The organism is Methylovulum psychrotolerans (assembly GCF_002209385.1).
In the GTDB taxonomy this organism is placed as follows: Bacteria; Pseudomonadota; Gammaproteobacteria; order Methylococcales; family Methylomonadaceae; genus Methylovulum; species Methylovulum psychrotolerans.
Window position 1 is genome coordinate 978,482 of record NZ_CP022129.1, and the last position, 57,671, is coordinate 1,036,152.

Below are 57,671 nucleotides of genomic sequence, written 5' to 3' on the forward strand. Positions count from 1 at the left end.
ATGCGCCCAGCATGTTCTTGTTTTACAGTTTAGTGTACCTTGCACTGGGACAGACAACGGATAGCTTGTAAGAAACAACGCGTATTACGGGGTTTTACCCATTCCGGCATACCGTATTTAGCCTAATTATGTAAATGTATGAGTGATTTTAGTATTATTTTTGTCAGCGAAACAAAACGAGACCATCTTTTGGTTGAAATTCATTTTAAAAAACAACGCTTATGTCAAATAAATAAGGAAAAAGGTTGTGAGAATTTGGAAATCGAATTTTTGACAGATATTTATATATCGCATAAAGACGTGGTGATGAGCTTTCCTTTAAGCGATTTTGAGGCAATTTTAAAGGAAGCCAAAGAAGGTCTTTTGACTTGTCCATAGCCGCTATTTGCTATAGAAAAATCAAGAAAAATGGTATAACTAATTGCTATGGAAGATAAAAATAGCGTTTATCCTTATGCGTATAGTTACAAGGGAAAATGCGGTTATTTGCTGTGGGAAGCTAATGGCGATGGGGATGTTTTTAAACAACATCAAGACAAGCTTATTTTATCTGTAGGTGATTTTGAAGAGGCTAAAAAAGTATTCGCAGGTTTGCCTTTCGTTATAAGATGGGATGAAGCGGCAATAATTGATTTTGATGTTTTCTGGAAAATACTTTCTGGCTTAGGGTCAGGCAGTATTATTGATGAGACTGCTTGTGAAGTAATGTTAAATGGTTGGAACTTCATTGAAGATTTAATTCGCACCTTTGCTTTAGATGCCCTGCGGGAAAAATTGCATGAACCGCAACTCAATAAAGTGTATGAAAAGTTTTTTTATGGCTGCAATATTGCCGCCGTCACACCTAGCGGGTGCGGTTATACTCCGCTTTGGCAACCACCAGAGGTTTTAATGCTTCGGGAACGGTTAGTGGATGTGTGGGATGAACAAGCGGCCTGTGGTAGTTATCCTGAACAGGTGATCGTAAGGCGGCGCGGTTATGGAAATAGAAATACCTACTGAAACAGATTGGGAAGAGTATTGGGCAGACTTGGATCAGCGCGATGCTTATGAGGTTTTTTATGGACGGACGAATGCAGAAATGCACAAAGAATTCCGCAAATACGTTACGGGAAGAACAACAGATTTGAGATTTATGCCAGCTATTCCGTTTAGGTACTATATGCTTGGTTTCAAGGACTTTGTTGTGTCTAGCCGATTCGATGAATTAGATGCGCCTGATGTTGCAAATTGCTATATATCTTTAGTCGAAGATAAATTAAAAGACGCTCCTGAGCATATACTCCCCATTTTTGATAAATTGCTAGGTACTGCTGAATATATTGCTAATCATCAAGATGATTATGGGGCATCTGTTCATATTTATGGGGATTTTCAAGACAAATTAACATTAATAAAAGAATTGGCGCGTAAGGCGGGTAGTGGGTAGAAATTATCTTTCCTAATCCATTACCAATGTCGAAAAATAGGGATCTAGTAGCCGGGGTATTTTAGGGGTTTACATATAAACTTAATCATGAAATTGAAAGCAAAAATGACGGTTAATGACCGTATTGTGGATGACAATTATCATCGTAGCCTCTCTCCTGGCATGGTTTATTCTGTTGTTCAAATTGATGATGAATATTTTCGTGTTATCAATGATGACGGAGAACCCATACTGTATCCAAAAGCTTTGTTTGAGGTTGTTGACCCTTCTGTTCCCGAAGAGTGGGTGACGATAACATTCGATGACGGTGAATATTTTATCGGCCCTGCTGAATTCAACAAAACAGGCTTCTATGAGGATTATTTTGATGGGGTTGCGGATGCCGTGGATAAATTCGAGTCTTTCCGAAAGGAATTTGGGCTACCCGCTCTTAAGGCAAGAAAAAATATCCCTGAGGTTTATATGATGGATGCTAAGGGCAAGCTGGAAGAATTGCTAAAGAAATATCAAAAACAAGTTCAATTCGAAGCGTTAGAGCTAACGTCCCCCGATCAATTGGGGGTTGACCAGGATAGCCCTTTTCATCTGGCTTGCTGGCGGGGCGATATAGATGATGCCAATATTATGATTGCTGGCGGGGCGGATTTAAATCTTGCCGGGGATTTAGGCGACACGCCACTGCATTATGCGGTACGGATGCAAAGGGAAGACGTTATTGTCGCCTTACTGGCAGCGGGGGCGATAAGCAATTTAAAAAATGATTACGATGACACGCCTTTAGATATTGCTGAAAATGAGGGAAATCAAGAAATTATTGCCTTGTTAACTCGGTAATCCAAGCCTTGGTGGGCAAGCTGTTTCTGCCCAAGTTTCCGCTCTTTATCAAAGAAAGGCCGCAGGATTTTTATTCACCACGCAAAAATCACGGTCTTCTCCTGACCCGTCATCTAAAACACCGCTGTCTCTTGAAATACCCCCAGTGCTAGGATACCGACACGCCAAGCCAACCGTGCGGCACCGAACGGCCAGACCCGCATAAAAGCGGGCATTCCCCCTTTCCCCGCAATTTTTTTGCCGCGCGGCGGCTATCGCCCTTATACTCTCTACGGTTAATCCCCCTCTTTTTCCTGCGCTTTTGACCGAGATACCCGCATGACCATCCGTTATACTTTGCTGATGTCTTATCTGCTGATTAGTTTGGCTTCGGCGTTGCTGATCACATTGATGATTTTTGTGCATTTGCGGGAGATTTTGCGGGAGGAGATTGATAATAAGCTCCAGTCGCAAGCGTCGACGATTATGCAGCAAATCGACACGGCGTTGTTTGAGCGGTTTGAGAATATGACAATGTGGAGCCAGTTGGAGGTGATGCAGGAGATTCGGGTGGGGGATGTCGATAAGCGGTTGGCGCATGTCCTGAACGAGCTGCACAGCGGTTATGGTGGCATTTATGGGCAGATTTTTGTCGTCGACAATCAGGACAAGATCATTTCCGCCAGTGATAAGAAGCTGATCGGCGAATGGTATCCGCATACCGAGCCATGGCTTAGCGTCACCCATAAAGACCATACCCACGCGCTGCATTTTCTGGATGCCGAGCTGGAGCAGTTATATTTTTCCATCCCTATCCGCGATGCCTTTAAAAACGGTACGCTGGGGCAGTTATACGCGAGTTTTGATTGGCGGGAGATGTTCCGGCTGTTGGATACGCCGTTGCCATTCAGCCTGAAAGATTCGGCGACCTATGCGTTGCTGATTGACGAGGCGGGTAAGGTGATCGCTACGTCGACGGTATTGCAGCACCGGCCTTTGCCGTTTGCCAGTTTGCCGGAGCTGTTGCCGTTGATGGGGCAGAAAATGACGGGGTCGCTGACGACGACGGTGGATTTTCTGGATCATGAGGCCGTTTTGGTGGGTTATGCCAATTCGCAGGGCTACCGTTCGTTTAGCGGCTTTGGCTGGCGGGTGCTGATTCTCCAGCCCAGTAAAAACGCGCTGTTGCCGGTTTGGGATTTGTGGGCGGCGATTCTGGCATTTTTAAGCTTGACCTTGGTGCTGGGCATTGTGGTGTCGTTTTGGATGTCGGCAAAAATTGCCCGCCCGATTGTCCAGTTGGCCAAGTTTACCCATGATTTTATGCTCGGTAAGCCAGTGGTGTCACCGCTGGTCAATTCTAGCCAAGAAATCACTGAGTTAAGCCGCCAGTTTGCGTTAATGATTGAGCATTTGGAGCAGTCGCGGCAGGATGTGATCAGGGTCGCCAAATTGGCGGTGATAGGCGAAATGGCGGCGAGCATGGCGCATGAGGTGCGGACACCGTTGGGGATTTTGCGCTCGTCCGCGCAAATTTTGCAACGCGAACCGGATTTGAGCGAGATCGGCCAGGAAATGGCGGGGTATATCCTGAGCGAAACCCAGCGCCTGAACGGTTTGGTGACGATGCTGTTAGAATGTGCCAAGCCGCGTGCGCCGCAGTTTGCCTATAATGATGCCCACGCGATTATCCGGCGTACCTTAGAATTGGTGCAAAGTCATGCCGAAGTGCGGCAGGTGCAGATTAGCGCCGATTTGGCTGCGACAAATTCACACTTGGATTGTGATAAAGATCACATCATTCAGGTGTTTTTAAATTTATTATTAAACGCCACGCAACACGTTAAGCTGGGCGGCCATATTGTGGTGGCAACCCGCAACCATGCCGACAGTTTTGAGGCAACCGTCAGTGACGATGGCCCTGGTATTACTGATGCCAATAAGGCTAAGGTGTTCGAGCCGTTTTTCACCCTGCGGCAAGAAGGGGTGGGGCTGGGGTTGACGGTTGTCCAGCAAATTGTTTTGGCACATCAGGGACGGATTTTTGTGACTGATAGCCCGTTAGGGGGCGCGTGTTTCCATGTCGTTTTACCTATGATCCATCAGGAAATTTAACAGAATGCCCAAACAAACGATTCTGGTCGTCGATGACGAGCCAAAAATGCGCCGCTTATTGGAGATTATGCTCACGCAGATGGAATATTGCGTGGCGCAGGCGGGTAATGGCCTGCAAGCGTTGGCGATGCTGGCCGAGCAAACGTTCGATTTGGTGATTACGGATTTACGGATGCCGGAACTGGACGGCATCGGCCTGTTGCGGCAGTTGCGTGAGCAAAATAATGAGGTGCCGGTGATTGTGGTCACGGCTTATGGTACGGTGGAGAGTGCCGTGGAGGCGATGAAGTATGGGGCCAGCGATTATATTGTCCGCCCCTTTGAGTTGGATGCGGTGACTGCTTCGGTGCAACGGGCGTTGCGCTTGGGTAAGATGCAGCGGGAAAACCGTTATTTGCGGCAAGCGGTCGCGCAGGGTTGGCAGGGCTTTATCGGCAACAGCCCGGCCATGCAGCAAATTTACACGCAAATTCAGCAAGTTGCCGCGACCAAAACCAGTGTGCTGATCCAAGGCGAAACCGGGACGGGTAAGGAGTTGGTGGCGCGGGCCATCCATAATGCTTCTCCCCGTGCCAAAGAGCTGTTCGTGTCGATCAATTGTGCGGCGATTCCGGCGGATATTTTGGAGAGCGAGCTGTTTGGCTACAGTAAAGGCGCGTTTACCGGGGCGAATAAGGAGCGGGTCGGTAAGTTTGAATTGGCGGATGGCGGCACGTTGTTTTTGGACGAGATTACCGAAATGGACATCGGTCTGCAAGCGAAGTTGTTGCGGGTATTGCAGGAGCGCAGTTTGGAGCGTTTGGGCAGTAACCGTACCATTACGGTCGATGTGCGGGTGATTGCCGCGTCGAACCGTAATCCCCGGCAAGCGATTGTCGACCAGAAGTTGCGTGAGGATTTGTTTTATCGTCTGAATGTGTTCAACATCGCCTTGCCGCCGTTGCGGGAGCGGCGTGAAGACATTTTGCCGTTGGCGACGTTTTTCGTCGAAAAACATGCGCGTGATTTCGGGTTTGCCAGTCACGGTATTGAGGCCGATGCCCAAGCCTGCTTGCAGGCTTATAGCTGGCCGGGCAATGTCCGTGAGTTGGCGAATATGATGGAGCGGGCGGTGGTGTTAAGTGGCGGCAAAACCATCGGTATCGGCCATCTGCCCAGTGATGTGCTGGAGGATATGGCACCCGCGCAAGCGCAAGCCCAGAGTCCTACGGCGACGCTGGGCAGCCTTAACCAGCAGGTTGAGCAATTGGAAAAGCAACTGATTGGACAGGCGTTAAGCCAAACGGGTGACAATAAGGCTAAGGCCGCGCAGTTGCTGGATATTAGCGAGCGGTCTTTATGGTATAAGCTAAAGAAGTATTTTCCGGGCTGATATGGGTTGCGGAAACTACGCTTTAGTGGGTCAGAAATTAGGGCATCCCCCGTTCTTTAAGTAAGTTTTTGTCAAAAAATTCGTTACTTCACTGTATTTGTCATCAATTTTTGGTAAAGTCCGCACTATCTGTATAACTATCCGTTTACAGAACAATAACAGCCGCCTGTTTTAGCCTCTATTACTGCGTTTAAGGCGGCCATGGCTGGGGCAGGCGGTTTTTCAGTAATCTATAATGAGAGATATTAACAATGGCTATTATTAGTGGCAATCAAAAAAGCAATACGCTGAGCGGAACGGGTCAAGCGGATATCATTTATGGCTATCAAGGCAATGATGTGCTGTCAGGTTTGGACGGTAACGATGTCTTGTTTGGTGGTAATGGTGATGATGTGTTAACAGGGGGCTTGGGTGACGATACCTTGGCGGGTGGTCAAGGCGCCGATACTTATCTGTTTGCCAGCGGTGACGGTGTCGATACCATTTATGATAATGGCGATTCCCAAAACATGGTCAAGTTTAGCAATATTGCGTCTACGGACGTGACCGCGCTGTATGACGACAGCAGCAACCACAGTTTGGTGTTAGAGTACGCTAATGGCGACCAAATTACCGTCAATGATTTTTTTGGCGGCGGCGCAGATGCTATCGGCCAATTCCAATTTACCGATACCACTTGGACGCTGGCTTATATTGCCAGCCATCACAATGGTACGGCGGCTAATGACCGTTTACAGGGGATTGATACCTTAAATAACACGATTAACGGTCTGGCTGGCGATGATACCTTAATGGGCGGCAGTCTGGCGGATACCTTGAGCGGTGGTGACGGTAACGATATGCTGCTCGGTTCTTTGGGTAATGATACGTTGGATGGCGGCGACGGCAACGATAGGTTGGGCGGCGGCAATGGCAGTGATGTGTTGATGGGCGGTAGTGGCGATGATTTCTTGTTCGGGGGCAATGGCAGCGATACTTTCGTCGGCGGTTTAGGCAAAGATACGAATGTCTTAAGCGAAGAAAGAAGCCTGTTAGATGTCGTGCAGATCAGTGCGGGCGATAGTTTGGTCGGCAGTTATGATGTGGTGAATGGTTTTACCTTAGGCAAAAGCAGTGGCTCTGACCAATTGGATTTGGACAGTACGGCTATCGCCGCCAATACCACGGGTGTGGACGGCATTAATGCCGGGATTATCCATAGCCACGCCATTAGCCATGGCATTATCAGTTTTGATGATGCGGATACCTATAGCTCTGCTTTAGCGTTGCAAGGCAAAAATTTAGGCGATATTTTTACTTATTTGCAAACCAATTTGACGCAGGGTGAAACGGTCGCCTTTACGGATATTGGCAATACTTATGTGTTCCAAGATGAGGGTACACTGGACACGCTGGTGCAATTAACGGGCGTAACCGCTGCCCAATTGGCCACTACGTCCGTCGCTGGCGGGGTGTGGTTGGTGTAAGCTTCTGTTTGCCGCCTAGATTATAGGCGGCATCCTGCCTTGGAGGGGTAAGGCCAGTGGTTTGTCTTACGCCCTTAAGCCACCCGCCGATACTGGCGGTGGCTTTTTAAAGGCTTCTGGTATGCTACCACTCGATCATCAAGTTTTTCATAAAGTCACCTCTAAATAGTGGAAAAGATTAGCGAAGAGCCAAGGCTTGTCAAGGTAGACGGCTCCCTCCCCTGATGGGGAGGGTTGGGGTGGGGAGAATAAAATCAATCTCTGAGCTATATGTATAAGCTATTGATTTTATTCTCCCCACCCCAGCCCTCCCCATCAGGGGAGGGAGCCGCCTTACTCTACAGACTTGTGTTTTTAACAAATCCCCCACCCTATTCAGGACGGGTTTTATGAAAACGTGAACATCGGGTTAAATGCTCTTAACCCGACAATATAAGGGTAATCTGGGTGAAATTCTAGGATAATATTGCTCTGCCCGTTTTTAGTGAGATGCCGTCATGCCAACTAACGTTGAACTTATCCTTTGCACCTGTCCCGATAAGGCCACCGCGAAAAAGCTTGCCCACTTATTGGTCAGCAAAAAACTCGCGGCCTGCGTGAACATTATTCCAGGAATCACCTCTGTCTACAGTTGGGAGGAGCAAATCGAATCGGTAACGGAGCAGTTGCTGCTGATTAAAACCAGTATCGGCCATTACGCGGCGATTGAAACCTTACTCTTTAAATATCATCCTTACGAGCTTCCTGAAATCATCGCGGTACCGATAGAACGCGGTTTACCTGAATATTTGGACTGGATCACCACATGCCTTTCTACAAAACAATAATTTTCTGCTGGCTGGCGATAGTAGGCCAAGCCGCTTTTGCACTCGACGACGACACCCTACTCCCCCCTGCCCAAGCCTTTAAGCTCAGTGCCCAAGCCCTCAGCGACCAACAGTTGCAACTGACGTGGGAGATTGCCGACGGTTATTCGGTATACCGCAATAATATGCGCCTGAAATCGCAAACCGCCGCGGTGACCTTGGGCGAGGGCGTGTATCCTGACGGGCTGATCAAGCATGATGAATTTTTGGGCGATATTGAGCACTACCACCACCAACTCCAAGTGGCCGTGCCGCTCAACAATCCTAACCATGCCGCCAGCTTGGAGCTGTTTGTGCAATACCAAGCGTGTGCCGACCGTGGCGTGTGTTACCCGCCGCAAAAGCAGACCTTAACCGTCAACTTACCCCCAACTCCAGCCGCCAGTACGGCCAGCGCCACCCCGGCTACCAACCCCTTGGCGCGTTGGGTAAAGGGTTTTTCCGGTTTCCAAGCCGCCGCCGAGCTGTTGCCGCCCGAACAGGCCTTCCAGTTTTCGGCGACGGTTAAAGATGCCCAGACGGTGCAAGTCAATTGGACGATTGCCGAAGGCTATTATTTATACCGCGAAAAAGTCCAATTGGCGCTGACCCAGACTGACGGCAGCCAATTGGGCGCGTATAGCATCCCCAACGGTACGCCACAACACGATGAAGCCTTTGGGCAAGTGCAAATTTTCCATAACACACTGGCGTTTAACGTCCCGCTAAACCGTGCGGGTACGGCGGCCACCACCATCAGCTTGGAAGCGAAATACCAAGGCTGCGCTGACCGGGGCGTGTGTTATCCGCCGATGAGCAAAACCATCAGCTTAGCCTTACCTGCCGCCACCGCCGCCGCCGCCGCCCCGGCTAACCCAAGCCTTACGCCTGCATCTTTATCGGAACAGGATGCCATTGCCCAAAGTCTGCACCAAGACAGCACGCTGGCGACGCTGGCAAGCTTTTTTGGCTTTGGCCTACTGCTAGCCTTCACTCCGTGTATTTTCCCGATGATACCTATCTTATCGGGCATTATTATCGGCCACGGCAACCGCATCAGCACCTTCCGGGCTTTTTTGTTGTCTCTGAGCTATGTGCTGGCTTCAGCGGTGATGTATACGTTGTTTGGGGTACTGGCCGCCCTGTTCGGGCAAAATTTGCAAACGACGTTCCAGCAACCGTGGATTATTGTCTTGTTTAGTGCCGTATTTGTGGTGCTGTCTTTGTCCATGTTCGGCTTTTACCATTTAGAATTGCCCAAGGCCTTACAGGCGCGGCTGCATAATTCCAGCGAACGCCATCGTGACGGCTCCTTATGGGGCGCGGCGATTATGGGGGCGTTATCGTCGCTGATCGTCGGCCCTTGCGTCGCCGCCCCTTTGGCAGGGGCGCTGATTTTTATCAGCCAGACCGGCAATGCCCTGTTAGGCGGGGCGGCGCTGTTTTTTATGGGGCTGGGTATGGGGATGCCATTATTGGTCTTAGGGGCTTCGGCACGGCATTTATTGCCGAAAGCGGGCGATTGGCTGAACACCACCAAAGTGGTGTTCGGCGTGATTATGCTGGCGGTGGCGGTGTGGATGCTCAGCCGGGTTTTGTCCCCGGCCATCAGCATGGCGTTATGGGCGGTACTGTTAATAGTGCCGTCCGTTTATCTGAACGCCTTGGAGCCATTGCCAGCGGACTGCTCAGGTTGGCGTAAATTAGCAAAAGGTTTGGGCGTATTGATGTTGGCTTACGGTTTATTGGTGCTGATAGGTGTCAGTATGGGTAATAGCAACCCGCTAAAGCCTTTGCAAGGCTTGGCGGCTTCGGGTACGGCACAAGCCGCCGATACCGGGCTTACGTTTGGCAAAGTGGCGACGCTGGCCGAACTGGAGGCTAAAATCCAGCAAGCCGCTGCCCGACACCAAACCGTCATGCTGGATTTTTATGCGGATTGGTGCATTTCCTGTAAAGAAATGGAGGCTTATACCTTTACCGATGCTAGAGTCAAAACGGCGTTGGCGAAATTTGTCGTGCTGCAAGCCGATGTCACCGCCAATAATGCCGATGACCAAGCCTTATTGGCCCGCTTCAAGTTGGTGGGCCCACCCGCTATCCTGTTTTTCGGCCAAGACCGCCAAGAACAGGCGGCGCAACGGGTGGTCGGTTATCAAGATGCCGATACCTTCCTAAAAACCTTAGCGGCGTTGCAACCATGAAAAATACCGGATTGATTTTATTGGCTGCTGTGTTCGCTTTAGCCGCCGGCATTCTCACCAAGCATCTGCTGACCTCGCTGGCCAACACCGAACCGACTCCCATGCCAGCCTTCACTTTGTCGGATCTGGCGGGCAAAACCCACAGCAGCGCTGAATGGCAAGGCAAAATCCTGGTCGTCAATTTCTGGGCGACCTGGTGCCCGCCCTGCCGTAAAGAAATACCGACCTTTGTCGCCTTACAAAACCAATGGGCCAACCAAGGAGTGGTTTTTTTAGGCATCGCTATTGATGAAGCGAAAGCGGTGAAAAACTTTCATGAGGACATGGCTATCAACTATCCGTTATTGCTGGCCGAAACCACCGGGGCAGCACTGGCCCGTGAATTCGGCGACGCAATGGAGGCCGTGCCTTACACGGTAATTGTCAACCAACAAGGGCAAATCATCTATAGAAAACCGGGTGAAGTCTCCAAAGACGACCTAATATCCCAAATTACCCCATTGCTTACACCCCAAAAATAGCTTATAAATAGGCGATAATTGGCTTTGAAGATGCCTACCATTTACAAAGAGGCGATCATGTTCCATAGCCGTTTTTGGGGCTGAGCGCGGTGTTACGGTAGGCCACGCCGGATTGCCGCGTGGTTGAAAAATTCCGTGCAGGCAAGCTGGGCAACCCAAGATATACTGTGAACGGCCAAATTTTCGGCTTTTACAATTCACCGTAGGGTACGCTGTGCGTACCTTTTTCACTGATTTTATTATGATTTTTTAAAGGTACGCATTTATGCCCCTGAGGGTACAGCGTACCCTACCAAAAAACCGAAAACTTGACCGTTTGAAGTATAGCACCAGCCTACTTGGACAGCGGACACGCATTTTTACAGGCAGGGTGGCCAAAACGTCCGTTGCAGCGGCTTAACTCCCTCTAATGACAAGGCACTCCATGCAGCCATTTTACGCTAAACTGACCTCCTGGCTTATTCTCAGCTATTTCTTGGCATTGATAGCAGGCTTTTACCTTATCCAATGGCAGCAGTTTTCAGCCTTATCCTTTCTTGCCGTGCTTTATGTGTCGTTATTTATCGCCGACTTTATCGGCGGTCTGGCACATTTGTTTATCGACTACCAGCCGTTAAATTACGCCAAACACTATGACGAGTTGTACTTTTATCCAGGCGACAGAAACACGCCGGATTTTGCCGATAAAAAACGGCAAATTGTCGAAAACTCCAGCCGATTGGATATGTCGGTTTACCATTTTAAAGTGCATCACCGCAATGTCTCGCCCTATCTGAACCGACGCTATGCCAGTTTTTTTTATGAAACGGTTGTGCCCTCAGCCATGTTGCTGATCACGGCGCTGGTACTGGCTACCCGTAGCGAACAAAATGCCCTCAGCGTTTATTTAGCCTTCGCTTTGCTCATCATTTCAGTGGGCGTATTGCACACCAATCATGTCCACAGTTGGGTTCATGGTTCAAAAACCATGCCGTGGGGCGTAGCGGCAATTAAAGTGTTGCAAAAAATGCGTCTGATGTATTCCATGGAAACCCACGCGCGACATCACAGCCAAGGTGAAAGTGGCTTTTGCTTTCTTATCGGACACGCCAATTTCATCGTCGACCCCCTTTGTCGCTTGCTGTTGCAATGGCATATCATCCACAAGCGGCACTGGCATGGACAACCATAGCTTGTCAGCGCTCAGTTTCCGGCGGGTAGGGGCGCAAGTTTCCAAGCTTTAGCGATAAGCCAGCAATTTTGTTGCTTAATTAAATAGAATAACCCGCTTTAAAAGGCAAGTGCTATGCAAAAAACGTTATCCTGTACGCTGTATAATGGTCAAGTAAAGCCGCTTGGTGATTAAGGGGTAAAATAGGGTTACCAGATCTTGTCGCCCTGAAAAATACTATGACGGACAAGAAGAAGGCAAAGAAATGGCTTGAAAAATATCGTGTCCTTCGTGTCTAATGACATTTAACTATGGGTTCCATAGCAGCGGGCTTAATTAATAATTAAGCTTCGTATGTTAGTCTGTACCTTTGGGTCAGCAAAATGCACAAATGTCTGCCTATAAAATGGATGATATTGATGATTAAAATAAACCTTTTTTATTTAAGGATGATGCCGATTAGGTTTTAGCCTCTGTATCTGTTGGTCACGTTTAAAAATGACGGTGGGGAATCTTATTGGCAAAGGTTGTAGGGCAGTACATTTCGTCAATGCACTCGACTGTTTGTGTTTAACACAGTAAACTGCCTACGCCACGTTAAGCAATAGAAACACTGGTCTTATTATTGCTAGAATAATGATACCTCCACTCTTTTAACCCATAGAATACCCACAACCGTCACGGCTGTACCCATTTAAAATTTACATCATAAGCCAAAATCGCCAAGTCAAGGTTTTTTGGAGCTTTTTTATGGTGCATAGTTACCTTGTCATGAAAAACAAACCCCTATATATTGCCTTTGAGTTTTTATCTCCACTCAGTTTTGGCTATGACGCAAAAATAATGCGGACACTAACTGATAGCGATGCTGATGTATCCGATCGCCTGTTCCGCTCTATTCATTCACCCACCTTAGCGATAGGACAAACACTTTAGAATGAATAACCGTGTTGCACTGATAGCTTATTCTGTACGCTTTCCCGGCACAGACACCCGACGCTTCTGGGGCGATCTGCTGGCCAATAAAGACATGGTCACCCATGTCGATGCCTTACGTTGGGCGCAAGAGCGCTTTTTGCACCCCGATAAACGCCATCCTGGCAGCAGCTATAGCTTTGCGGCAGGGAGTTTGGGTGACATATCCGGCTTTGATGCCGCATTTTTTGGCATTTCCCCGCGCGAAGCGGCGTTTATGGACCCCCAGCAACGGCTGTTATTGGAATTGGCGTGGGAAACGCTGGAAAATGCCGGGATAGCCCCGGCCTCTTTGCGCGGTAGCCAATGTGGCGTTTATATCGGCATTTCCAATGTCGATTATTCCTACCGCATGGCGGACGACTTGGCGGCTATTGAAGCGTCGGCGGCGACCGGCATGATCCCCAGTATCGCGTCGAACCGGATCTCCTACGTTTTTGATTTGCATGGCCCGAGCATTTCTATGGATACGGCCTGCTCTTCTTCGTTGGTGGCTTTCCATCAGGCTTGCCAAGCTATCCGGTCGGGAGAAATCAGCGAAGCCTTAGCGGGCGGCATTAACCTGCACTTGCACCCTTATGCGTTTATCACCTTTTCTAAAGCCACCATGCTGTCCAAAACAGGCCGTTGCCATGTCTTTGATGCGTCCGGTGACGGTTATGTGCGTTCGGAAGGCGGTGGGCTGTTTTTCTTAAAAAATTATGAGCAGGCTTTGGCGGATGGCGATCCGATCCTGGCTTTGGTGGCGGGCAACGGGGTCAATACGGATGGCCATAAATCCGGCCTGACCATCCCCAATCCCCATGCCCAAGCCGCGTTGATGGGCTCAGTTTATGCGCAAGCAGGCATTGACCCTAACCATATTGATTACTTTGAGGCACACGGTACGGGAACGGCAGTGGGCGATCCTATCGAAACCCATGCCATTGGCTTGGCCTTAGGGCAAAAACGCCGGAAACCGCTATTAATTGGCTCGGTGAAAAGTAATCTGGGGCATTTGGAGTCGGCCTCAGGCGTGGCGGGCTTGGCGAAAGCCTTAAACTGTCTGCACCACCGGGCGGTGCCGGCGACCATCGGCATCAAGAGTGTCAATCCGAACATTAAGCTGGCAGACTGGAACCTAAAAATCGTCACCGCCCCCCGGTCTTTAAAAAGCCAAGGCGGCTTGACCATCGGCGTTAATTCCTTTGGCTTTGGCGGCGCGAATGCCCATGTCATTTTACAGACCCCACCCACCCGACGGCTGAAAAAAGCCCGAACCCCCGTGCCGCCCGCGCAGACCGTACCACTGCTGTTAACGGCCAAAGACCCGACGGCCTTACAGGAGCTGGCGACGGCACTGGCAGATTTTGCCGCCGGGCATCCTGGCTTGGCACTGTATGATTTGGCGTATAACACCTTTTTCCAGCGCGAACGCCATGCCCACGGCTTGGTGGTGTTCAGCGCGACAGCGGATGATGCCGCCATCCAACTTAAGCAGTTCGCCGCCCAAACTACGCCGCCCGACAAAACCCAGCCCACCACCTTACGCGCCTATACCGGCCCGCATCTGCCCCAAGCCCAAGGCTTGGCGTTTGTCTATTCGGGTAACGGTTGCCAATGGCAAAACATGGGCAAACAATTGTTGGCGCAATCGGCCACCTTCCGCCGGACAGTGGCGCAAGTCGACGCGCTGTTCCAAACCTACGCCGATTTTTCTTTAGCCGATGAATTGGCGGGCCGCAACGGTAAAGGCCGTTACCAACGCACGGAAATAGCCCAACCCGCCTTATTTGCCCTGCAAGTGGGCGTTACTGAGGTCTTGCGCGAACACGGTTGCGAGCCGATGGCGGTCATCGGGCATAGTGTCGGTGAAGTCGCCGCCGCGTGGGCGTGTGGGGCATTGTCGTTAGCTGCCGCCGTACAGGTGATTTTTTACCGTAGCCACCATCAAGGCCGAACCCAAGGCTCAGGCGGTATGACCGCCGTCGGCATGAATGCCGAGGCGATGCGCCAATGGCTGACCGCCAACGGTCTGGATGAAGTCTATCTGGCGGGCATTAACAGCCACCGGGGCGTCACCTTGGCCGGGGCAGTCGGACAATTGGCCCGTATGGAAAGCCTGTTAAGCGCTGCGCAGATTTTTTTCAAGCGCTTAGATTTAGACTACGCTTTCCACAGCCCGGCAATGGACCCTATTGAGGCGGGGGTACGCGAAGATTTGGCGGGGCTTACCGTCAACCGCCCCATCCTACCTTTTTACTCTTCAGTAACCGGAAAGTGCCTGCTCGATGAAAAACTCGACGGGGCTTACTGGTGGCACAATATCCGCGAACCCGTGCAGTTTGCCAGCGCTACCAACGCCCTCTTAGCGGCTGGCTGTAACACCTTTGTGGAGATTGGCGCCCATCCGGTACTCCAAGCTTATTTGAATGACGGCCTGAAAAACGGTAACTATACCGGGCTGGTCATCCCGACCCTGACGCGTAATAACGATACCTTTGCCCAATTATTGCAGAGTACCGCGCAATTAATGTTATCAGGTGCCGCATTCGACCACAAACGTTGGTTCCCGGTCGCAGGGCAGCACCTGCTGTTACCCAATTATCCTTGGCAACGGGAAACGCTTTGGCACCCCATTACAGCGGAATCGCACGGCCTACTGTATCAAAGTACCCTGCATCCTTTGTTGGGCCACGCCTTAAAACAACACGCGCTGATTTGGGAAAACCAACTGGACACCCAGTTGCAGGCCTTTTTGGCCGACCACAATGTCGGCGGCGCGGTGGTCTTTCCTGGTGCTGGTTTTGCCGAATTGGCCTTGGCGGCGGCACATTTAAGCCACGCCACGGATTTTATTGATATTGAAGAATTAGAAATCCGTGCCCCTTTATTACTCAGCCATGACCACAGCAAAGTTATCCGCTTGGCTTTAACGGCTGACGGTAGCTTTACCATCCAAAGCCGTGACCACAACAAGCCCTCAGAGTGGCTACAACATAGCTTAGGACGGGTGTTAAGCGACCCGACCGGCCAGCACTTGCAAGTGCCGATGCCTAGCCTGCCGGAACGCGCTGCTGATTTTGACGGGGCTAGCCATGCCCAATTAACCCGCGCCGTCGGGCTGGATTATGGCCCGACCTTTCAGGCCATCGCCGAAGGTTGGCTGGATGGTGACAGCGCCATCGCGCGGCTGACCCCTGCCGCCGCCCTTAGCGTAGGGCTGGGAGCGTATTATCTGCACCCTGCCTTGCTGGATAATGCTTTCCAGTTAATTTTCCAAGTCCTGAAAGACGAACTGCACCAACATCGGGATATTGCTTTTGTCCCCGTTAAAATGGGCAGGCTGCATGTCCGTAGCACAAAAGCTACGCCACTTTGGGCCCACGCCCGTTTACTGCATCGTGGGGCGCATTCTTTAAAGGCCGAATTCACGCTGTTCGATGCGCAAGGCGAGGCCGTTGCCGTACTGAAAGACGTGCGCTTCCGGGCGATCCGCCTGCATAAGGCGCACACCCAAGCCTTACAGTATCTGGATTACCATTTGACTGCCGCCCCACTGGGTACCGCAGAGCCTTTAGCGGTGGCCTTTACCTTAGCTAACGGCCAGCTCAGCCCTGCATATCAAACGGCGGCACTGCGCTACAGCACGGAAGTGGAACCGTTACTGGACAGCTTATGCCAGCAATTTATCGCCGAAACCTTAAACGCTATGGCGGATGGGCAAGGTTTATTAAGCCCCGTTTGGTTGGCGGCGCATCACCAAAGCCATCCCGAAACGGCTCCGCTGTTAGCGGCCTTACTGGCGGTCGCCGCCGACCAACAACTTATCTTAGCGACGGCTGACGGCGGCTGGGAGCTTAACCGCGAAGCCGGACAATTAGAGGTTCCCGCTAGCGCAATCTGGCACACCTTGGTGCAAGACTATCCAGATTACTTCTATCTGACCCATCTGGCCGGACGTGCCGGAATGCACTTGCGCAGTTTGCTGGACGGTACACGCCAAGCCAGCCAACTGGGTATCGAAGCGGCGTTATATACGGCGATCAACCAGCATGTTTTTGCCCACACCAGCAAAGGCCCGGTGGCTTCGGAATTTGTTCAGCAGTATCAGCAGCTTATCTCCAATTTACCGGCGGGGCAACGCCTTAAAGTCTTGGAAATCAGTGCGCATAGTCCGGCGTTTGCCCCCTTGCTATGTCCGCAATGGGATTTTAACCAAGCCGATTACACCGTCGCCAGCATTGGTGACACGGCTTTTACCGCTACCCGCCATCTTTGCGAAAGTTACCCTTTATTGCATAGCCTACGCTGGTCGGAAACTGCCGAAGACAATCGGCAAGCCTTGGCAAAACCCGCCAATTTTGCCATTGTCCATCTGAATGCCGGACAGACCGAAATCACCCAACAAGTTTTAGGGCAATTAAGCGCGTTGCTGGTGCCTGGGAGTCCAGTTTGGATTATCGGCCTGCAACCGGCCCGCTGGATTGATGCCGTGCTGGGCTTGGCTTCCGACTGGTGGCTGGGCAATGCCGAAACCGGTTACTTGTCACCGCAACTCAGTGCCGAAATGGTCAGTAAGCAACTGGAGACCTTAGGTTTTGGTGCAACCGATTGCTTTGAGCTGATGCCCGATTGCTATTCCGGCACTTATATCCTGACCACCCATACCGCCCTTGCTAAGCCTGCGGATACCACCCAAAACCGCCAAACCTGGCTATTACTGGCGGATACCCAAGAGCCGGAATATAGCCGCGCCCAAGCGTTGGCCATTGCCTTGCGCAACTTAGGCCAGCAAGTCGCTATTGCCGCCCCCCAGCAAGACGGTTTCGCCGCCGTTTTGGCGCAGGCCTACACACATATCGTCCATTTGGCCGGTTTTGGGCAAACACAAGCCAGTTACCAAACCCAACGCTGTTGGTTGGCCAGCGATATTGTCCGCGCCTGTGAAAACACCGCCGCCAATACGACGGTCTGGTTGCTCACGTCACAAGTGGCAGGCTTGTTCGCCTGCGACCAAGCTATCACGGACATCACTGCCGACAGCATCGCCCATGATGCCGCCTTATGGGGTTTCGGGCGCTGCCTAATGAACGAAAGCAGCCAATACCGTATACAGTTAGTAGACCTTAATGGCGACAGCCCCGCTCTTTTAACGGCACTTACCAAAGAATTGCTCTATCCCGATGATGAGCAAGAAATCGTGTTGACTGCACAGGGTGGGCGGTTTGCCACGCGTTTGCGCAGTTGGGACAAACTCACCGCTGGCCGCAGTACCCCTAAAGCCACCGCTGACGCGACGGCTCCGACCGTGCGTTTAGGCTTTAAATTACCCGGCCAATTACGCAATCTGCACTGGCAAACGGTGCCGACCCGCACCCTAGCAGCCGATGAAATTGAAATCGAAGTAAAAGCCACCGGCCTTAATTTCCGTGATGTCATGTATACCCTAGGGCTATTGTCGGACGAGGCGGTTGAAAATGGCTTTGTCGGCCCAACCTTAGGCTTGGAATTTGCCGGACGGGTCAGCCGCATTGGGGCAGGCGTGAGCACTTATCAGCCGGGCGACCGGGTGGTGGGCATGGGGCCTGCCTGTTTCAGCAATCGGGTGGTGACCCAAGCCAATGCCATTACCTTAATCCCTGATGGCATCGGTTACGCGGCCGCCGCCACGATACCCAGCACTTTTTTCACCGTCTATTACGCCCTACACCATCAGGCCCGCCTACAAGCGGGCGAGAAAGTCCTGATCCACGGAGCGGCGGGCGGGGTAGGCATTGCCGCCATCCAAATCGCCCAATGGTTGGGGGCGGAAGTCTATGCTACGGTAGGCACTGAAGAAAAATGCGACTTTTTGCGGTTGCTGGGCATCAAGCATATTTATGATTCCCGCTCCTTACGCTTTGCCGAAGATATTCTTGCGCAGACGGGCGGACACGGTGTCGATGTGGTATTGAATTCATTGGCGGGTGAAGCTATTAACCGTAATTTCCAAGTCTTAAAACCCTTTGGGCGGTTTTTGGAATTGGGCAAACGCGATTTTTACGAAAACACCCACATCGGCTTACGTCCTTTCCGAAATAATATCAGCTACTTCGGCATAGATGCCGACCAACTGATGCAAGTTCGGCCAGAATTGACGCAACGCCTGTTTGCAGAAATGATGGGGCTGTTTCATGACGGCATCCTGCACCCTTTGCCGTACACCACTTTCGATGCCAACCAAGTGGTCGATGCTTTCCGCTATATGCAGCAGGCCAAACAAATCGGCAAGATTGTCGTCACTTATGAACAGGGCATTCCTGACAAAACCGACCCGATACAGGCCGACACCGTGCCGCCCGTGCATTTTAGCGCCGACAACTGTTATTTTGTCACAGGAGGATTAGGGGGTTTCGGGTTAAGATCTGCCCAATGGTTAGTGGCCCACGGTGCCAAACATCTAATCTTAGTCAGCCGGAGCGGCCCGGCTTCCCCAGAAGCCCAAGCTGCCCTAGCAGAATTTGCCGCCCAAGGGGTCGCCGTCCACGCTGCTGCTGTCGATGTGACCGATAAAGCCGCCGTCGCCGGGCTCTTAGCACAATGCCGGACAACCATGCCACCGCTAGCGGGTATTATCCATGCGGCGGCCGTTATTGAGGATGGTTTCGCAAAAAACCTCAATGCTGAGCAACTGCATAAGGTGATGGCACCCAAAATTGACGGGGCATTGCATTTGCATGAACTGACTGCGACGCTGCCACTGGATTTCTTTGTGCTGTATTCATCGGTGACCACGCTGTTCGGCAATCCGGGGCAAAGCCATTATGTCGCCGCCAACAGTTGGTTGGAAGCCTTAGCGGTGCATCGGCGGCAACGAGGCTTAGCCGCCACCTGCATTGCTTGGGGTGCGATTGATGACGTGGGCTTTTTGGCCCGTAACCCGAAAATTAAGGAAGCCTTGCAAAACCGTTTAGGCGGCCCTGCCCTCGCTTCCGAACTGGCCTTGGCACAACTGGGGCAACTGCTCCAGAACGATAGCGGCACTTTAGGGATTATGGCTTATGACTGGCATCATCTGAGCAGTTTCTTACCGAGTGCCCCGTCACCCAAATTTCGGGAATTGGCACTCCAAGCACCCGGCAAGGAACACCACGACGATTCTGCTGCCGACCTAAAGCGTCTGGTCGAGGAGTTGCCCGACGAGGCCTTAAAAACGCTGTTCGCCGATATGTTAAAAGAAGAATTGGCGCAGATTTTGCTGATAAGTAAGGACAAAATTGATGCCAACCATTCCATGTATGACATGGGACTGGATTCTTTAATGGGCGTGGAACTGATGATCGCTATCGAAGCCCGCTTTAAGGTGCAGATTCCGGTCATGGCTTTAAGCGAGGCCTCCAGTATCAACAAGCTGGCCGAACGCTTAATCGCCCATTTGCGCGGCGATACGGATGTGGCCGCTAACGGCGACGGGCTCCAAGCGCAGATCCATAGTGTGGCACAACAGCACGACTCGGCACTGACGGCAGAACAGTTAGTGCAGCTGACCAACGATATAGAAACTAACGGTACTAGCAGGATACTCACTTAACTATGACTGGCAAAAGTCTTTCGGGACACCTTAAAGATAAGCTCATTCAGCAAGCCCTTGAGCATAAGCTGAAACAGCTTGAGAAAAGCCCATCAGGCCTTAATCCGTTAGCAAAACATGCGGATATTCCTGAGGCGTGGTGCCGTTTTGACCAGCAGGCCGGTTATAAACAAATCCAGCTCATTTATAAAGGCAGCACACAACTGGGGGTGGGTAACCCATTTTTCCGTCTGCATGAAGGGGTGGCCGGCGCCACCACACAAATCGGCGGGCAAACCTATATCAACTATGCCAGCTACAATTATCTGGGACTGTCCGGCGACCCTAGAGTCTCGCAAGCCGCCAAAGACGCGGTTGACCAATACGGCACATCGGTATCGGCCAGCCGCTTGGTGTCGGGCGAACGGCCCGTGCATCGGCAACTGGAAACCGCCATCGCCCAAACTTACGGTGTTGATGATGCGGTGGTGATGGTCAGTGGCCACGCCACCAATGTCACCACCATCGGTTACCTGTTCGGGACTAATGACCTGATTGTCCATGATGAGCTGATCCACAATAGCTCATTAATCGGGGCGCAATTGTCGGGGGCTAAACGCCTGTCTTTCCCGCATAACGATTATGCGGCCTTGGACAGGCTCTTACAGGAAAATCGCCGCCAGTACGAACGGGTGCTGATTATTTTGGAAGGCCTGTACAGCATGGACGGCGACTATCCTGATTTACCCGAATTTATTGCCGTCAAACGCAAGCACAAGGCGTTTTTGATGGTGGATGAGGCCCATTCGCTGGGGGTTATGGGTAATAGCGGCTTAGGTATCCGTGACCATTTCGGCATTGACGGTAAAGAAGTCGATATTTGGATGGGGACGCTCAGTAAAACGCTGGCCGGGTGTGGCGGCTTTATCGCTGGCGAATCGGCACTGGTCGAACATCTGAAGTTTCTGGCGCCCGGTTTTTTATACAGCGTCGGAATGCCCGCGCAAGTTGCCGCCCCTACTTTAGCCGCCCTGCACATCCTTAAGCAGGAGCCGGAACGGGTGCGGCGCTTACAACAGCTCTCCGCCTATTTCTTGGCGCAAGCCCAACGCTTAGGGATGGATACCGGGCAAAGCCAAGGCATAGCGATTATTGCTGCCCTAACCGGCAGTTCGCTCAGTGCCGTACGCATGTCCGAGGCCCTCTTCCAAAAAGGCATTAACGTCCAACCCATCTTATATCCTGCGGTATCGGAAAAAAGTGCGCGGCTGCGGTTTTTCATTTCCTGCGAACATACCGAAGCGCAAATCGACCAAACCCTTCAAGCTTACCGTGAGGAAATGCCATGATCTTCATTAAGGCACAAATACACAGGCAAACGGCAGCCAATACGGGCAAACGCTCGTTTTTACTCCTGCAAGGCCCGTGTTCGCCCTTGTTTGCCAAGTTGGCCGACCATTTGCATTCCCTAGGCCATGCCGTCCATAAAGTCAATTTTACCGCGGGTGATATGTTGTACTGGACACCGCGTAAAGCCACGCTGTTCCAAAACGAGCTTAAGTATTTGCCCGACACGCTGGAGACCATCAGAAAAAAATACGCCATTACCGACCAAATCTTGTTTGGCGACTGCCGCCCCATCCATTTGGCGGCAAAACAGCACGCGCGGCAGCACGGCATCCGCACCCATGTGTTTGAAGAAGGCTATTTTCGCCCTTACTGGATGACGCTTGAGCGCGAAGGTGTGAACGGTTATTCTATGTTGCCTAGGGACCCTGATTGGTTTAGGCACACCGCCAGCTACATACCCGCCCCGGTTGAGACCGAAACCTTCCATTCGCCTTTTCGGGTGCGGGCCGGGCATGATGTCATGTACCATATCGCCGGCTTCAGCAACCCGTTCTTGTTCCGGCATTATAAAAGCCATGCCCCTGATCCCGTGCCTCTGGAATATGCCGGTTATGTTAACCGCTTCGTCAGGCTGCATCTGACGCGTAAACAAGATAGCGAAGACATCAACCACCTGCTGCGCAAAAAAATCCCCTTCTATCTGCTGCCCCTACAACTGAACAGCGACTCACAAATACAAGTGCATTCAACGTTTACCAATATGGTCGAAGTCATTGATCTGGTCATGCGCTCATTTGCCGCCCACGCCCCAACCCAGTCTTGGCTAGTGATTAAAACCCACCCCTTAGATGCCGGCCTGCTCAATTACGGGAAAATTATCGAAAAGTTGGCGCAAAAACTCGACTTAAGCGGACGCATCTTGTTTTTGCAGTCGGGCCACCTCAACACATTGGTCGCCAGTGCGCGGGGCTTGGTAACGGTCAACAGCACCGCAGGCGGCTTGGCATTGGAGTTGGACTGCCCGACCATCACCCTGAATAACCCCATTTATAATCTACGCGGCCTGACCTTCCAAGGCCCCTTGGATGCGTTTTGGACGAATAACGAGAAACCCGACCAAGAACTATTCCGCTGTTTCCGCAACACCGTCATTTACACCACCCAAGTGAACGGCAGCTTGTACAGCAAGCCGGGCATTGATCTGGCGGTGAAAAACGCCACGCGCTTCCTCAATGGCGAGAAATCGCCACTTGAAGCCTTATTATGAGGCCGGACAGCCAGACCATCCTTATCACTGGGGCGACTGGGGCGATTGGCGGGGCACTGGCCCGGCATTATGCCGCCTCCGGCCACCACTTGATTTTACAAGGCCGCAATAGCGCCGCCCTAGCCGCTTTAGCGCACACTTGCACCGAAGCGGGGGCCCACGTCACCACCCATAATTTGGATTTGCGCGACATCGCAGCCTTACAAGCTTGGCTGGCGAGCCTGCCCTGTCCTGATTTGGTATTGGCCAACGCGGGTGTCAACATCAGCCAAGGCGAGAACCGCCAAGGCGAATCGTGGGCGGAGATGGAAAGCTTGTTAGATGTGAACATCAAAGCCAACTTGGCGCTCGTCCATGCCCTAGCCCCGGCCATGCGCCAACGCCGCAGCGGCCAAATTGCCCTTATCAGCTCCCTGGCCGCGTATTATGGCCTGCCCGTCACGCCCAGCTATTGCGCCAGTAAAGCCGCGCTGAAAGCGTATGGCGAAGGGATGCGCGGCTGGCTACAGGCCGATAATGTGCAACTGAGCGTGGTCATGCCCGGTTATACCCAATCACCGATGGCCGACGCAATGGCCGGCCCAAAACCTTTCATGCGCAGCCCCGAACAAGCCGCACGGCTCATCGCCAAAGGCCTGGCCCGTAACCAAGGCCGCATCAGCTTCCCTTTCCCACTAAATTTCGGCACTTGGTGGCTAGCGGTATTGCCTGCCGCATGGTCTCAGCGTTTGGTGGTTTGGATGGGTTATGGGGGATAAAAGCCAAGGGGAACTTGCGAAGTCCGCCCTGAGCTTATAAGTAGGTGTGCGTATATTCTTTTAACATTCGTGAATTCAACCCCAGCCCTCTCGGCAACCGCTGCTTGCGTTGCTCTACCTCCTGTGGGTATTTACACCCCTGAGGGTGTGCATCCGTGCGCCCTTCGCAGATCCCTGTTGAACAAATGAAAGTCAGGGGAAAAAGCCCCTTATCCTGTTGAGCGGTTACTTACATCGCCTTATTGTCCGTCAAACGCCCGGATGCTGGCCAAAATCCCCGCGACATCCAAGCCGCACAAGGCCAGCAATTCCTCGCGGGTGCCCTGTTCGACGAAGCTGTCGGGCAGGCCGAGGTTGAGGACGGGCTTGAGCTGTTTGCGCGCTTGCAGGAGCAGGTTGACGGCGCTGCCCGCGCCGCCGGACAGGACGTTTTCTTCCAGGGTGACCAGCAGGTCGTGGCTGGCGGCCAGTTCCAAGATTAAGGCCTCGTCCAGCGGTTTGACGAAGCGCATGTTGGCGACGGTCGCGCCCAAGGCTTCGGCGGCGGCGAGGGCGGGCGTGACCAAACTGCCCCAGGCGAACAGGGCGATGCGCTGGCCGTGGCGGCGGATTTCGCCCTTGCCGATGGCCAGGGTGTCCAGCCCCGGCTGCACCGCCGTGCCGGGGCCTTTGCCGCGCGGGTAGCGCACGGCGGCGGGGCCGGGGTGCAAAAACCCGGTGCTGAGCATCTGCCGGCATTCGTTCTCGTCGGCGGGGGCCATGACCACCAGGTTGGGGATGCAGGCCAGGTAGCTGTGGTCGAAGCTGCCCGCGTGGGTGGGCCCGTCGGGGCCCACCAGCCCGGCACGGTCGAGGGCGAACAGCACGTCGAGGTTTTGCAGGGCGACATCGTGGATGAGCTGGTCGTAGCCGCGTTGCAGGAAGGTCGAGTAGATGGCGACCACGGGCTTGGCGCCTTCGCAGGCCTGCCCGGCGGCGAGGGTGACGGCGTGCTGTTCGGCGATGGCGACGTCAAAGTAGCGCTCGGGGTATTGCTGGGAGAATTTGACCAGCCCGGAGCCTTCGCGCATCGCGGGGGTGATGCCGAGCAGGCGGCTGTCCTGCGCGGCCATGTCGCACAGCCAGTTGCCGAACACTTCGGTGTAGGACGGGTGCGGCGAGGGCGCGGACTTGGGCAGGCATTCCTTGCCGGGGTCGAAGGCGGGCACGCCGTGGTAGGCCAGCGGGTCTTTCTCGGCGGGCGGGTAGCCTTTGCCCTTTTTGGTGACGATGTGCAAAAACCGCGGCCCCTGGATGTGCTTGAGGTTCTCCAGCGTACCGACCAGGCTGTCCACGTCGTGGCCGTCGATGGGGCCGATGTAGTTGAAGCCCAGCTCCTCGAACAGCGTCCCCGGCACGATCATGCCCTTGACGTGCTCTTCGGTGCGCCGCGCCAATTCCCACACCGTCGGCATCTTGCTCAGCACCTTCTTGCTCTCCTCGCGCACCGACGAATACAAACGGCTGGTCAGCACCTTGGACAGGTAGTTGTTCATCGCCCCGACGTTCGGGGAGATGGACATGTCGTTGTCGTTAAGGATGACCAACAAATTCGCGTCGATGGACCCGGCATGGTTCATGGCCTCGAAGGCCATGCCCCCGGTGATGCTGCCGTCGCCGATGATGGCGACCATCTGGCGGTCCTCGCCCTTCAGGCGGGCGGCGATCGCCATGCCCAACGCCGCGCTGATCGAAGTGCTCGAATGCCCCACCCCGAACGCGTCGTACTCGCTCTCGCTGCGGTTCGGGAACGCGCAGATGCCGTCGCGGCTGCGGATCGTCGTCATCCGCCCCTTGCGCCCGGTCAGGATCTTATGCGGGTAGGCCTGGTGGCCGACATCCCAGACCAGCTTGTCGGACGGGGTGTCGAACACATAATGCAGCGCCACGGTCAGTTCCACCGTCCCCAGCCCCGCCGAGAAATGCCCCCCCGACACGCTCACCGATTGGGTCAGGAATTCGCGCAGCTCCTTGGCGAGCGGCTTGAGCAGGTCTTTCGGCAGGCGGCGCACATCGGCGGGGCTGGCGATGTCGTCGAGCAGGGGGAAACGGGAGGAGGTATTCATGTAGACAAAAGTTCCTTAAGAAGTCGGGGCAATAGTAAAGGATGGGCTGAAAATAATGTAAGGGTTAAGGCTTGCTTCGGCCACGGCTAGGGATAAGTTCAGCCCCAACCGGGCATATCCTGAATTTGCGCCATAATGCTTAGCCAAATCCTCGGCAGACGGGTGATTATCCTGATTAATTTCCGAGCAATCAAGTGGGTAATGCCCGGCAAGGCAAAATGCCGTTGCTTTATCGTGCCACTTTATGCCGAAAAGCCGCAATCTTTGACAAAGGGCCGCTACAAAATCCAGTTAGCGTTTATAATAGCCGCTTTTAGGTTATTTTACCCTGAATGGATCGGTAATGATGCAAGCTTTGGCACTTTCTCTCCTTACGCATTGCGCAACCTGGGCATCGACTAGGGGCGGACAGAATAAGCTGTTTATCCTGATTTATCACCAAGTGCTGGACGCGCCGGATGTTATGCGTCCTGGTGAGGCGGATATCGCCAGTTTTAGCTGGCAAATGCAGCTGTTGGCGCGGCACTTTAATGTCCTGCCGTTGGCTGAGGCGGTGGCCCGCTTACAAGACCGGAGCTTGCCGCCACGTGCCGTCACCATTACTTTTGATGACGGTTACGCCGATAACCTACGCAACGCCGTGCCTATCCTTAAGCAGCAGAATTTGAGCGCAACGTTTTTCATCGCCTCCGGTTACTTGGAAGGTGGGCGGATGTGGAACGATACTGTTATTGAGGCTATCCGTAACCTCCCGCAACCCGAAGTGGATTTGAGCGCTTTCGGTTTGGGCGTAATGCCGCTGGTCAGCCCCGCGCAACGGGCCGCCACCGCCCGCACCTTGCTCAAGTGCCTTAAACATTTGCCGCCCGAACAACGCTTGGCGCATAGCCAAGCGCTTGCCGCACAGGCCACGCCGTTGCCCGACGACCTGATGCTTACCCGTGCGCAACTGCGCGAACTGCACGCGCAGGGTATGGAAATTGGTGGCCATACCGTTAACCATCCGATTTTGGCGACTTTGGACAAGGCTACCGCCACGGCAGAAATTGCCGAGAACAAAGCCTACCTGGAGCAACTGTTAGCCGCCCCGATCCGATTTTTTGCCTACCCTAACGGCAGGTTAGGCGATGATTACTTACTTGCCCACCGGGACATTGCCAAAGCGTGTCCCTATCAGGCGGCTTTCTCGACCCATCCGGGTGTGGCGACGGCGGCCAGTGATGTCTGGCAATTGCCGCGCTTTACACCTTGGGATGCCACACCGCTCAGATTTATGTTGCGGATGGTCTGGCTGTACCTTAAGGGCGGCTAAGCGTAACCGCACACTCTTTGCATAGACCATTTTTTTAGGTGACACCCTATGACTGCCAAACATTATAAACCTCTCTGGCTATGGGCGTTGGGCTGTTGCCTAGCGGTCGGTGGGACTGCCGCCTTGGCCGCCTCCACCCTCGCCCCCTGGGTAGGGGTGTCCTTAGACGGCGAACGTTGTAGTGGCCGCGAGATAAGTTACGGGCCATTTGATTATACCAATGCCGCGAACAAGGGGGACAAACTCAATATTGTCGAAACGTACCATTACACCAAAGATATCCAAATGCTCATTAAAGGCAATACCGGTTATTTGGGTGAAGACCTTGATTATACCGTAACGGCTTTCCCTAACCACCATAAGGCCTTAGGCACGCTGATGCACTACCAATTGATTTATCAGCACGACATTGCCACAAAAGCCAAGCGGCCTTTACCTTCCCCTGTGGAATGTTATTTCCAGCGGGCAATTCATTTTGCCCCGCAAGACCCCCTTAATTATATAATGTACGGGACGTATTTGCGCAAAAGCCAACATCCGCAAGAAGCCAATGAGCTGTATAAAAAAGCCTTGCAGGCCTTACCTAATGAGCTTAGCATCAACTACAGCTACGGCCTGTTTTTGTTTGAAAGTAAAAAATATCCCGAAGCGTTGGCGCAAGCCAAGTTGATTTATGCGCAAAATTTCCCTAAACAAAAGCTCAAAGAATTGTTGATAAAATCAGGGCATTGGCAAAAATAACCATGAGAGATATTGCGGTCACTTTATTATTTGCCTTGGGATGCTTTTATACCTTAAAAAGGCCTTATGTCGGCATTTTAGTCTGGTCATGGCTAGGTTTTATGAACCCGCACCGGCTCTGTTATGGGTTCGCCTATACCTTGCCGTTTTCCTATATCATCGCCTTGTTGACTGTTGTGGTTTACGCCATTTCAAATGAGCCTAAGGCCTTGCCTAAAGATAAGCTGGTGGTGCTGATCATTGTGTTTTTGCTCTGGATGAGCGTCTCGACTATTTTTGCCATGAACCCGGTAGACGCGAATGAATATTATATCCGCGTCCTGAAAATATTTTTTCCGGTCCTCTTATCAATGACTTTGTTCAAAAGCCGCGAACGTATCCACCAATTGCTCTGGGTGATTATTGTCTCGATTGGTTTTTTTGGTGTTAAAGGCGGCATTTTTACCGTGTTGAGCGGCGGTAGCTTCCACGTTTTTGGCCCACCCGAATCATTTCTCGAAGAAAATAACGCTTTGGCGGTTGCCGAATTGATGGTGATTCCGCTGATGGTGTATATGCGCGGCCAGCTTGAACAGCATTGGCAAAAGCAATTGATGCTATTTTGTATTGTCGCCATGGCGTTTTCTGCATTAGGCTCGCAATCGCGCGGAGCTTTTTTGGCTATGAGCGGGTTGGGCGGCTATTTTTGGCTGCAAAGCAAGCGTAAAGTGCCGGTGACGCTGGCATTAATCATTTTGGTGTCGGTGCTCTACCAATTCCTGCCCGAATCTTGGTATCAACGCATGGACACCATCAAAACCTACGATCAGGACGAGTCCGCACAAGGACGCATCCGAGCTTGGACGTTTGCCTATCACGTCGCTAATGACCGTTTGTTCGGCGGCGGTTACCAGCTATGGGCGCGGGTTATTTATCGGCAATATTTGCCTGGCTATACCGACGAAATGCCAGCCTATGTCGCCCACAGCATTTATTTTCATGTATTGGGCGAACATGGCTGGATAGGCTTGCTGCTGTTCTTGACGATTTTTTTTCTGGCTTGGCGTTATTGTTCACAGGTTGCTAAGCTGACGAAGAATAATCCTGAAAAAAAATGGCAGGGGGATTTGGCGACCATGATTAAGTTGAGTTTGCTGTCTTATCTGACGGGTGGGGCGTTTTTAAGCCTGTCTTATTTGGATTTGACTTGGCAATTGGTAGCCATAATCATTTTGTTGAAAGAAATGGCCACGCCCATTACTAAAGTCCCCGGCTTGATTGACCGTAAACTGAATCCTGACCTTGAAATACAGACAAAGAAGGAAAAGCAGCGCCGCTTGTGGCATAACCCCGAATAGAGCACCACCCTTTCAGGGCAAAAATCGTGTCAAAAATCGGCTGATGACAAAATAGCCTCCCCTTTGGGAGCGAATAAACGGTAAAATCACCCTTTGTAAAGGGCTAGGGAGCCACACGCATTTGCAAATGCGCGGTCTGGCAAGTAAGGGGCATCCGATGACAATTTATAGCACTATTGAGTAAGCACATTATGGCAATTGAACAAATGGTAAAAAATATCTTACGGCAGCATCTCCAGTTAGGCGATGCGGTGGACAGCTATCAGGCTGATACGCCCTTGCTTGGGGCGTTGCCTGAGCTGGATTCAATGGGGGTCGTTAACCTCATTACCGCCATTGAGGAAAATGTAGGCTGTGTCATTGACGATGACGAAATCAACGCTGACGTGTTTACCACCTTTGGCAGCTTGGTCACCTTTGTGGCATCGAAAAGTTGAGCATTAGCCCTTCCTTTATTGAGTCCTAATTATGAACCCTAGTTATTTGGGTGTTACCCTCACGCCTTTCTTCATTGACGGTAGCCAAGGGCCATTATTTTGCCTGTTCGTGCCGCCTAAAGATCCGCAGGGCGAAGTTTTACTGTTTTTGCCCTCTTTTGGCGAAGAGCTGAACCGTTGCCGGGTGATGGTCGCCATGCAGGCGCGGATGCTCGCCGAAGCCGGGGTGGGATGCCTGTTGTTGGATTACTATGGCACGGGCGATAGTGCCGGCGATTTTAGCGAAACCCGTTGGGAACAATGGCTGCGTGATGCCGAAACGGCTTGTGCGTGGTTGATAGGGCAGGGTTACACCAAAATAGGTTTATGGGGTTTGCGCTTGGGGGCAGTGGTCGCGGCAGAACTGGCGGCAGCAATCCCTGGACGGTTTACCCGTCTGTTGCTTTGGCAACCCGTATTGGAAGGCAAAGTGCTGTTTACGCAATTTTTACGCATACGCCTGGCAATGCTGATGGACAGGGGCGAGCCGAAAGAAACCACCCAGCAAATGCGTGAACGGTTACAGGCGGGTAAGCCGCTAGAAGTGGCGGGTTATGAAATCAGCCCGGTGTTGGCGGCGGCGCTTGACAGCAAGGCCTTAGTGGCTATCCGGTTACCCGCTGGCCTTCAGGTCAACTGGTTTGAGCTGACGCTGGCAGATCAGGCCGAGCTGAGTATCGCCAGCCAAAAAGTGGTCGCTGCTTGGCAAAGCCAAAACGTGGTAGTGGTTACGCAGTTTTTTTCAGGCCCTGCCTTCTGGCAATTGCATGAGCGCGAACTGACCCCCGACTTATTGGCAAAAACCACCGGCATTTTCTTAGGTGAGCGGACATGACGATAAAAACACAAGAAATCCCTTTGCTGATTGACTGTGAAGGTGTGGCACAAATCGGCATTTTTCATCGTCCCGAACAGGCGCGAAACATCGGCATTGTCGTCGTGGTGGCTGGGGGGCCGCAATATCGGGTCGGCTGCGCCCGCCAAATCATTTTGTGGAGCCGCCGTCTGGCAAGTGACGGCTATCCGGTGTTGCGTTTTGATTATCGCGGCTTTGGCGACAGTGCCGGCGAGTTTGTCGGCTTTGAAGGAGTGAACGCCGACATTGCCAGTGCCGTCGATAAGCTGATGGCACTGATGCCGGATTTGACCAGCGTTGTGCTTTGGGGCGAATGCAATGCCGCTTCGGCAATGATGATGTACGCTTGGCGGGATAAGCGGGTCAGCGGGCTGGTCATGCAAAACCCTTGGGTACGCAATGAAGCGACTCAAGCGCGGATGTATATCAAACATTATTATTTGATGCGCATTATGCAAAAAAGCTTTTGGCTGAAATTGCTGAACTTGCAGTTTAACCCCTTGGTATCCATGACTTCGCTGGTAGATCTCTGGCGTAATGCCAAGCTGTTTGAGGCCGTCCAAGAGTCGCGGGTGCGCCAAGAGTTCGAAAGCCTGCCAAGTTACCAGGAAAAAATGTGCGAAGGCTTGGCAAAATTTCCAGGCCCCGTGCTGTTACTGATGAGCGGCTATAGCCTAATCGGTAAAGAATTTGATGAACTGGTGTCGTTATCGGCGCGTTGGCGGGCGGTTTTAGCCGCCAAAGCCTTGACGCGTATCGATATGCCGGATGCCGACCATACCTTTTCGCGTTCACAAGACCGGGAAAAACTTGTCAACCATGCCCTCACTTGGCTTAACCAACGTTGATTTTATGAATGCACAGCCGTTAATCAGTATTATTATCCCGACCCGCAACCGTGGTGAATTGTTACAAGTTTGCTTGAATGCCATCCGAGCCCAGACGTATCCGCATTATGAAGTGTTGGTCATTGATGATGGTTCCAGCTTGGCTAACCGCGAAATTTGCCGGGGGTTGCTGCAACAGTATGACTCCCGTGTCCAATGGCACGAAGTTCACGCACCTGACACCCAAGGCTGCGGGCCTTCGGTCATTAGAAATAAAGGTATTGCCTTAGCCCAAGGCAAATATGTGACGTTTTGTGATGACGATGATTTTTGGACGTGCACTGAGCATTTGGCCACAGCGGTCACTTGTATGGAGCGGCAAGCGGCGCAAGTGTATTTTGGCGGCATTCAAGTGCAAGACCCTAGCGGCAATGTCATTATTGAAAAAATGATGCCAAAAGTCGAGCATTCCTTAAAATCGGCACAAAAACTGGCGGATTATGATGTCTACGCGGTCTCGCGCCAACAAATCCTGTCTTATCCCGATTATGCACACCTTAACATCACTATCACGACTAAGGCCTTGTTAGACAAAATAGGCGGTTTTTGGGAACAGATTAATTATTGCGAGGACATTAACCTGTTTATCCGTGTTTGTGATGCGGCCGAGATTATTTTATTCCGCCCCAGCATTTGCGCAGTACATAATGCGCCCGCCAAACGCTTGGATATGTCGGTGTCGAACAGCCTGAGCCTGCAAAATAAACGCTTGCTGGAAGTCAACGCTTACCAGCATTTGCTGATGGCGTGCGACAGCCCATGCGCCTTGTATTACACCCGCATCAGCCTGTCTTATTTGTATAAGGTCATTAGTGAAGAATTGGCACGGGGCGGTAAAAAAATGGCCGCCCTGCAATATGCCCAATGTGCCTTGGCGATGTACCCTACACTCAAATGGTCGGTTTATCTGGTTTGGCTACATCTGAGTTTTGCGTTTAGATAAGGTTGTACCATGTAGGAAAAGCAAACGGTGTTTGCCTGCCCTGTACGCCCTGATACTGATCTGTTGAACGGCAGCGGCTATTTAACCCCAGCTTTTCCGCAGTAACACTTCATCATGCCCAGGCAAGACCAAATCTGGCAACAGGCCGACTGGCCCAAAACCGTGGTGCTGGTAAAACGCCAAGGCCTTCTGATTAAACGCCGAAGCGACCACCCAGAGGTTTTGGCATTCCAAGCGGGCTTGGCTTTCCGCCCAAGCTAACAGTTCACCACCGATACCTAGCCCCCTAAAATCCGCCGCCAAGCCCAACAGTTCAATATAAGGCCCGCGCAGCCACGGATAGCGCAGGCAGATAACCCCCGCCAGAACCCCTTGTACTTCCACCGTATAACGCTTTAAAGCCGGGTCGGTGCGCAACAGGTATTTAGCCAAGGCTGATGCCGAAATATTTAAGGTTAACCAGGGTTCGCTGGCCGCCAATAGCTCTGCCAGCACCGTCGCTTGGGCGGGGCTAAGGGTTTGGGTTAAACGGCAATGCTTAAGGGTTTCTTCTGTTTGGCTAAAGGCGGTAGGGTTCATAAGTCCTTAGAGTAAGAGAGGGTTGAGGTGTGGCTATAGGCTAAAGCCTTGGTACGGCGGTTAACGTTTTAAACCGACTTTTCCCATCATTTTACCCGCCTGCGCCGACATAATTGCTATAATATCGGCAAAAATTGCCTGCTTGCCGAACTATGCCTTTTGCCAAACACTTAGAACATGCCATTGAACGCCTCATGTATGCCAGCCGTTGGTTACTGGCGCCCATTTATGCCGGCCTAAGCTTAGTGCTGCTCGGTCTGTTCATCAAGTTTTTTCAAGAGCTGTACCATTTTCTGCCGCATATTTTTGATATTGGCGAGACCGATTTTATCCTGAGCTTGTTGACCTTTATCGACCTGACCCTGGTCGGTAGCCTGATTGTACTGATTATGTTCAGCGGCTATGAAAACTTTGTCTCGCGTTTGGACATTGGGGTGGATACCGAAAAGCTGGAATGGCTGGGTACCCATGATTATGGCTCGATGAAAATGAAAGTGGCGACTTCAATTGTCGCCATTTCCTCCATCCATTTGCTAAAAGTGTTCATGGATATTAATGCCACCGCCAATGACAAACTGCTCTGGTATGTGGTCATCCATTTGACCTTGGTCATTTCCGCCCTGCTGATGGGCTATTTGGACAAACTGACGAAACATTGATGATACGCTTATTATTGCTGGGCACGGCGGGTTGCCATTTATGCGAACAGGCCGAGGAATTGCTTGCGGCCTTGCCGCCCGCGCAGGTAGCGGTCGAGCAGGTCGACATTGCCGAAGCCGAACAGTGGCAAGCCCGTTATGCTATCCGCATCCCTGTTTTATACCACCCTGAAACCACTTCCGAGTTGTGCTGGCCGTTTGACCAAGCCGACCTTCGCCATTTTATCGAGGCATTATGACTGAATTCCGATTAGAAAAAGACAGTATGGGCGAGTTGCAAGTCCCTGCCCACGCCCTGTACGCGGCGCAAACCCAACGTGCGGTGGAAAACTTTCCGGTCAGCGGCTTGGCGATGCCGCCCGCGTTTATCAAAACCGTCGCCTTGATTAAAAAAACCGCCGCTATCGTCAATGCCGAGTTGGGCGAGTTGGATGCCGATGTGGCGCAGGCGATTATCGCCGCCGCCGAGCAAGTCATCAGCGGCCAGCACCGCGACCAATTTCCGGTCGATGTATTCCAAACCGGCTCCGGCACCAGCACCAATATGAACGTCAACGAAGTGTTGGCGCAGTTGGCCAGCGGCTTGGCGGGCAAAGCGGTCAGCGCGAATGACCACGTCAATATGGGGCAAAGCAGTAATGATGTTATTCCCACCGCCATCCATGTCAGCGCCGCGCTGGAATGCCAGCAGGCACTATTGCCCAGTTTGGCGCATTTGGCCGCGACCATCAGTGCCAAAGCCGCATCTTTAGACCATGTTACCAAAACTGGGCGCACCCATTTGATGGATGCCATGCCTGTGCGCATGAGCCAAGAATTGGGCGGTTGGGCATTGCAGATCCGTAATGCCAGCGACCGTTTGCAAGCGACCTTGCCGCGCGTTTATAAGCTGGCCCAAGGCGGTACGGCAGTCGGCACCGGCATTAACGCCGACCCGCGCTTTGCCGGCCAGTTCGCCGCCGTGTTAAGTACGGCCACCGGCCTGCCGTTTACGCCGAACGAGTCGCTGTTTGAGAGCTTAAGCTGTCAAGATGCCATCGTCGAGTTATCGGGGCAGTTGAAAGTCATCGCGGTCAGCCTGATGAAAATCGCCAATGACCTGCGCTGGATGAACAGCGGCCCCTTGGCGGGCTTGGGCGAAATCGAATTGCCTGCCTTACAGCCGGGCAGCAGTATCATGCCCGGCAAAGTCAATCCGGTTATCCCCGAAGCCACGGCCATGGTGGCGGCGCAAGTCATCGGCAACGATGCCACCATCACCATTGCCGGCCAATCCGGCAGTTTCCAGCTTAACGTCATGTTGCCTGTGATTGCCTATAATATCTTGCAAAGCATTGAGCTGTTAAGCAACGTCAGCCGTTTGTTGGCAGACAAGGCCATCGCCGGGTTTACGGTGCGGCAAGATAACCTGCAACAGGCTTTGGCGCGGAACCCGATTTTAGTCACTGCCTTAAACCCCATCATCGGCTACGCCAAAGCCGCCGAAGTCGCCAAAGCCGCTTATAAACAAGGCCGCCCGATTATCGAAGTCGCCGCCGAAATGACGGAATTGAGTGTGGAGGAATTGGCGAAGCTGTTGGAGCCTGCGGGTTTGACTGAGGGCGGGATTGGGGGTTGAGTGGGCTAATGCCCTGTTTTTTTTAACCGTGCCATATAGGCGCGGTTAAACCACGCCTTTTATTAATTCTGCCGCCTGTTTTGGGAATTTGGTGATTAGCCATTTTAAGGCTTCAAGTTGATCGGCGGAGGTCGCCCGCCGCACTTGAATCAGCAGGTTTTGTAAGTCAGGGCGGGTCAGCATGGCATTAGATGCCCCCTCATTGCACACGGAGCAGATAGCCCGAAGATTTGAGGCATCGTCAGATCCGCCTTTGCTCTTGTCAATAATATGACCAAGATGTAAGCGCGTTTTTCGGGTTGGGTCATAAGGATGGGGTTCACCGGCGACCGCACCGCACATCTGGCAAGTAAAACCATTCCGGTCAAGCACAAAGGCGCGAGTCTCTTTTGATATGGCGTGTTCAAAGGCGGGTTGCGGCTTTGCGGTTTCGAGCAAATATTGCCCTGGCTTCAAGGCACTGCGGTCATTGTGGGTAAGGATTAAATAGCCTTCCTCGTTTCTTAATTCACGGATTCGCCGCGCCCATTCTGATTGGTTGCCGGCGACCTCCCGCAATTCATCAGAATCCATAACACGGTTAATGTTTGCCAGAAAATGGGCGCGAAGCTTACTTCTCGCCCCACCTCTGGGGGGTTTCGGTTTGGTCATGATTACGCCCGTTTAAGTTTTGGTTTGGCGGCGGCGTTAAGTGCGGCGCGGATTTGTGTGCCGACAGCGCAAGCAACGGGGGGAGGGAAGGCGTTGCCGATTTGTCGGTAGGAGGCGGTTTTTTTGCCGCTAAATTGCCAATCATCAGGAAAACCCTGTATGCGGGCGGCCATACGGACAGTCAGGCGGGGCATCCCCACAAAATCTTGCGCTGGTGAGCCGTCAGCGATGCCCATGCCATCGACTCCTAATGAAGCCCACGCTTTTTTTGCTCTGGTTGGCCCTAAATCAGGGCCGCCATGTTTTTTGCTGCCACCCACTAGGGTTGGGGCTATATCACAAGCCCTTTCCTGCCAAGGTTTCGCCCCTTGCCAGCCATTGAGTGCCATAAGATCGAATAAGGCTTCTCCTACGGTTGGCGGCGGGGTGGTAAGGGGTGAAGGCCAATTGAAATAGCTGGCGGCCTCTTTTTTCAATGCGACAAAGACGACCCGTGGGCGTAATTGCGGGACACCAAAATCACTGGCATTTAATAAACGCCATTCCGCAAGGTAACCCAGTTTTTTTAGATCGGTGATGATGTTGGTACGGTATTCGTCAAAGATAGCATCCAGTAAGCCCCTTACATTTTCAAGCATGATGGCTTGGGGCTTGCACTCGGCAACTAACCTCAGTGCTTCCGGGAATAGGTCTCGCTCATCTTGATCGCCAAGCTGCTTTCCGGCTTTTGAAAAAGGCGGGCAAGGTACGCCGCCCGCGAAAAGCTCGATGCCTTGCCATTGTTCTGCCGAATAATGGCGGATGTCGCCTTCGGTAACGTGCCAATGCTTCCGGTTAATGCGTAGGGTTTGGCAGGCAGGCGCTTCAATTTCAACAAGATTGACATGGTCAAATCCCGCCCGCTCCAAGCCTAGTGCTTGGCCACCCGCACCAGCACATATTTCTATAGAATTCAGTGACATAATTTTTTTAATGATAAAGTAGTTTGATTATTCTACAGGTTCAAAAACGTTCGGCCTAGTACAATCTTGATGGAAGCGGAGAGGCTTGGGAAGCTGACTTGGCTGCTTTGCAAGTATTGACGGCGTGGGTTATGGTGATAAGTTAATAACGTCGAAGTGCATTTAAAGGTAAAAAGCAAACTATGCTGGGCTTTTAGAGTAAGCTTCTGAGGTACTTTGCATCTCAATTATCTGGCTTTTCCTTTATAATGGCCGTTTAATTGGCTTGTTGCCCAGCATAAGCACTATTTTTATGGCAGGGAAAACTGTTCTGCCATCTTCAACCCAACCTAAGAAACTCATGACCACCCAACCCAGTAAAGATTTAGAAACCTTCGATAACCCACAGCCTGGCCGTGATTACACGATCCGCATCGACATTCCCGAATTCACTTGCCTCTGCCCAAAAACTGGCCAGCCGGATTTTGCCACGCTGCAAATCGAATATGTACCTGCCGCCCTGTGCGTCGAACTGAAAGCACTCAAGCTGTATATGTGGACGTTCCGTGAGCGCGGCGCGTTCCATGAAGCGGTCACTAACGAAATCCTTAATGATATTGTCGCCGTGACCCAACCCAACTTTATGCGTATCCGTGCTGAATTTAACGTGCGCGGTGGCATTTACACCACGGTCGTCGTCGAGCACCGCAACCCGGCGTGGCAAGCGCCCGAATTGGTCAATCTGCCGTAGGATCATCATGACAGTGAAAGAAGCCCTGTGCGTCTTGCCGCAATATATTTTGCCGCAACACAGCCTCTCGGTATTGCTGAGCAAGCTCACCCATAGCGAAAATCCCGCCGTTAAAAAACTGTTCATCGAGCAGATTATCAAGCATTACGGCGTGGATATGAGCGAAGCTTTGCAGCAAGACCTTAGCCAATTTACCAGCTTTAACGACTTTTTTACCCGTGAACTCAAGCCGGGCGCACGCCGTTGGCCGGACGCGCTAGGGGCGGTGGCTTGCCCTGCCGATGGGGCGGTCAGCCAAGCCGGGGCGATTACCGACGGCACGATTTTTCAGGCCAAAGGCAAAAGCTTCACGGCGACCGCCTTGCTGGGGGGTTGTAGCGAACGTGCCGCGCCGTTCCAAAACGGCCAGTTTACGACCATCTACTTGGCCCCCAAAGATTACCACCGCCTGCACATGCCGATAACCGGCACGCTGAAAGAAATGGTGCATGTGCCGGGGCGGCTGTTCAGCGTCAATACCGTTACCACTGCAAATGTGCCCGGGTTGTTCGCCAGAAACGAGCGCGTCTGTTGCCTGTTCGACACTGCCGTAGGGCCTATGGCTTTGGTGTTGGTCGGGGCGATTTTTGTCTCCAGCATCGAAACCGTCTGGCATGGCGTAGTTACGCCGCCGACTATCCGCAGTGTCCGCCAATGGTCTTACGGCAGCGATGCCCCGACCCTGACTATTGGCGCGGAAATGGGGCGCTTTAATATGGGCTCGACCATTATCGTGCTGTTCGGTAAAGATGCCGTGCAATGGCAGGATGGCTTTAGTGCCGGGAAGACGGTACGGCTGGGCGAGCAGATCGGGCGGTTGTTGTAACCTGATGTGTTGCCGCACCCAGGCCGATAATGGCCTAAGTACGACTGTTTCGGCTTATCCTATCGGCTACAATTTAGAATAATCCAGTTTAAAGGCCCAAACGGTTGTTGTGGTGTACCAGCGTCCTGTTATCAAGAAGAACATTTTCATTTTTGGGCTATATTTCAACATAAAATTTAAGCTGTTCAGATCGGCGTTAGGGATTTGCTTGGCATTAGGAATGTTGATGTAGCTGTTTTTATCGGGATCGTAGACGACCGTATCGGACGGGTCTTCTGTTGTGCCTTGAGAGGGCAATAATAAAAACACACCTTGCTTGGTATCATAATCGACGGGAATTTGGTCATCTGGCGTGATAACGTCGCCGCTTGGTTGCCTAACTTCCCAAGAACCCGCTACCGCCGGATCGATATTCGGTGAGTAAACGGCTATCTTGGTGTTTTGTTTGGCGTAATTTCCAAAGACAACTAATTTGTCACGCACCGAGTCCCGCACCATGTTGGTGTGTATTTGTATTTGCGATGTGGGTAGGCCGCCAACCGGGTTAGGGACTTTAACCCACGCATCGCGCTTGCTGTTCATAAACCATAATTGCCCATTCCAATCATTGGACGTGCCGGGTATGAGCGCCCATATCACATTGCGGAGCGGGTCATATTCGGTACTGGAGGCAAAAAGGCTAGGCACTTTCGTGGGGTCAGTAGCGCCTTGATTAGCAAAAGTGTGCCATGATTTATTGTTCAGATCATAAAGCCAAGTGGGGTGTATCGCATTGGGGAATTTTTGAAAGGCATACCAGCTATGCGGGTCTATGGCAGCGACAACCAAATTGTTGGTCATCGGATCATAGGCCACCTCATCATAAGTGTGCATAGCCCAAGGCATAGGGTTGGCCAGGCTGCCTGAAATGGCCTGTCCTTTCGCATCAAGTTGGTAAGTATCGAATGTGGTGGCCGGATAATGTGTTGTCCAGCTCAGCGTATCGGTGTTAAATTCACGCACTGAATTGTCATAAGTGCCGTGCGTTTCGGAGCCATAAGTTATTAAATTACCCGTTTGCTTGCTGACTACCATTGACGCATGGTAAGACCGCCACCAATCGGTTTTTATTGATGAGACCTTAACCCATGTATTGACAGGAAAGTTTTTCCCTAAATATAGCGGGTTTTGACGAAAGCTGAATTTCATATTGACATGCGGCTGGCTTGCGTCTACAAAACCATTGGCAGTTATTTGAAAAGCAGGGTCGGCAGTTGCAGAGCTATTAGCGGTCAAACTCCCAAAAGTTGCCTTAGCTTGAGTAACGGTTACGTTTGATGATAGCGATGACGCAGTACCTGTCACATCTAATAGGGGCCGTGTACCGTCATTGTAAATGGTGGCTTTGTAAGCGATATTGTATTCTGTACACTGTTTAGTTTTATTTCTGTTAAAGACGCTTTGCCATGTTTTAGGAAATCGGCTTTGTAGCGAGGTTTTGTAAGCGGCTTCGCACTGATTAACCCAATCTTGCGTGTGGTCAACCGGCGTTGCAGAGACCACTTCAAATGGTGAGGTGATTTTGATCTGTGCCTCAACATTAAATGCACAAAGTAGCGGCATCATGGCCAGCAATAATAAAGGTTGGCGTCGATATGTAAATAAGCAATCCTTATTTGGCATAATATGTTCTCCGGTAAGTTAGCGTATAAGGGATGGATAGGAAATAATTCAGGCAAACACTAAAGGGTACAGGTTTTGGAAAGCGGGCAAGATGCCTGAATGCCAGAGTTGTACTTTCGCCTGTTCAACAGATTTTATTTCATGCACATTCCTAAGTCATTATATTTGTTATCTTAATGGTTCCCCCAAAATGACCAGATAAGATAGGGGGGCAAATGTTCTCAATGCCCCCTTATCCACGGTGCTGATCACGGAAGAAATCATAACAACACTGGGCGTATTAAGTCCAACGTTAACGTCACACAGCTTGTAAGCGTTCACCTCCCCCTAATACACGCAAATATCGCCAGAAAATGCCCCCATGAAGCCCGACTTTAACCAACCAGCCCATAAGCCTTGGGGCCATGGAGGCCGTCAAATTGGCTGCTAAAATGAAGGGGTGAACAGTTACCATTATTTCCTGTCCGTCCCTTATTTTGCCCAAACCCTAGCCTATGCTGATTAAATCCACTTTTAAACCCGCCGGATGGTTGCGTAACGGCCACCTGCAAACCCTTTATCCGGCCTTATTACGCCGCCAACCCGTCGTGCCACAAGTAGAGCGCGAACGCCTGACCACGCCCGACGGCGACTTTTTGGACGTAGACCATTGCGGGCATACCGGGCCACGGGTGCTGATGCTGCACGGCCTGACCGGCAACTCGCAATCGGGTTATATTAAAGGCTTGCAAATCGCCTTCTTACAGCGGGGCTGGTGCAGCACGGTGATGAATTTTCGTGGTTGTAGCGGCCAGCCTAATAACAAAGCCCGTAGCTACCACTCCGGCGAAACCGAAGACATTCATTTTGTCTACCAAACCTTACGCCAACGCCACCCCGATATCCCCTGTGCCGCCATCGGTTTTTCCTTGGGCGGCAATGTGTTATTAAAATGGCTGGGCGAACAAGGCGATAAATTAACGCTAACGGCAGCGGTCGCCGTCTCCGTACCCTTGCTGTTAAACCTGTGTGCCAGCAAGCTCGATAAGGGGTTCTCGCAGCTTTACCGGGCCAATTTATTGGCCGAACTGAAAACCTATATGCACGTCAAACAACGCCATCTGGAACAAAATGGCTTTGCTGACGAAGCCGAAAAAATCCGCCGACTGGGCGATTGCTCCGCCATCCGCTCGTTCTGGCAATATGATGATATTGTCGTCGCTGGCCTGCACGGCTTTACGGATGTCCACGACTACTACCGCCGCTCCAGTTCCCGGCAATACCTCCAACATATCACCGTCCCCACCCTCATCATCCAAGCCGACGATGACCCGTTTATGACCCCCGCCGTGCTGCCCACCGCCGCCGAATTATCCCCTGCCGTGCGCTTGGAAATCACCCACGGCGGTGGCCATGTCGGCTTCGTCGGCCACCAAGGCCTAAAGCCTGTGTATTGGTTGGAACAACGGATTCCGGCATTTTTGTCGGGGTATTTTTGAGGACTGACTCTGTTTATGGGCTGGCAACCCAAACGCAGGATTTTTTTGCCGAATTGCCCCAAACTGGGTAATATGGCGGGCTATGAAAAAAAGTGACTTTTACTACGATTTACCCGACGCGCTGATTGCCCAGCATCCCTTAGCCGAACGTACCGCCAGCCGTTTATTGTGCATGGGGCGTGGCACGGGGGAACTGTGCGACAGGCAATTTAATGATTTTATCGACTTGATCCATGCCGATGATTTGCTGGTGTTTAACGACACGCGGGTGATTCCCGCGCGGCTATGGGGACATAAGGCCAGTGGCGGCAAGGTTGAGATCCTGATCGAACGGCTGCTCGACGAACACCATGCCATTGCCCATGTCCGTGCCAGCAAAGCCCCTAAGCCAGGGACGCTGGTCGAACTGCCTGAAGGCTTAGCCTGCACCGTCACGGGGCGCGATAATGACCTGTTCCACCTAGCCTTTCCCCAGCCTATCTTGGCCGTATTGGCGCAAATAGGCCATATCCCCTTGCCGCCGTATATCACCCGTGCCGATGACAGTGGGGATTATAGCCGCTACCAAACGGTATTTGCCAAAACCGCCGGAGCGGTGGCGGCACCGACAGCCGGACTGCATTTCGACGAAGCCTTGCTGGATAAGCTGAAAGCTAAAGGGGTGCGGAGTGCGTTTGTGACCTTGCATGTCGGCAGCGGCACTTTTCAGCCTGTCAGGGTAGAAGACTTGGCGGCGCATATTATGCACAAGGAGTATTTCAGCGTCACTGAAGAGACCGTCACAGCGGTAGCGCAAACCCGCGCCCGGGGCGGGCGGGTGGTGGCGGTCGGCACAACGGCGGTGCGGGCTTTGGAATCGGCGGCACGTTCGGGAAGCTTGACCGCCTCATTCGGTGACACCCAGTTGTTCATCACGCCCGGTTATACCTTCAAGGTAGTCGATGCCTTATTGACCAATTTCCATTTGCCCGAATCGACTTTGCTGATGCTGGTCAGCGCGTTTGCGGGCTACCAGCCGATCATGGCGGCTTACCGCCATGCGGTAGCCGAAGGATACCGTTTTTTCAGTTATGGCGATGCGATGTTTTTAAGCCGCTAGCTCGGCCTAAATGTTTACTGTTGCAATCATAATTCATCTGTCATTCGGCTGTTAACTTCGGAGCACTTGCCCGCCGCACAGTGGATGGCATACCCGCTTGCCTAGCTTGCCAAAGGTCATAAGCGGCGGCTGGCTGATCCATAAATCTGCCCTGCCACCGTTTTCTGCACCTAACCAACTTTCAAGCCGTAGGGCCATTTCTGGCGATAGTGCATCCTTAGCATTTAACACCCTAAAATCCATAAACTTGTATTAATACCAGACCGGACAACTAAAAAACAGATTGCCAATCCTTCAACAAGACAACATGTCCGAACTGAGCCGTTTTTGATACATGCCTGTTGTCAGCGGTAATGAAGGTGCAGTTATTGGCGATAGCCAAGGCATGGTAGCTGGCATCGTAAAAGGACGGGAAACCCGATTTTAGATGGCCTGTTTCGCACATTTCAATGGCTTTCAAAATACACGGCTGATCCAAGTCAACCAGCTTTAAATTGGCTTTTTGGTATAGCCCAATCAATTCATAAGCCTGTTGAGTCGGGAAATTGCTCACGCTGGCAATGGTCAGCACTTCGTAAAGAAACAAGCTAGGAACAATGACTTGATAATTTCTCTTACTGATTTCCGTTATAAGCTGGACAGCCTGTTCTTTGTCGTCTTCCTCTAAAAAGAGCTTATTGAAAACACAGGAGTCTAAAACGACCTTATTTTGCATGTTTCATTTTGTTATCAAGTAATTCCTGCTCTTTCCCTTCCCTGAGCATCCTGACCATTTGTTCAGATGAATACTCTGTTTTTACAGGCTGGATGGTGGCAAGCATTTTTAAAAATTTCTGTGCGTTCTCTTCGCGTTCAATTTCTTCAAGGGCATTAGCGATGGCCTTGTTCATTAAGGCCGTTTTTTGGCCTCTTGGGATACGGTCAAGCCGTTCCCTATTTTCTTGGGTAAGGTACAAAGTCGTCCTGACCTTGCCTTGTTCCGGTGCTGTTAGGGTAGCCATAATGGTGTCATTAAAAGTTAATAGCTGATAACACCATTATATGACACCTATTAAATTATCAACTATTTTTATAAAAAACCCGTTGCGCTAGTTCGGGGTAGTTTTTCATAATGGAACACTCTGCACATGACAAAAAATGCCCGTTGAAAATAGGGCAAAATACAGTTTTTTCTAGGTCGGACAATGCGGAATACTCGCCCGTTGCACGGTGGATGGCACACCCGTCTGTCTGGCTTGCCATTAAGGACACGGGATAAGGCGGTGCGGGTTACGCCAAGCTGCTTGGCGGCTTCGGTGATGGTTAGGCCAAGTGCGGGCAAAACGTCTTCGCGCAAAACTTCACCGGGATGTGAGGGAGTTAGGCTGTTAGTCTGTGGTTGCATCATCCAGCTTATCTTGAGCAATATAATTGTAAATATCCTGTAACCATTGCTCGGCTTCCGCCGTCCAATTTATTTCTGCCATATACGGATTCGCCGCGCCATTTCTTCATTAGAAACCGTCCGGCCTTGGCGGGAATCCTCCAATCCACGTTCCACCCTGCGCGAAAAAGCCAATTCCTGCAAAATCTCATCAAAACTGCTATCGTCAGGTTGGGCACGAACAATATTAGCAACTTTTTCTTTAATTGTTGGCATATAAAACTCTCTCATGCTATTGATTATATTAAAAATATACATCAAAACACGGGTAACACCTAGCTGTTCGACAAATTATTTAATCGTAATTTAATAAAGATAAGTAAAAAGCCCAGCCATTTCACTTCCCAATACAAAAACTAGAAAAAATCCTCCCCAACAAATCATCAGAAGTAAATTGTCCGGTAATTTCCGCCAAGCTGTGTTGGGCGGTGCGTAAGTCTTCGGCGACGAGTTCGCCGGCTTGGTTGATTTGTAATTGGCTTAAAGCGGTTTCGACGGCTTCGTAGGCGCGGGCCAGGGCCTCTAGGTGGCGGCGGCGGGCGATGAAGACGTTGTCGGTGGCTTCGTTAAAGCCTACGCTTTGTTTGAGGTGGCGGGCCAGCATGTCCATGCCGGCACCGGTTTTGACAGAGAGGTAGATGCGGGTATCCGCCGCGTTTTGCTCTAGGGTAGGGGGGATGTTAAGCAAATCTATTTTGTTGTAGATACGGGTGATTTCGACGTTATCCGGCAGGGTTTCCAGCAGGGCTTCGTCGTCGGGGTCGCGGGCATCGATCAGCAAGAGGATTTTGTCGGCTTTGCGTATTTCTTCCCGCGCCCGGCGGATGCCTTCTTGCTCGACGGGGTTGTCGCTATCGCGCAGGCCTGCGGTGTCGATGATATGCAGGGGCATTCCGTCGAGCTGGATGCGCTCCCTCAAGACATCGCGGGTGGTACCGGCTATGGCAGTGACGATAGCGGCCTCATGTCCGGCCAAGGCGTTCAGTAGGCTGGATTTTCCGGCATTGGGCTTACCTGCCAGGACGATGGTCATGCCTTCGCGCAACAGGCGGCCTTGTTGGGCGGTTTTTTGGATTTGCGCCAGCCGCCCTAATAAACTGACGACGCGCTTTTCGACCACGCCGTCGGTGAGGAAATCGATTTCTTCATCGACAAAGTCAATGGCGGCTTCGACGTAGATGCGCAGTTCGGTCAGTTCTTCAACCAGTTGGTTGATTTGCTCGGAAAATACGCCCTGCATGGAGTTTTGCGCCGAGCGCACCGATTGTTCGGTACTGCTGGCGATCAAGTCGGCAACGGCTTCGGCTTGCGCCAAATCCAGCTTGTTGTTTAGGAAGGCGCGTTCGGTAAATTCGCCGGGGCGGGCCAGACGGCAACCTAAGGCGAGGACGCGCCGCAACAACATATCCAAGACCACTGCGCCGCCATGGCCTTGCAGTTCGAGGATATTTTCGCCCGTGTAGGAGGCGGGGGCAGGGAAGTACAGGCCTATGCCGGAGTCGATAACAGTGCCGTCGGCTTCTTTAAAGTTGCCGTAGGTGGCGTGGCGTGGCGTGAGGGCTTTGCCGAACAGGTGTTGGGCGATGGCAGGGGCGGCTGCCCCTGAGATGCGGATGATGCCGACACCGCCGTTACCCGGCGGTGTCGCAATCGCGGCGATGGTATCAGGATCAATAACCACGCGGGCGGTTAGGGTTCATTGGCAATGGTTTTGGTGATATACCATTGTTGGAGGATGGACAGGGTGTTGTTAACGACCCAGTACAGCACCAAACCTGCGGGGAAGAACAGGAAGAACACAGTGAACACCAGCGGGAACATTTTCATGACCCGTGCCTGGATAGGGTCTATCGGCGCGGGGTTCAGGCCTTGTTGGATTTTCATGGTGATGCCCATGATAATCGGCAAGATGTAGAACGGGTCTTCGACCGATAAGTCTTGTATCCATAGCATGAAGGGGGCTTGGCGGAACTCGACGGTTTCGCTCAATACCCAATACAAGCACATAAAGACGGGAATTTGGATCAGTACCGGGAAACAGCCGCCTAAGGGGTTGGCTTTTTCTTTTTTGTACAGAGCCATCATTTCGGTGTTGAAGCGTTGGCGGTCGTCTTTAAAGCGCTCTTGCAGTTCTTTCAGACGCGGCTGGATTTTGCGCATTTTCGCCATGGACTTAAAGCTGGCTTGCGACAGCGGGAAAAACAGCAGCTTGATACACAAGGTCACACCCATAATCGCCACACCCCAGTTACCCGTCAGGTCATGGATTTGGTTCAGCAACCAGTAAATGGGTTTGCCGATAAAGGTCAGGACGCTGTAGTCAACGGTCAACTCCAAACCTTTGGCGACTTTTTCCATAACAGGTTGGACTTTGGGCCCGGCGTACAGTTGTGAGGTAAAGTCGGCGGCGGCGTTGTTGTCGACAGTGACCAGCGGCGAGTAAGAGCCGATAACGTAATGTTCGCTAGCCAAGCTTTTGGTGTAAAAATGGTTTTCTTGGTCAGCGGGCGGAATCCACGCGGAGGCGAAGTAATGTTTGATAAAGGCTGTCCAACCGCCTTGGGTGCCGACATCCAAGTTACCTTCTTGCATATCGTCATAGCTGATTTTTTTATACTTGTCTTTTTCGGTGTAAATCACCCCACCGTCATAAGCCCGCATACCGCCCATCATAAAATTGCCTTTGTTGCTATGGTCAGGCACACGCAACAGTTGGCTATATTGGCGGATCACCCAAGGTTTGCCGCTGGCGTTGTCGATATGTTGGTTAAGGGCAATGTCGTAGCTGCCGCGCTTAAAAGTGAACGATTTAGTGACGCTCAGGCCGCTGTTGTCCGTCCAGATCATCGGTACGGTCAGGGTGTCTTGGCCCGCGTCTAAGCGGTAGCTGTCTTGGCTGGTGGTAAAAATGCTGTAATGGTTAGCGATAGCGCCGTTATCGGCGATTAAGCCGCTTTGGGCTATAAACTGTTTTTCCGGTTCGTTGTTGAACAGGCGCACAGGGGCGTGGTTTTTTTCGGAAACGGGCAGGCCGATCAAAGCACGGGCTTTATTGACGACGCTGTTGTCTTGTTCGGTGGGGTATTGCAGCAAGTCCATGCTGCGGATGGTGCCGCCTTGTAAATCAATTTCCAGGTCGATGACATCCGTTTTGACTGTTATTATTTTGCCGGATGTGCTGAGGCCGGGAACTGGGCTGGCGGTGCTGGCGACAGCAGGCGCACCAGTTGCGGGCAAGTCTTCGTGGCTGGCTTCCAAGTTGGGGGTGGTGACGGCGGCGACAGTAGCCGGCTTGGGGCCGTAATCTATCTGCCAGGCCTGCATCATCAATACGACTAGCATCGCAAATGTGACGACTAGTACAAATCTTAAATTATCCATTCTTATTTCTCAATTTATCTGGAACGGGATCAATGCCCCCTTCATGGAAAGGGTGGCATTTCAATAATCTTTTCAGGGTGAGATAGCAGCCAATGACAGCGCCATAGCGGGACAGCGCCTCTAAGGAATATTGGGAGCAGCTTGGATAAAAACGGCAGTTGGGCCCAAGCAAGGGGCTAACAAAGTATCGGTAGAACTTTATCAATGCTATGAGTATGAAGCGCATCGGGTTACCAACTTAAGCCAGTGTTTTTCCAATGACTTTCTTAATAGTTCCAGCGGGGCATCGACGGCTTCCCTGCGGGCTAAAACAACAATGTCAAGGTTTCCTAACCGTTGTTGTAACCGAAAATTTTCCCGAACAGTCCGCTTAATGATATTTCTGTGAACGGCTTTTTTGATATTTTTTTTAGCTATCGCCAATCCCAGCCGCGGATGATCTAAATCATTTTTTATCGCTAATAGGGTAAAATATTGGTCGCTGGACTTTACCGGTTTCGCAAAAACTTTTTTGTACTCAGCGGGTTTTTTTAACCGGGACTGTGGGGGGAAACCAAAATCGTTACTAAACAACCGCAAATCTATAGGGCCAATTTATGGCGGCCTTTCGCTCTACGCGAGTTTAACACCTTGCGGCCACCGACTGTCGCCATTCTGGAACGGAAGCCATGGGTTCTGACACGTTTGATTTTACTGGGTTGGTATGTTCTTTTCATTGTTGCTCAAGCCTACTGGGATAATATTATCAAAAACGGATAAAAAAGACGTTGGATGATAGAATAAAGCGCTTGACCTGTCAATTCTGTAATGACATGTTTTATTAATGCAGAGTGGCAAAAGCCCTGTTTCTCTTACCTCACAAATCAATATCTTATCTACTTCAATGAGTTCAATTTGGGATAACTGCCTTGCTAAACTTGAAAATGAAATCGCCAGCGCCGATTTTAGCACCTGGATACGGCCTTTGCAGGCGGTCGAAGGCGACGGGCGCATCACCTTGCTCGCGCCGAACCGTTTTGTCTTGGATTGGGTGAAACAACACCACTTTGCCAAGATTGAAGAGACTATCCATGAATTCTCTAACGGCAGTTTAGTGCTGAACATGGAAATAGGCTCGAAAAAGTCACCGTTGCTGACGATGGCGAAAATCGTCAAACCTGCCGAGACTAAAAAGGCCATCCCCAGTTTCCTGAACAAAACGTTCACGTTCGACACCTTTGTCGAGGGTAAATCCAACCAGTTGGCGCGGGCCGCGTCGATGCAAGTGACGGAAAACATCGGCAAAGCCTATAACCCCCTGCTGATCTACGGCAGTTCCGGCCTAGGCAAAACCCATCTGATGCAGGCCATCGGTAACGGGGTGCTACAAAAAAACCCGTCGGCGAATATTATTTATCTGCATTCGGAAAGGTTTGTCCAAGACATGGTGAAGGCCTTGCAGCAAAATTCCATCGACACGTTTAAGAGTTTTTACCGGACGATTGACGTGCTGCTGATTGACGACATCCAATTTTTCGCGGGCAAGGAACGCTCGCAAGAGGAGTTTTTCCACACCTTCAACACCCTGTTGGAAAAAAAGCATCAGGTGGTGCTGACCTGCGACAAGTACCCGAAAGAAATTATCGGCTTGGAAGACCGCTTAAAATCCCGCTTCGGCTGGGGCCTGCCAGTGTCGATAGAACCGCCCGATATGGAAACCCGCGCCGCGATTTTGATGAAAAAAGCCCAATTGGCCGGGGTTAACTTGACCCAAGAAGTGGCATTTTTTATCGCCAGACGCATTCCCTCCAATGTCCGGGACTTGGAAGGGGCTTTGCGGCGGGTGATTGCCAACGCCCAATTTACGGGTCGGGAAATCACGACCGAGTTTACCAAAGAAGCCCTGCATGATTTGATTTCTTTGCAGGATAAGCTGGTCAATATCGACAATATCCAACGCACTGTAGCGGACTATTACAAAATCCGCGTCGCTGATTTAGCCTCGAAAAACCGCAAGCAGATCATTACCCGCCCCCGCCAAGTCGCCATGTGTTTGGCGCGGGAACTGACTTCGCACAGCTTTCCAGAAATAGGCAATGCGTTTGGCGGTCGTGATCATACAACAGTGATTAATGCCTGTAAGCGTATCCGTGAGCTAAAAGAGGCCGACAGTAAGATGGCGGAGGATTACGCAAACTTATTGCGCTCACTATCCCACTAGCTGTGGATAACTGTGTGCATAAAGTGCGCTTTATCTGTGGATAACTCTGTGGATAAAATGTGGATAATTGTACCGACGCGCATTTGTTAAAGTTATCCACATTTTATCCACAGGATATCCACAGGATATTCACAGGCAAAATGTATATATAAGATTATGTTATTATTAATTAAATAGAAACTTATCCACAGTTTTTGCCTTTACTAATAATAATAGCTTTTAAAATCTTTATTTATTTATATTTAATTAATCCCCATTGTGCCGAAAAGTTTAATTTTAGGTAACCCATTAATTTAATAATACGGGGGGATGAAAAAACGGTTTGAAAAGTGTTGTACACTTCGCGATAAAAATTTTAAAAAATGGGTTCCTGAAAAATGGACGGACATAATCCGCCCAATTCCAGCTACAAAGCATGAACAGTAAAAATCCGGCCTGTGGATAACTTTGGGGATAAGCAAGGGTTTTTTTGCAATAAATGTGTATAAATCTCCAGCTTTTGTGGGGATAATCGTTACACATAATCCCAATAAGCCCTTATACAAGCGTTTGAAAAATTACAAGCTATTGAATTAAAATAAAATAAAAAGTTATCCACAGTTTTTTGTCCCGCTAATACGAATAAGATAAAAAGAGTATGAAATTCATTATTAACAGAGAAGTTTTGCTAACACCTTTGCAGCAAATTGTTAGCGTTATCGAAAAACGCCAAACTTTACCCATCTTAGCAAATGTTTTGATGGTGGTCCATGAAGGGCAATTGGTTTTGACGGGCACTGATTTGGAAATCCAGATTATTGCCAAGATTGCCATTGAACCCGCAACACCCGGCACGATTACCGTGCCGGCCCGAAAGTTATTAGATATCTGCCGCTTATTGCCTAAAGGTGCGGAAATTAAATGTGAACTGCAAGGCGATAAAGTAAAAATTTCTTCGCACCGGAGCCGTTTTTCTTTAAGCGCGTTGCCGGCCGACAATTATCCCGAATTTGCTGAATCGGCCTTAGAAAACCATTTCTTTATTAATGCCGGACAGTTTAAAAAGGCCTTGGATAAGACATTGTTTTGTATGGCTAACCAAGATGTGCGTTATTATTTGAACGGCCTGTTGCTGAATATTTCCAACAGCAAATTGAAATTGGTCGCCTCTGATGGCCACCGTTTGGCGATTTATGAAGACCAATTGCCGCAGGCGACAGGGTTTGAGGCGCGGATTATTTTGCCGCGCAAAGGCGTTTTGGAGTTAAACCGTTTGCTGGATGATCCAGAAACAGACTTAAAAGTTGAATTCTCCAGCAATAATATTCGGATTTTTATTAAAGATTTGGTGTTTTCGGCAAAATTGGTCGATGCCAAATATCCCGATTTTAGCAAAGTTTTCCAGCAAGAATTTTTTAATCCGCTGTATATCGACAAGCAATTGTTCCGCGAAGCTTTAACCCGTGTGGCGATTTTGTCGAATGAAAAATTTCGGGGCATCACGCTGGATGTCAGCAGCGAACGCTTAAGCATCAGCACCCATAATCCTGAGCAAGACGAGGCCGAAGAAGAGTTGGCGATTGATTATCAGGGCGAGCCGTTGACCATTTCTTTTAATGCCCAATATTTATTGGAAGCCGTCGCCAATTTGGATTCGGAAGTGGCCGCGCTGATTATCGCCAGCAATGCCAGCAGTTGTTTTGTCAATGAACAAAATGAGCGCACTTACCAGTTCATCGTTATGCCGATGCGCTTGTAACGTTCCTGTTATGAGTTTGCTAAAACTGGATATTTATCACGTCCGCAATATTCACAAGGCTTCTTTACAGCCTTGCCCGACGCTGAATTTATTGGTTGGCGACAATGCCAGCGGTAAAAGTTCGCTGTTGGAAGCGATTTATATTTTAGGCAGGGCGAAATCGTTTCGCTCTGCCAGCATTAAGCCGGTGATCAGCCTGGATCAGGAGCATCTGATTGTCTCCGCGCAAATTCAACAAACCGCCGAGGGCGGTGTCAGTCAGTTGGGCATCCAGCTTGACGGCAAAACCATGGCGATACGCATTAACCAAGAAACCCGCCAACAACGTTCAGAACTGGCTTATGCCTTACCCGTACAGCTTATTCACCCAAAAAGTTACGAGTTGCTGGATGGCGGGGCGCAACTGCGCCGCGAGTTTTTGGATTGGGGCGTTTTTAACGCCGACACCCGTTTTTTGCCGATGTGGCGACGTTTTAAGAAAGCCTTGGCGCAACGTAATGCCGCGCTAAAGATAAAACGCTTTGAGCAATTGGCGGTTTGGAACCAAGAGCTGGCGTATTACGGTACAATAGTGCAAGACTATCGGCAGCGTTATCTGGAAAAATTGCAGCCTGTGTTTATAGCGATTAGCCGCCAATTTTTAGCGCTGGATACGATTAGCCTACAGTTGCTGGGGGGGTGGGATAGTTCTAAATCTTTGCTGGAAGCGTTAGAACAGGATCTGGATAAAGATTTGCGCTATGGTTTTACCCACAGTGGCCCGCACCGGGCGGATTTTCAGGTACGCGTCGAACAGCAATTGGCAAAAGAGTTTGTTTCACGCGGGCAGCTAAAATTATTGGTATTGGCTTTAAAGCTTAGTCAAGTGCAATTGCTGGCGGACGGGCAACAGCCTTTAGGCTGTGTGCTGGTTGATGATTTTGCCGCCGAACTGGACAGCCAGAACCGTGTTAAGTTACTGGATTTTTTGGTGACGCTCAATTGTCAGGTATTTATCACCGCCACCGCCGCTACCGATTTTGGCGATTTAAGCCATATACCTAATTATAAAATGTTCCGCATGGAACAGGGTTGTGTGAATCCGTATTAATGTTCCACGTGGAACATGGCCGTTCGGGTTTGTCCCGATGTTCCACGTGGAACATGGCCGTTCGGGATTGCCCCGATGTTCCATGTGGAACATGGCCGTTCGGGATTGCCCTGATGTTCCACGTGGAACATCAACCTAGTCTAAATGGCTTGATGTCTGATAAAACCACTTAATTTGAAATTGGGCGTTTTCGTAAGCTTGTTCACGAAGATTCGGTAAACGCTAGCTTATGCCCGATCTTTAAGCATATTTCACCTCGCCCCATACGCAGTCTATAGCTAGTGGTATAATTAGGCCACTATAACAAAGCACTTTATTCTCAATTTGAGGTTAATTAATGTTCCACGTGGAACATGGCACTAGCAAACCAATGTAATGTTTCACATGGAACATTCAGGCAACTACAGGAAAAAAGAAGAACCACATGAGCAACAATAACGATCAATACGATAGTACCAATATTCAGGTTTTGAAAGGATTGGATGCGGTACGAAAACGGCCGGGTATGTATATTGGTGATACCGATGACGGTTCCGGTTTGCACCACATGGTTTTTGAGGTGGTTGATAATTCTATAGATGAGGCGTTAGCGGGTTATTGTAAAGAAGTCCGCGTTATCATCCATACCAACGGCTCAGTGACGGTGGCCGATGACGGGCGCGGTATCCCTGTTGATATTCATGAGGAAGAGGGCCGTTCTGCCGCCGAGGTGATTATGACGGTGTTACACGCAGGCGGTAAGTTTGACGATAACGCCTATAAAGTTTCCGGCGGTTTGCACGGTGTGGGGGTCTCGGTAGTGAATGCCTTATCGGAAGAACTGAATTTGGAAATCCGTAAAAATGGCCAATTGTACAGACAGCAATATCTGATGGGCGAACCGGTTGCGCCTTTGGCGGCGGTGGGCCCGGCAACTGGATCAGGCACACAAATCAATTTCAAACCCAGCAATAAGACGTTTACCGATGTCGAATTCCATTACGATATTCTGGCAAAACGTTTGCGGGAACTGTCCTTCCTAAATTCCGGTGTCCGCATCAGCTTAGAAGACGAACGTACCGATAAGCAAGATGTGTTCGAGTTTGAAGGCGGCATCAGTGCCTTTGTGGTACATCTGAATAAAAACAAAATCCCGCTGTTCCCGGAAGTCTTTTATTTTAAGGCCGAGAAAGAAGGGGTGGTCGTAGAAGTGGCGATGCAATGGAACGACTCATATCAGGAAAACGTGTTTTGCTATACTAATAATATTCCGCAACGCGATGGTGGCAGTCATTTGGCCGGATTCAGGGGCGCGTTGACGCGCACGGTTAACCAATATATTGAAACCAGCGGTATCGGTAAAAAAGAGAAAGTCGCCACTACGGGTGACGATGCCCGCGAAGGTCTGACCGCCGTGTTATCGGTTAAAGTACCCGACCCTAAATTCTCTTCGCAAACCAAAGACAAATTGGTGTCTTCCGAAGTCAAACCGTTGGTCGAATCGACCATGAACGAAAAGTTGCAAGAGTTCCTGCTGGAAAAACCGCAAATAGCGAAAGCCATTGTCGGGAAAATCCTGGATGCCGCACGGGCGCGGGAAGCGGCCCGTAAGGCGCGGGAAATGACCCGCCGTAAGACAACATTGGATATTGCCGGTTTACCGGGCAAGTTGGCCGATTGCCAAGAGAAAGACCCGGCCTTATCAGAATTATTCTTAGTCGAAGGGGACTCGGCGGGCGGTTCGGCCAAGCAAGGCAGAGATCGGCGCACTCAAGCGATTTTGCCGTTAAAAGGTAAAATCCTTAATGTCGAAAAAGCCCGTTTCGACAAGATGATTTCCTCAGAAGAGGTCGGTACCTTAATCACTGCCTTAGGCTGTGGGATTGGCAAAGACGAATATAATTTGGCGAAATTGCGCTACCACCGCATTATCATCATGACCGATGCCGACGTGGACGGCTCACATATCCGCACCTTGTTATTGACCTTCTTTTACCGCCAGTTGCCGGAGATTGTCGAAAAAGGCTATATCTATATTGCCCAGCCACCTTTATATAAGGTTAAAAAAGGTAAGCAAGAGCATTATGTCAAAGACGATGCCGCGTTAAACGAATACCTGATCCAATTGGCTTTGGATAAGGCGCAGTTATTTACTGATGAAGCTGCACCGCCCATACAAGGCCCTGGGCTGGAGAAACTGGCTAAGGACTATGTCGCTATCGTCACCACCATTAACCGCCTGTTCAGACGCTATGACGAGGCTTTTTTGGAGCAATTGGTGGCGATGGCCGTCGTTAATGAGGCACTGAAACAAGACCCGCAGCAATTGGCGGACTGGTTCGGGCAAATTATCCGGCAATTGAATGACAGTTTCGGCACGGCGGTGTTTAGCGTCGAGCTGGATTATAAAAGCAGCAGCGACTTTTCCGCCGTGGTCAGCAAACGCCTGCACGGCATTATCAAAACCTTTGTCTTGCCGTCGAACTTTTTCAACAGCAAAGACTATAAGCAAATGGCGCAATATGCCGAAGACACGGCAGGGCTGTTTAATGATTATTCGCACATTAAAATGGGCGAACGCCAGCAGGCGGTCAGCAGCTTTAAGCAAGCGTTCGACTGGATGATGCGCGAAGTGAAAAAAGGCCAACACATCCAACGCTACAAAGGGCTGGGCGAGATGAACCCCGAACAGCTCTGGGAAACTACCTTAGATGCCAATAACCGCCGTTTACTGCAAGTCAGGATTGAAGATGCCATCGCCGCCGATGAAATCTTCACTACGCTGATGGGGGATGTCGTGGAACCGCGCCGCGACTTTATCGTTAAAAATGCCTTAGATGTAACCAATCTGGACGTTTAATTATGCTCACTTACCCGCAAATTGATCCTGTCGCCATTGCCCTTGGGCCCCTGAAAGTCCATTGGTACGGGCTTATGTATTTGGTCGGCTTTGTCGCCGTCTATTTTTTGGGGCAAAAAAACGCCCAAAAGCCCTGGTCGCCCATTCCGCCCGAAGCCATCGAAGACTTGGTGACTTACGGGGCGTTGGGGGTGATTTTGGGTGGCAGGATAGGGTATGTGCTGTTTTACAAGTTCAGCAATTTCCTCCACGACCCCCTTATGCTGTTTAAGATTTGGGAAGGCGGCATGGCCTTCCATGGCGGTATGCTGGGGGTGTTTGTGGCGATGTGGTTCTACGGCAAAAAGCAGAACTGCACCATGATGCAATTGATCGATTTGATTGCCCCGCTGGCGCCCATCGGTTTGGGGGCAGGGCGGATCGGCAATTTTATTAACTCGGAATTGTGGGGCCGGACAACCGATGTGCCGTGGGCGATGGTGTTTCCGAACGGGGGCCCATTAGCCCGCCACCCCTCGCAATTGTATGAGGCGTTTTTGGAAGGTTTGGTGCTGTTTATCATTCTGCAAATCTATGCCAGCAAGCCCCGTCCGGTCATGGCGACGACAGGCTTGGCGGTGTTCTGTTACGGTTGCTTTAGGTTCTTTGTCGAGTTCTACCGGATGCCCGACGCGCACCTGGGGTATCTGGCCTTTGACTGGCTGACCATGGGGCAGATACTGTCCACGCCGATGATTATTATTGGCGCGTTATTGTTTTATTTTGCCCATAGAAAATCTGCTTAAAGGCAGCAAAGGCTGACAAAAAAGGCTTACCTTATGGTAGGCCTTTTTTTTTGCCTGCCTGTCAGCTTGTAGCGGCTACAAATTCTATCTAGGCACTTCACGCCTTACCAATAGCCACCCCAAATCTTTACAGTATTTTTACCCTGTTTACGCTTACACTGAGCTTGTTTTCGACAACTATGCTGACGTTTACCGTTAGCTTTAGTCTAACTATAAGGTGATTTATGAGCTGGATTTTTCTCGTTTTGATGGTGGCTTTTTTCGCCGTCACCGGTTTCTTGGTACATGCCTTGGAAAAATTAAGGGGGCAATCATGAGTTGGGTTTATCTGTTAAGTGCGGCTTTAGTGGCGGGGATTTTCGTCTACCTGATTGCCGCGCTGTTTTATCCGGAGAAGTTCTGATGACTAGCAACAGCCTATTACAAATTGTCTTTTATATGGCCGTCTTAATCGCCTTGGCTAAGCCCTTAGGCGGTTATATGGCGAAAATTTATGACGATGAGCCGGTGGTGATAAACCGCTGGTTGGCGCCGTTTGAAGCGTGGATTTATCGCCTTAGCGGGGTTAATCCCCAGCAAGAGATGCGTTGGACAGACTACGCCATCGCCCTGTTGGTCTTTAACCTGTTAGGGGGATTGGTGGTGTTCGGGCTACAAAGCCTGCAAGCCTCGTTGCCGCTTAATCCGCAAAACTTGCCTAATGTCAGTCCTGACTCGGCCTTTAATACGGCGGTCAGTTTTGCCACTAACACCAACTGGCAGGGCTACGGCGGTGAGGTGACCATGAGTTACCTGACCCAGATGCTGGGCTTGACCGTACAGAATTTTGTCTCCGCCGCTACGGGCATGGCGACACTGGTTGCTTTAATCAGGGGCTTTACCCGCCGCAAAGCCGATATTATCGGCAATTTTTGGGTGGATATGACCCGCAGCACCTTATATATACTGATGCCTTTGTCATTGGTTTTGGCTTTGGTGTTGGTTGGGCAGGGGGTTGTCCAGACCTTTAGCCCTTACCAAACCGTACCCTTGTTGGAACGCGTCAGTTATGAGCAGCCTAAATTGGGGGCGGACGGAGTGGCTTTGCAAGATGCCAGTGGCAAGCCCGTACTGGAAGCGGTTGAAGTAAAGGAACAAATGATAGCGGTGGGCCCAGCCGCCTCGCAAGTGGCGATCAAGCAACTGGGTACGAACGGCGGCGGCTTTTTTAACGTCAATTCCGCCCATCCCTTGGAAAACCCCACCCCGTTAAGTAACTTTTTGGAAATGCTGTCTATCCTGCTGATTCCGGCGGCGTTGTGCTACACCTTCGGCATGATGGTAGGCGATACCCGTCAAGGTTGGGCGATTTTGGCGGCGATGACGCTGATGTTGGTCGCGCTGATTTTTGTCACTGTCCCTGCCGAGCAAAGCGGCAATCCGGTTTTTAGTGCCTTAGGTGTTGACCAAATAGCCAGTG

51 protein-coding genes (2 of these 51 running past the window's edge) are annotated in these 57,671 nt (G+C 51.1%); 37 read left to right on the forward strand and 14 right to left on the reverse strand.

Features of this window, described 5'->3' with window-relative positions; translation table 11 throughout:
- From CEK71_RS04265 to CEK71_RS04340, 16 genes are all read left to right on the forward strand, one after another.
- A protein-coding gene (locus tag CEK71_RS04265) for a hypothetical protein (RefSeq protein WP_198328461.1) crosses the window boundary here: on the forward strand, window positions 1-64 show its 3' portion. 419 nt of this gene lie to the left of the window's left edge; only the last 64 of its 483 coding nucleotides appear in the window; its start codon lies off the left edge, out of view; it ends in the stop codon at window positions 62-64.
- A gap of 74 nt (window positions 65-138) precedes the next feature.
- Window positions 139-378: a hypothetical protein gene (locus tag CEK71_RS04270; protein ID WP_088618225.1), complete on the forward strand. Its 240-nt coding sequence runs from the start codon at window positions 139-141 to the stop codon at window positions 376-378.
- A gap of 48 nt (window positions 379-426) precedes the next feature.
- Window positions 427-1,002 carry a hypothetical protein gene (locus CEK71_RS04275; RefSeq protein WP_088618226.1) on the forward strand — a complete coding sequence of 192 codons (576 nt, stop codon included), beginning with the start codon at window positions 427-429 and terminating at the stop codon, window positions 1,000-1,002.
- Window positions 980-1,429 (forward strand): hypothetical protein, encoded by a 450-nt coding sequence (locus CEK71_RS04280; RefSeq protein WP_088618227.1) that lies wholly within the window; start codon window positions 980-982, stop codon window positions 1,427-1,429. The genes CEK71_RS04275 and CEK71_RS04280 overlap by 23 nt, the downstream gene beginning before the upstream one ends.
- A gap of 87 nt (window positions 1,430-1,516) precedes the next feature.
- Window positions 1,517-2,263 (forward strand): ankyrin repeat domain-containing protein, encoded by a 747-nt coding sequence (locus tag CEK71_RS04285; RefSeq protein ID WP_088618228.1) that lies wholly within the window; start codon window positions 1,517-1,519, stop codon window positions 2,261-2,263.
- Between the two features lie 318 nt (window positions 2,264-2,581).
- Window positions 2,582-4,357 carry a sensor histidine kinase gene (locus CEK71_RS04290; RefSeq protein WP_088618229.1) on the forward strand — a complete coding sequence of 592 codons (1,776 nt, stop codon included), beginning with the start codon at window positions 2,582-2,584 and terminating at the stop codon, window positions 4,355-4,357.
- A gap of 4 nt (window positions 4,358-4,361) precedes the next feature.
- A complete protein-coding gene (locus CEK71_RS04295; protein WP_088618230.1) occupies window positions 4,362-5,729 on the forward strand; it encodes a sigma-54-dependent transcriptional regulator in 1,368 nt (455 codons plus the stop codon).
- A gap of 251 nt (window positions 5,730-5,980) precedes the next feature.
- A complete protein-coding gene (locus CEK71_RS04300) occupies window positions 5,981-7,195 on the forward strand; it encodes a calcium-binding protein (RefSeq protein WP_088618231.1) in 1,215 nt (404 codons plus the stop codon).
- A 497-nt stretch (window positions 7,196-7,692) separates the two neighbouring features.
- Window positions 7,693-8,022, forward strand: coding sequence for a divalent-cation tolerance protein CutA (gene cutA / locus CEK71_RS04305; RefSeq protein ID WP_088618232.1), 330 nt, complete (start codon window positions 7,693-7,695; stop codon window positions 8,020-8,022).
- Window positions 8,001-10,244 carry a protein-disulfide reductase DsbD gene (dsbD, locus tag CEK71_RS04310; protein WP_088618233.1) on the forward strand — a complete coding sequence of 748 codons (2,244 nt, stop codon included), beginning with the start codon at window positions 8,001-8,003 and terminating at the stop codon, window positions 10,242-10,244. The genes cutA and dsbD overlap by 22 nt, the downstream gene beginning before the upstream one ends.
- Window positions 10,241-10,765 carry a TlpA family protein disulfide reductase gene (locus CEK71_RS04315; RefSeq protein WP_088618234.1) on the forward strand — a complete coding sequence of 175 codons (525 nt, stop codon included), beginning with the start codon at window positions 10,241-10,243 and terminating at the stop codon, window positions 10,763-10,765. The genes dsbD and CEK71_RS04315 overlap by 4 nt, the downstream gene beginning before the upstream one ends.
- A 424-nt stretch (window positions 10,766-11,189) precedes the next feature.
- The gene (locus tag CEK71_RS04320; protein WP_157678983.1) at window positions 11,190-11,936 is read left to right on the forward strand and encodes a fatty acid desaturase CarF family protein; all 747 of its coding nucleotides are present in this window, start codon (window positions 11,190-11,192) and stop codon (window positions 11,934-11,936) included.
- Between the two features lie 916 nt (window positions 11,937-12,852).
- Window positions 12,853-20,442, forward strand: a complete 7,590-nt coding sequence (locus CEK71_RS04325; RefSeq protein WP_088618236.1) for a type I polyketide synthase — start codon at window positions 12,853-12,855, stop codon at window positions 20,440-20,442.
- A gap of 2 nt (window positions 20,443-20,444) precedes the next feature.
- Complete coding sequence (locus CEK71_RS04330; RefSeq protein ID WP_088618237.1) at window positions 20,445-21,770, forward strand: aminotransferase class I/II-fold pyridoxal phosphate-dependent enzyme; 1,326 nt, start codon at window positions 20,445-20,447, stop codon at window positions 21,768-21,770.
- Entirely contained in the window at window positions 21,767-23,038 is a 1,272-nt protein-coding gene (locus CEK71_RS04335; RefSeq protein ID WP_088618238.1) for a capsule biosynthesis protein, read from the forward strand. The genes CEK71_RS04330 and CEK71_RS04335 overlap by 4 nt, the downstream gene beginning before the upstream one ends.
- Window positions 23,035-23,796, forward strand: a complete 762-nt coding sequence (locus CEK71_RS04340) for an SDR family NAD(P)-dependent oxidoreductase (protein WP_088618239.1) — start codon at window positions 23,035-23,037, stop codon at window positions 23,794-23,796. Before CEK71_RS04335 ends, CEK71_RS04340 begins: the two co-directional genes overlap by 4 nt.
- 239 nt (window positions 23,797-24,035) lie before the next feature.
- On the opposite strand, the gene dxs is transcribed toward CEK71_RS04340, so the two are convergent.
- Window positions 24,036-25,901, reverse strand: coding sequence for a 1-deoxy-D-xylulose-5-phosphate synthase (dxs, locus tag CEK71_RS04345; protein ID WP_088618240.1), 1,866 nt, complete (start codon window positions 25,899-25,901; stop codon window positions 24,036-24,038).
- Between the two features lie 343 nt (window positions 25,902-26,244).
- Here dxs and CEK71_RS04350 point away from each other — a divergent pair, with 343 nt between their 5' ends.
- From CEK71_RS04350 to CEK71_RS04380, 7 genes are all read left to right on the forward strand, one after another.
- Window positions 26,245-27,213, forward strand: a complete 969-nt coding sequence (locus tag CEK71_RS04350; RefSeq protein ID WP_232463764.1) for a polysaccharide deacetylase family protein — start codon at window positions 26,245-26,247, stop codon at window positions 27,211-27,213.
- A gap of 48 nt (window positions 27,214-27,261) precedes the next feature.
- Window positions 27,262-27,954 (forward strand): tetratricopeptide repeat protein, encoded by a 693-nt coding sequence (locus CEK71_RS04355; RefSeq protein WP_088618241.1) that lies wholly within the window; start codon window positions 27,262-27,264, stop codon window positions 27,952-27,954.
- Window positions 27,955-27,956: 2 nt separating this feature from the next.
- Window positions 27,957-29,291, forward strand: coding sequence for a putative O-glycosylation ligase, exosortase A system-associated (locus CEK71_RS04360; RefSeq protein ID WP_088618242.1), 1,335 nt, complete (start codon window positions 27,957-27,959; stop codon window positions 29,289-29,291).
- A gap of 191 nt (window positions 29,292-29,482) precedes the next feature.
- On the forward strand, window positions 29,483-29,728 hold the full coding sequence (locus CEK71_RS04365) for an acyl carrier protein (RefSeq protein WP_088618243.1): 246 nt from the start codon (window positions 29,483-29,485) through the stop codon (window positions 29,726-29,728).
- A gap of 31 nt (window positions 29,729-29,759) precedes the next feature.
- Entirely contained in the window at window positions 29,760-30,602 is an 843-nt protein-coding gene (locus tag CEK71_RS04370) for a hydrolase 2, exosortase A system-associated (RefSeq protein WP_088618244.1), read from the forward strand.
- Complete coding sequence (locus CEK71_RS04375) at window positions 30,599-31,471, forward strand: hydrolase 1, exosortase A system-associated (protein WP_088618245.1); 873 nt, start codon at window positions 30,599-30,601, stop codon at window positions 31,469-31,471. The genes CEK71_RS04370 and CEK71_RS04375 overlap by 4 nt, the downstream gene beginning before the upstream one ends.
- Before the next feature lie 4 nt (window positions 31,472-31,475).
- Complete coding sequence (locus tag CEK71_RS04380; RefSeq protein ID WP_157678985.1) at window positions 31,476-32,453, forward strand: glycosyltransferase family 2 protein; 978 nt, start codon at window positions 31,476-31,478, stop codon at window positions 32,451-32,453.
- 81 nt (window positions 32,454-32,534) lie between these two features.
- Here CEK71_RS04380 and CEK71_RS04385 read toward each other — a convergent pair whose 3' ends face one another.
- Window positions 32,535-33,032 (reverse strand): GNAT family N-acetyltransferase, encoded by a 498-nt coding sequence (locus tag CEK71_RS04385; RefSeq protein ID WP_088618246.1) that lies wholly within the window; start codon window positions 33,030-33,032, stop codon window positions 32,535-32,537.
- Window positions 33,033-33,184: 152 nt separating this feature from the next.
- Here CEK71_RS04385 and CEK71_RS04390 point away from each other — a divergent pair, with 152 nt between their 5' ends.
- The 3 genes from CEK71_RS04390 to CEK71_RS04400 are packed head-to-tail and all read left to right on the forward strand — an operon-like array spanning window position 33,185 to window position 35,309.
- Window positions 33,185-33,691 carry a TIGR00645 family protein gene (locus CEK71_RS04390; protein WP_088618247.1) on the forward strand — a complete coding sequence of 169 codons (507 nt, stop codon included), beginning with the start codon at window positions 33,185-33,187 and terminating at the stop codon, window positions 33,689-33,691.
- Window positions 33,691-33,930, forward strand: coding sequence for a glutaredoxin family protein (locus CEK71_RS04395; protein WP_088618248.1), 240 nt, complete (start codon window positions 33,691-33,693; stop codon window positions 33,928-33,930). The genes CEK71_RS04390 and CEK71_RS04395 overlap by 1 nt, the downstream gene beginning before the upstream one ends.
- A complete protein-coding gene (locus tag CEK71_RS04400) occupies window positions 33,927-35,309 on the forward strand; it encodes a class II fumarate hydratase (protein WP_088618249.1) in 1,383 nt (460 codons plus the stop codon). Before CEK71_RS04395 ends, CEK71_RS04400 begins: the two co-directional genes overlap by 4 nt.
- Window positions 35,310-35,354: 45 nt before the next feature.
- Here the strand turns inward: CEK71_RS04400 and CEK71_RS04405 are convergent, their stop codons facing one another.
- Together CEK71_RS04405 and CEK71_RS04410 are read right to left on the reverse strand one after the other, a co-directional pair.
- The gene (locus tag CEK71_RS04405; RefSeq protein ID WP_198328462.1) at window positions 35,355-35,960 is read right to left on the reverse strand and encodes an HNH endonuclease; all 606 of its coding nucleotides are present in this window, start codon (window positions 35,958-35,960) and stop codon (window positions 35,355-35,357) included.
- Between the two features lie 2 nt (window positions 35,961-35,962).
- Entirely contained in the window at window positions 35,963-36,922 is a 960-nt protein-coding gene (locus tag CEK71_RS04410; RefSeq protein WP_088618251.1) for a DNA cytosine methyltransferase, read from the reverse strand.
- 340 nt (window positions 36,923-37,262) lie between these two features.
- Here CEK71_RS04410 and queF point away from each other — a divergent pair, with 340 nt between their 5' ends.
- Complete coding sequence (gene queF / locus CEK71_RS04415) at window positions 37,263-37,652, forward strand: preQ(1) synthase (RefSeq protein WP_103974162.1); 390 nt, start codon at window positions 37,263-37,265, stop codon at window positions 37,650-37,652.
- Between the two features lie 7 nt (window positions 37,653-37,659).
- The gene (asd, locus tag CEK71_RS04420) at window positions 37,660-38,517 is read left to right on the forward strand and encodes an archaetidylserine decarboxylase (protein ID WP_088618253.1); all 858 of its coding nucleotides are present in this window, start codon (window positions 37,660-37,662) and stop codon (window positions 38,515-38,517) included.
- Between the two features lie 66 nt (window positions 38,518-38,583).
- On the opposite strand, the gene CEK71_RS04425 is transcribed toward asd, so the two are convergent.
- Window positions 38,584-39,705: a hypothetical protein gene (locus CEK71_RS04425; RefSeq protein ID WP_198328463.1), complete on the reverse strand. Its 1,122-nt coding sequence runs from the start codon at window positions 39,703-39,705 to the stop codon at window positions 38,584-38,586.
- Window positions 39,706-40,673: 968 nt separating this feature from the next.
- Here CEK71_RS04425 and CEK71_RS04430 point away from each other — a divergent pair.
- Together CEK71_RS04430 and queA are read left to right on the forward strand one after the other, a co-directional pair.
- Window positions 40,674-41,657 carry a hydrolase gene (locus tag CEK71_RS04430; RefSeq protein WP_088618255.1) on the forward strand — a complete coding sequence of 328 codons (984 nt, stop codon included), beginning with the start codon at window positions 40,674-40,676 and terminating at the stop codon, window positions 41,655-41,657.
- Window positions 41,658-41,739: 82 nt separating this feature from the next.
- Entirely contained in the window at window positions 41,740-42,756 is a 1,017-nt protein-coding gene (gene queA / locus CEK71_RS04435) for a tRNA preQ1(34) S-adenosylmethionine ribosyltransferase-isomerase QueA (protein WP_088618256.1), read from the forward strand.
- Window positions 42,757-43,027: 271 nt separating this feature from the next.
- Here the strand turns inward: queA and CEK71_RS04445 are convergent, their stop codons facing one another.
- The 9 genes from CEK71_RS04445 to rpmH all read right to left on the reverse strand — a co-directional run bounded on the left by CEK71_RS04445 (window position 43,028) and on the right by rpmH (window position 48,276).
- Window positions 43,028-43,471, reverse strand: coding sequence for a type II toxin-antitoxin system VapC family toxin (locus tag CEK71_RS04445; RefSeq protein ID WP_088618257.1), 444 nt, complete (start codon window positions 43,469-43,471; stop codon window positions 43,028-43,030).
- On the reverse strand, window positions 43,461-43,757 hold the full coding sequence (locus CEK71_RS04450) for a hypothetical protein (protein WP_088618258.1): 297 nt from the start codon (window positions 43,755-43,757) through the stop codon (window positions 43,461-43,463). Before CEK71_RS04450 ends, CEK71_RS04445 begins: the two co-directional genes overlap by 11 nt.
- 68 nt (window positions 43,758-43,825) lie before the next feature.
- A complete protein-coding gene (locus CEK71_RS24105; protein ID WP_157678989.1) occupies window positions 43,826-44,143 on the reverse strand; it encodes a helix-turn-helix transcriptional regulator in 318 nt (105 codons plus the stop codon).
- 66 nt (window positions 44,144-44,209) lie between these two features.
- Window positions 44,210-44,395, reverse strand: coding sequence for a hypothetical protein (locus CEK71_RS04465; RefSeq protein ID WP_088621503.1), 186 nt, complete (start codon window positions 44,393-44,395; stop codon window positions 44,210-44,212).
- 121 nt (window positions 44,396-44,516) lie between these two features.
- Window positions 44,517-45,860, reverse strand: a complete 1,344-nt coding sequence (gene mnmE / locus CEK71_RS04470) for a tRNA uridine-5-carboxymethylaminomethyl(34) synthesis GTPase MnmE (protein WP_088618259.1) — start codon at window positions 45,858-45,860, stop codon at window positions 44,517-44,519.
- A gap of 8 nt (window positions 45,861-45,868) precedes the next feature.
- The gene (gene yidC, locus CEK71_RS04475) at window positions 45,869-47,560 is read right to left on the reverse strand and encodes a membrane protein insertase YidC (RefSeq protein ID WP_088618260.1); all 1,692 of its coding nucleotides are present in this window, start codon (window positions 47,558-47,560) and stop codon (window positions 45,869-45,871) included.
- Window positions 47,553-47,786 carry a membrane protein insertion efficiency factor YidD gene (gene yidD, locus CEK71_RS04480; protein WP_088618261.1) on the reverse strand — a complete coding sequence of 78 codons (234 nt, stop codon included), beginning with the start codon at window positions 47,784-47,786 and terminating at the stop codon, window positions 47,553-47,555. Before yidD ends, yidC begins: the two co-directional genes overlap by 8 nt.
- A complete protein-coding gene (gene rnpA, locus CEK71_RS04485) occupies window positions 47,768-48,139 on the reverse strand; it encodes a ribonuclease P protein component (protein WP_408630480.1) in 372 nt (123 codons plus the stop codon). The genes yidD and rnpA overlap by 19 nt, the downstream gene beginning before the upstream one ends.
- Window positions 48,140-48,141: 2 nt before the next feature.
- On the reverse strand, window positions 48,142-48,276 hold the full coding sequence (gene rpmH / locus CEK71_RS04490; RefSeq protein ID WP_088618262.1) for a 50S ribosomal protein L34: 135 nt from the start codon (window positions 48,274-48,276) through the stop codon (window positions 48,142-48,144).
- Between the two features lie 167 nt (window positions 48,277-48,443).
- Here rpmH and dnaA point away from each other — a divergent pair, with 167 nt between their 5' ends.
- The 7 genes from dnaA to kdpA all read left to right on the forward strand — a co-directional run.
- Window positions 48,444-49,760: a chromosomal replication initiator protein DnaA gene (dnaA, locus tag CEK71_RS04495; protein WP_088618263.1), complete on the forward strand. Its 1,317-nt coding sequence runs from the start codon at window positions 48,444-48,446 to the stop codon at window positions 49,758-49,760.
- 637 nt (window positions 49,761-50,397) lie between these two features.
- Window positions 50,398-51,498, forward strand: coding sequence for a DNA polymerase III subunit beta (gene dnaN, locus CEK71_RS04500; protein WP_088618264.1), 1,101 nt, complete (start codon window positions 50,398-50,400; stop codon window positions 51,496-51,498).
- Window positions 51,499-51,508: 10 nt separating this feature from the next.
- The gene (recF, locus tag CEK71_RS04505; RefSeq protein ID WP_088618265.1) at window positions 51,509-52,588 is read left to right on the forward strand and encodes a DNA replication/repair protein RecF; all 1,080 of its coding nucleotides are present in this window, start codon (window positions 51,509-51,511) and stop codon (window positions 52,586-52,588) included.
- A 424-nt stretch (window positions 52,589-53,012) separates the two neighbouring features.
- Window positions 53,013-55,427 (forward strand): DNA topoisomerase (ATP-hydrolyzing) subunit B, encoded by a 2,415-nt coding sequence (gyrB, locus tag CEK71_RS04510; RefSeq protein ID WP_088618266.1) that lies wholly within the window; start codon window positions 53,013-53,015, stop codon window positions 55,425-55,427.
- A gap of 2 nt (window positions 55,428-55,429) precedes the next feature.
- Window positions 55,430-56,212, forward strand: a complete 783-nt coding sequence (gene lgt / locus CEK71_RS04515; protein WP_088618267.1) for a prolipoprotein diacylglyceryl transferase — start codon at window positions 55,430-55,432, stop codon at window positions 56,210-56,212.
- 313 nt (window positions 56,213-56,525) lie between these two features.
- Window positions 56,526-56,615 (forward strand): K(+)-transporting ATPase subunit F, encoded by a 90-nt coding sequence (kdpF, locus tag CEK71_RS04520; protein ID WP_088618268.1) that lies wholly within the window; start codon window positions 56,526-56,528, stop codon window positions 56,613-56,615.
- Window positions 56,615-57,671, forward strand: the 5' portion of a protein-coding gene (gene kdpA / locus CEK71_RS04525) for a potassium-transporting ATPase subunit KdpA (protein ID WP_088618269.1). Its footprint extends 761 nt past the window's final position; the window shows 1,057 of its 1,818 coding nt (coding positions 1-1,057); its start codon is at window positions 56,615-56,617; its stop codon lies off the right edge, out of view. The genes kdpF and kdpA overlap by 1 nt, the downstream gene beginning before the upstream one ends.

Excerpts from the sequence above, each read along its gene's own strand:
- CEK71_RS04270 (WP_088618225.1), top strand. The coding sequence starts at position 139 with ATGAGTGATTTTAGTATTATTTTTGTCAGCGAAACAAAACGAGACCAT.
- CEK71_RS04275 (WP_088618226.1), top strand. The coding sequence starts at position 427 with ATGGAAGATAAAAATAGCGTTTATCCTTATGCGTATAGTTACAAGGGA.
- CEK71_RS04280 (WP_088618227.1), top strand. The coding sequence starts at position 980 with ATGGAAATAGAAATACCTACTGAAACAGATTGGGAAGAGTATTGGGCA.
- CEK71_RS04285 (WP_088618228.1), top strand. The coding sequence starts at position 1,517 with ATGAAATTGAAAGCAAAAATGACGGTTAATGACCGTATTGTGGATGAC.
- CEK71_RS04290 (WP_088618229.1), top strand. The coding sequence starts at position 2,582 with ATGACCATCCGTTATACTTTGCTGATGTCTTATCTGCTGATTAGTTTG.
- CEK71_RS04295 (WP_088618230.1), top strand. The coding sequence starts at position 4,362 with ATGCCCAAACAAACGATTCTGGTCGTCGATGACGAGCCAAAAATGCGC.
- CEK71_RS04300 (WP_088618231.1), top strand. The coding sequence starts at position 5,981 with ATGGCTATTATTAGTGGCAATCAAAAAAGCAATACGCTGAGCGGAACG.
- cutA (WP_088618232.1), top strand. The coding sequence starts at position 7,693 with ATGCCAACTAACGTTGAACTTATCCTTTGCACCTGTCCCGATAAGGCC.
- dsbD (WP_088618233.1), top strand. The coding sequence starts at position 8,001 with ATGCCTTTCTACAAAACAATAATTTTCTGCTGGCTGGCGATAGTAGGC.
- CEK71_RS04315 (WP_088618234.1), top strand. The coding sequence starts at position 10,241 with ATGAAAAATACCGGATTGATTTTATTGGCTGCTGTGTTCGCTTTAGCC.
- CEK71_RS04320 (WP_157678983.1), top strand. The coding sequence starts at position 11,190 with ATGCAGCCATTTTACGCTAAACTGACCTCCTGGCTTATTCTCAGCTAT.
- CEK71_RS04325 (WP_088618236.1), top strand. The coding sequence starts at position 12,853 with ATGAATAACCGTGTTGCACTGATAGCTTATTCTGTACGCTTTCCCGGC.
- CEK71_RS04330 (WP_088618237.1), top strand. The coding sequence starts at position 20,445 with ATGACTGGCAAAAGTCTTTCGGGACACCTTAAAGATAAGCTCATTCAG.
- CEK71_RS04335 (WP_088618238.1), top strand. The coding sequence starts at position 21,767 with ATGATCTTCATTAAGGCACAAATACACAGGCAAACGGCAGCCAATACG.
- CEK71_RS04340 (WP_088618239.1), top strand. The coding sequence starts at position 23,035 with ATGAGGCCGGACAGCCAGACCATCCTTATCACTGGGGCGACTGGGGCG.
- dxs (WP_088618240.1), bottom strand. The coding sequence starts at position 25,901 with ATGAATACCTCCTCCCGTTTCCCCCTGCTCGACGACATCGCCAGCCCC.
- CEK71_RS04350 (WP_232463764.1), top strand. The coding sequence starts at position 26,245 with ATGATGCAAGCTTTGGCACTTTCTCTCCTTACGCATTGCGCAACCTGG.
- CEK71_RS04355 (WP_088618241.1), top strand. The coding sequence starts at position 27,262 with ATGACTGCCAAACATTATAAACCTCTCTGGCTATGGGCGTTGGGCTGT.
- CEK71_RS04360 (WP_088618242.1), top strand. The coding sequence starts at position 27,957 with ATGAGAGATATTGCGGTCACTTTATTATTTGCCTTGGGATGCTTTTAT.
- CEK71_RS04365 (WP_088618243.1), top strand. The coding sequence starts at position 29,483 with ATGGCAATTGAACAAATGGTAAAAAATATCTTACGGCAGCATCTCCAG.
- CEK71_RS04370 (WP_088618244.1), top strand. The coding sequence starts at position 29,760 with ATGAACCCTAGTTATTTGGGTGTTACCCTCACGCCTTTCTTCATTGAC.
- CEK71_RS04375 (WP_088618245.1), top strand. The coding sequence starts at position 30,599 with ATGACGATAAAAACACAAGAAATCCCTTTGCTGATTGACTGTGAAGGT.
- CEK71_RS04380 (WP_157678985.1), top strand. The coding sequence starts at position 31,476 with ATGAATGCACAGCCGTTAATCAGTATTATTATCCCGACCCGCAACCGT.
- CEK71_RS04385 (WP_088618246.1), bottom strand. The coding sequence starts at position 33,032 with ATGAACCCTACCGCCTTTAGCCAAACAGAAGAAACCCTTAAGCATTGC.
- CEK71_RS04390 (WP_088618247.1), top strand. The coding sequence starts at position 33,185 with ATGCCTTTTGCCAAACACTTAGAACATGCCATTGAACGCCTCATGTAT.
- CEK71_RS04395 (WP_088618248.1), top strand. The coding sequence starts at position 33,691 with ATGATACGCTTATTATTGCTGGGCACGGCGGGTTGCCATTTATGCGAA.
- CEK71_RS04400 (WP_088618249.1), top strand. The coding sequence starts at position 33,927 with ATGACTGAATTCCGATTAGAAAAAGACAGTATGGGCGAGTTGCAAGTC.
- CEK71_RS04405 (WP_198328462.1), bottom strand. The coding sequence starts at position 35,960 with ATGACCAAACCGAAACCCCCCAGAGGTGGGGCGAGAAGTAAGCTTCGC.
- CEK71_RS04410 (WP_088618251.1), bottom strand. The coding sequence starts at position 36,922 with ATGTCACTGAATTCTATAGAAATATGTGCTGGTGCGGGTGGCCAAGCA.
- queF (WP_103974162.1), top strand. The coding sequence starts at position 37,263 with ATGACCACCCAACCCAGTAAAGATTTAGAAACCTTCGATAACCCACAG.
- asd (WP_088618253.1), top strand. The coding sequence starts at position 37,660 with ATGACAGTGAAAGAAGCCCTGTGCGTCTTGCCGCAATATATTTTGCCG.
- CEK71_RS04425 (WP_198328463.1), bottom strand. The coding sequence starts at position 39,705 with ATGAAATTCAGCTTTCGTCAAAACCCGCTATATTTAGGGAAAAACTTT.
- CEK71_RS04430 (WP_088618255.1), top strand. The coding sequence starts at position 40,674 with ATGCTGATTAAATCCACTTTTAAACCCGCCGGATGGTTGCGTAACGGC.
- queA (WP_088618256.1), top strand. The coding sequence starts at position 41,740 with ATGAAAAAAAGTGACTTTTACTACGATTTACCCGACGCGCTGATTGCC.
- CEK71_RS04445 (WP_088618257.1), bottom strand. The coding sequence starts at position 43,471 with ATGCAAAATAAGGTCGTTTTAGACTCCTGTGTTTTCAATAAGCTCTTT.
- CEK71_RS04450 (WP_088618258.1), bottom strand. The coding sequence starts at position 43,757 with ATGGCTACCCTAACAGCACCGGAACAAGGCAAGGTCAGGACGACTTTG.
- CEK71_RS24105 (WP_157678989.1), bottom strand. The coding sequence starts at position 44,143 with ATGATGCAACCACAGACTAACAGCCTAACTCCCTCACATCCCGGTGAA.
- CEK71_RS04465 (WP_088621503.1), bottom strand. The coding sequence starts at position 44,395 with ATGCCAACAATTAAAGAAAAAGTTGCTAATATTGTTCGTGCCCAACCT.
- yidC (WP_088618260.1), bottom strand. The coding sequence starts at position 47,560 with ATGGATAATTTAAGATTTGTACTAGTCGTCACATTTGCGATGCTAGTC.
- yidD (WP_088618261.1), bottom strand. The coding sequence starts at position 47,786 with ATGCGCTTCATACTCATAGCATTGATAAAGTTCTACCGATACTTTGTT.
- rpmH (WP_088618262.1), bottom strand. The coding sequence starts at position 48,276 with ATGAAAAGAACATACCAACCCAGTAAAATCAAACGTGTCAGAACCCAT.
- dnaA (WP_088618263.1), top strand. The coding sequence starts at position 48,444 with ATGAGTTCAATTTGGGATAACTGCCTTGCTAAACTTGAAAATGAAATC.
- dnaN (WP_088618264.1), top strand. The coding sequence starts at position 50,398 with ATGAAATTCATTATTAACAGAGAAGTTTTGCTAACACCTTTGCAGCAA.
- recF (WP_088618265.1), top strand. The coding sequence starts at position 51,509 with ATGAGTTTGCTAAAACTGGATATTTATCACGTCCGCAATATTCACAAG.
- gyrB (WP_088618266.1), top strand. The coding sequence starts at position 53,013 with ATGAGCAACAATAACGATCAATACGATAGTACCAATATTCAGGTTTTG.
- lgt (WP_088618267.1), top strand. The coding sequence starts at position 55,430 with ATGCTCACTTACCCGCAAATTGATCCTGTCGCCATTGCCCTTGGGCCC.
- kdpF (WP_088618268.1), top strand. The coding sequence starts at position 56,526 with ATGAGTTGGGTTTATCTGTTAAGTGCGGCTTTAGTGGCGGGGATTTTC.